Source organism: Chryseobacterium formosum (assembly GCF_026460885.1).
In the GTDB taxonomy this organism is placed as follows: Bacteria; Bacteroidota; Bacteroidia; order Flavobacteriales; family Weeksellaceae; genus Chryseobacterium; species Chryseobacterium formosus.
Genome location: NZ_JAOVZW010000033.1, coordinates 1 through 57,671 on the forward strand (window position 1 = coordinate 1; position 57,671 = coordinate 57,671).

The following is a 57,671-nucleotide window of genomic DNA, read 5'->3' on the forward strand; positions in this document are numbered from 1 at the left end:
AATGAACAAAACATTCAACCTGCTATTCTTTATAAAAAAGAATAAAATCCGAACAAATGGAACCGCTCCTATCTATTTGCGAATCACGGTAGACGGCAAGGCTGCAGAGATTGCGGCTAAGAGGTATATTGACCCAAAGAAATGGGATAATAAATCTCAGAAAGCTGTAGGTTATAGTCAAGAAGCCAAAACACTGAACTCTTACCTTAAAACTTTGGAACAACAAGTTTATGATTTCCATTACCTGATGCTGAAAGAGGAAGACTTTGTAACTGCAGAAAGTTTAAAATCTAAACTGCTTGGAACTGATGTTACCACAAGAATGCTCATTCCTATTTTTCAGGATCACAATGATAAAGTAGAAGCATTAATAGGTCAGGATTTTGCCCCCGGCACATTGGAACGATACAAAACATCATTAAAACACACGCAGGAATTTCTAAATTGGAAATATAAAATTTCTGATATTGATATTACAAAGATCGATCACGCTTTCATTATGGATTATGATTTCTGGCTTCGTAGTGTCCGAAAATGCGCAAACAATACTGCTGTAAAATACATCAAGAATTTCAAAAAGATTATGCGACTATGCATGGCGAACGGTTGGCTATTAAAAGATCCTTTTCTAGGCTACAAAGCAAAAATTAAAGAAGTGGAACGCCCCTATCTTATAAAGGAGGAAATTCAGGCGATTTATGAAAAGGAATTTGCATCAGACAGATTGAATCAAGTACGGGATATTTTCCTTTTCAGTTGTTATACTGGCTTAGCTTATATAGATGTAAAGAAATTATCGAAATCTCACATCAATCTTGGAATAGATGGCGACAAATGGATATTTACAAATCGTCAGAAAACCAGTACTTCAACCAGAGTTCCGTTACTGCCTTTAGCCCAAGAGCTTATTCTAAAATATGAAGACCATCCGGAATGCGTAAATTTAAATGTATTGTTTCCTGTCCTCAGTAATCAGAAAATGAATTCCTATCTCAAGGAAATTGCTAATGTTTGTGGGATTAACAAAGAATTGACATTTCATATCGCAAGACACACATTTGCCACTACTGTTACATTATCCAATGGTGTTCCGATTGAAAGTGTAAGTAAGATGCTTGGTCACAAGAATCTAAAGACGACTCAACATTATGCAAAGATTCTTGATAAGAAAGTAAGTGATGATATGTTGGCTTTAAGAAACATACTTCAGGATAGGATGGATAATTAATAATGTATTTTTAATATAGGATGTTAAATATAGTCCTGTTTTGTGAACTTGACAGGACTCTATTCAAACCAATTACTGACTGATATTGATATAGTTCTAAATTTTTTTAGTCATGAATAATTTATAAAAAATAAGCAGTAAAGCACATTGTAATAACAAACATTAATGTCAGCAGCAAATGTATAATTAAGGTTTCAGTACAACATTTTTCTTAAAAATTATGACGAGTTTCAATAGATCTCAAGTAGTATAAACGATTACTTAGTAATACGGCAAAATAAGCATCTTATTTTGTTCTATAAAATTTGGAAAAAAATAATTTTTTATCGTTATCTAAAGGGTAAATCATAAATATTTCACATAAAACATATTTTAAACTATTTTACATCCTTAATAATTCAAGGGTTGAATTTACTGAGGTAGTTAATCGGAATTTTTAGTTATAGAAAAATTTTGGTCTCTATTTCACTAATCATTAAATGATGATGTTTTGAGGTGATTCAGTGCAACTAATTTTTGCATGAAAAGTTCTCTTTACATTTATATTAGTTTCCTCTGTATGTGGAGTACCCATAGGCAGAGAGAGTTATCGGAACATGATAATGATTGTTATCCTTGATCTGGAAAACGACCTCAATGAAAGGATAAAAACTCTCCAGGTTATTTTTCTTAAAATAAGGGCTTGTTAGATAGGTTAGTTTGTAAATTCCTACGTTGGATTTATTTGAAGCTAGAAAATCTGAAATTCTTCCGTTTGAATCTGTGATTTTTTCCTCAACAAAGCTGCACAGTTTCGATTTTTCGTCATATTTTTCCAATTTAATCGAGACTCCTGAGGCGGGAGCACCTTTAGAAATATCCAGAATGTGACTTGAAAGTTGATATTTGCTATTTTGAGCAAAAATTCCTGTTGATAGTAGTAAGAATAGTAGCGTATAGAAAATCGCTTTCATTTTAATCGGATTTTAGTTTAATATTGATACTGATTTTTGTGATAAATTAAAGCATTAGCAGTGAAGCTATTTTTTTCTCTTTAAAATTTTTCATCATTTCGCAGTCAAAAATGAAGCCAAATTTTGCATTTGGAAAGTTTAATTGGGGCGAAAAATTTCAATAATATCAAAATTACGACCATTGAAATTATCACCTTTCAATCAACTGAAAGACGCGGTTTTTTCAAGCGATTGGAACTTTATGTAATCAGAGTAGAGAATTCCTTCTTAAATTCAAACAGTGCTGTCGCTCCCACATTGATTATGAAAGAAGATTTTAGCAAATATCATTAAAGTCGGTGTACAACAGTTTCAGTTTCTCTAGCTCCCGATGCTTCGTTTTTGATGGAAGTGAGTAATTGCTTTGCGGCGAAGATACCCATTTCATTTCCGTCATTGACTTGATAGTCATACGTTTCATCAAGATACTTTGGTAAAGTACCCTCACTGATTGAAACTACTTTTCTGTTGGTATTGTTCAGGCTTCTTTTGATTAATGAGCTATGTAGACCCATCAGTGTTTCATCACTCATTGCAAAGAAACCATCGATGGAATCGTCGTCAAGTAAAAGGTCTAATTTTTCTTTCACTTGATCAGCGGATTTACAATAGATAATGTTCAGATTAATTGCAGGAAAGTGTTTCATCCGATTTTCAAATGACACTAATCTGCTCTGTGTGATTTCTAAATTTTCATCACCAAAGATGGCAAGTATATTTTTGCATCCGTGATCAATTAATTTGTCGGCGCATAGTTCAGCATTTCTAATATTATCAAAAATAACAGATTGGAAAATATTTTGAGAAACAGTTTTGTCAAAAATAATAGCAGGAATTTCCATCTCCTTCAGTTTTAATAAATGGTCAATATCTTTAGTTTCGTTCGTCAGGGAAATTAAAACACCATCGACTCTAGAATTAATGCATGTTTCCAGATGTTCCTTTTCAGTCTCAAAAGAATCATTTGATGATAATATGAAAAAATGGTAACCTTCTTTGTTAAGCACAGAAGAAATACCGTTAATAATTGATGGTATGAAGAACATCGTTATTTCAGGAACAATGAGACCGATAACCTTTGAGGATTTCTTTCTGAAATTAACCGCAAAATCATTCGGAACATAATTAAATGTCTCTGCGGCTTCTCTTACCTTCAGTTTTACTGAACTACTTATATCAGGATGATCTTTCAATGCTCTTGAAACTGTTGAAGTACTAATATTAAGCATTTCCGCAAGGTCTTTTATGGTCGTTCGTTTCATTTTGAGTTATTACATCAATTATTGGGAGAAATTAAGGATAATTAGGCAATAATATTTTGTTAATATGTGTTAAATAAAACAATTTTTTTTGTTAATAAAAAGTTAATTTATTTAAAAGTTATCCACCGCAAACGGTTGCGCAATCGTTTGATATTTTCCGAAAGTTAACAATCCGTTTAAATCTCTTTTTTGATGTAGTAAAAAAAATACTTTTGAGACATAACAAAAAACTCAACAGAATTATGGAATCACAGGTAATAAAAAAAATACTGATTTTCGGGACGATGAATATGGCCGCATTTATGTTCGCACAGTCTACCGAAACTTACACAATATCTCCAAGAAGTAAGACTATTGATGAGGTAGTTATTACAGGAAATTCGAATCCGAAAGCTTCAATCAAACCAGTACGTCAATCTCCACTTTGAAATCAGCGGATATTATCAATTCGGCTCCAAGAACGACGGCTGAGATCTTCAGAACGATTCCCGGAATACGTGCAGAATCTTCAGGAGGAGAGGGTAATTCAAATATTACGGTAAGAGGGGTTCCTGTTTCTGCGGGTGGTTCAAGATATCTATTGATTCAGGAAGACGGTCTTCCGGTAATGCAATTTGGTGATATTGCTTTTGGAACTCAGGATCAGTTTACAAGATTTGATTCTTTCGTATCTCGTGTTGAAGCATTGAGAGGAGGTTCTGCATCGGTTTTTGCATCCAATTCACCTGCAGGAATCATCAATTTTATTACAAAAACAGGCGAAAAAGAAGGCGGAAGTATCACGCAACAAGTAGGTCTGAATTATAAAAATTTCAGAACAGATATCGACTACGGAACACCGCTGGGTAAAGATTTTTACATTGGAGTAGGTGGTTTCTACAGAGGTGGAGACGGGCCAAGAAAAACTGGGTATACTTCTAATAACGGTGGTCAGTTTCGTTTATCTTTATTAAAGAAATTCGAAAAGGGAAGCATTAGAGTGTATGGAAAATACTTAGATGACCGCACTGCAGCTTATATGCCGATGCCAATTGCCGTTTCAGGATCAGATTCAAATCCGGATTACAGTTCTCTCAATAATTATAATATATTAACGGGCGCTTTACAGTCTTCCAATTTTAAAAATGATCTTACGTTTGGTGCAAACGGACAAATTTTGAAAAGTAATATTCGTGACGGGATGCATTCAGTCTCAAAAACAGTTGGGTTTGAATTTAATTATGATTTAGGCTCAGGTTGGAAAGTCGACGCTAAAGCAAGATACGCAGCAAACGACGGCCAGTTTTTAGCACCATTTCCTGCATCAGTTGGAAGCAAATCTGAAATTTTGGAATCTGTTACAGGCTACGGAAGTGCAGTTTATGCAGGAACCAATACTGCAGTCGACAGCAATGCCAAATATATGAAAACGGTTTTATTCAACACCAAAATGAATAATCTGAACAACTTCTTCAGCGATGTCAACATCAGTAAAAAATGGAATAAAATAAAGTTGAATACCGGCGTTTACAACAGCTCACAAAACATCAATCTTTCCTGGAACTGGAATACTTATTTGATGGAAGTTTCTGATAACAATGCCAGATTGGTGGATATTGTGAGCCCTACAGGAACTAAAATTACAGATAACGGACTTCTTAATTACGGCGTTCCGGCTTTTGGCGGCGTTAATAGAATCTACGATACCAAATATTCAGTGATTGCTCCGCACGCTCAGGTGGAAATCAATCCGACTGAAAAATTAACCTTGGATTTTGGAGCAAGATATGATTTTGGAAATGTTACCGGAAGTTTCTTTGGAACGCAGAATACGAAACGTGCAATAGACATTAATCAAAACGGAACTTTGGAAACACCAGAACTGGCAGTGGAAGTTGTAAACGGAACCGTTCCGGTAGATTATCAATATGGTATTTTCGCATATTCTTTTGGAGCTAACTATGCTCTAAATTCTCACAATGCAGTTTTTGCAAGAGTAAGTCAGGGTGGAAGTGCTTCTGCAGACAGAATTCTTTTCGCAGGATACAATTATACCAATAACGATGATCCGGCTTTAGACGCAGTAAAAGTGAATAAACTGAATCAAATTGAAGTGGGTTACAAATTAAGAGGTTCCAACTATTTTCTGAATACAACTTTGTTTCAGGCGAGAACCATTGAAGCCAATTATGAAGCTACTACGCAGTTAAGAACAGAGAATAAATACGAATCATTTGGAGTAGAATTCGACGGATTCTATAAAATCAATAAAAACTTTGACATCAAAGCTGGTTTGACTTATACTCACGCTGAAATTAAAAATGCGATTGATCAAACCATCATTGGCAATATGCCAAGAAGAACTCCGAAATTGATGTATTCTTTCAATCCGAATGTGAATATTGAAAAATTAAGCTTTGGTTTCTTTGCAGTAGGTTCTACGAAAGCATTTACTCAGGACAGCAATAAACTGATTATGCCGGGTTATGTGATTGTGAATCCTTATATTTCTTATAGATTACTTAAAAATTTAACTTTGAATGTTAATACCAACAATGTATTTAATTCTTTGGCGATTACAGAAGCAGAAGAAGGAAGTTTGCAGGGAACCAACGGAATCATCAGAGCGAGAACACTGCCTGGAAGAACTTTCGGAGCGAGTTTGAAATTTGACTTTTAATAAAAAGTGTTGATTTTCAGATAATTAATTATCAAAATAAATTTATACTATGAACTAACAGCAGAATTTGCTGTTAGTTTATTTAATCATATTGATAAAAATATATGTTTACAAAAGCAGCATTAAACATCATTGAACAAGCAATCTCAGACCAGGGAATCCTTGCATCGTCTGAAAAGAAAGACAATTACGCAAGAGTCTGGTCAAGAGATTCTATGATGACAGGAATTACGGGAATTTTGATTAAAAATCAAATGATTATAGATGGTTTGGAAAAATCAATCAAAACACTTGCAAATTATCAGGCAGAAAACGGACAGGTCCCTTCCAATGTCTATGGAGATAAAGCGAGTTACGGAACACTTGTCGGCAGAACTGATGCGACAATCTGGTGGATTATCGGAGCTTGTGAATATATGATTTACACGAAAGATGAATCGTTAAAAGAAACTTTAAAAGATAAAATATACAAAGCTTTTTCTTGTCTAAAAACCTGGGAATTTAATCAGAGAGGTCTTCTGTACAGTCCGTTGGGAGGAAATTGGGCAGATGAATATGTGACTTCAGGTTACGTTTTATACGATAATGTTCTTCGATATTGGGCTTTGAAAAATGCAGCAGAAGTTTATCAGGATGAAAACCTGAAATCTCTTGCTGAAACGACAAAAAAACTGATTGAGAATAATTTCAGAAAGAACAATTCTGATGAACCTAAATATCATCCAACAGCGTATCAAAAAGCCAATGGAAAATATTATTTATGGGCATCTTTGAATGCAAATGGTTACGATGAACGTTTCGACCTTGCAGGAAATGCTTTAGCAATTCTTTTAGGATTTGATTTAGATTTAGATGGTTTTACTCAATTTTTGGAACAGTTGAATACAGAGTTTCAACATTGGATGCTTCCTGTTTTTTACCCGATTATCTTTCCAAAAGATGCTGACTGGAACTTGCTGGAAAACAATTACAGTTATAATTTTAAAAACGAACCCTATCAATTTCATAACGGAGGTTCGTGGCCAATTTATCTTGGGTGGCTTTGTTTGGGATTAAGGAAAAGAGGTTACAATGAGATTCCTGAAAAAATTGTGAGTCAATATGAAAAGCTTCTGAGCGAAAAGGGCTCAAGTTTCAAAGAATATTATTCGACGGATAAACTTATTCCTTCAGGAACAGACCAATTATGTTTTTCAGCTTCAGGATATCTTTTGATGAAGATTTAAGCTGAACGAATAACCAATTGTAGACAACAAAAATTTATTTTTAAAACAGATTAAAAGATGATTGGAGATGTAATTAATTTGGAGCAGAAACATTTGAATACTGCGGAGAATATTTATAAAATTTTAAAAGAAAAATATAATCACGATAAAAAATGGACAGTAGGAATTTGTGGAGAAAGTGGCAGTGGTAAATCGGTTACAGCATTTGCTTTAAAAAAAGTTTTAGAAGAAAACGGAATAAAAAGTTTAGTCATTCAAATGGATGATTACTTCAAACTTCCACCGAAAACCAACCACGAAAACCGGGAGAAAAGTTTTGATAATGTTGGAATGCACGAAGTTTACTTAGATTTAATTCAAAACAACATTAAGGAATTTAAAGATGGAAAATCTACTCTTAAAAAACCTCTTGTTCATTATCAAAATAACTTTATTTCTGAAGAAATTCTGGATTTACAGGATGTACAGGTTATCATTATAGAAGGTACTTATATTCTGAGCATCGATGATTTTGATTTCAGTATTTTCATCAATCGGAATTATCAGGATACTTTTGAAAAACGAATTGAAAGAAACCGTGATGAACAGAGTGATTTTATTGAAAAAGTTTTGAATATTGAACATAATATAATCCGTCAGTTGAAAGAAAAAGCGGACATCGTCCTCGGAAAAAATTACGAAATTGTAAAGCCATAAATTATGAATAAAAAAATAATTCCTAAGCTCAGCTTTTGGCAGATTTGGAATATGAATGTCGGTTTTTTCGGGATTCAGTATAGTTTCGGGCTTCAGCAGACTGCAGTAAATCCGTTATATTCATTTTTGGGTGCTCACGCAGACCAACTTCCAATTCTTAATTTGGCAGGTCCGGTTACGGGATTGTTGATTCAGCCGTTGATAGGAGCGATAAGTGATAAGACCTGGAGTGTAAAATGGGGGAGACGGAAACCGTTCTTTTTGCTTGGTGCTATATTTTGTAGTTTGGCATTGTTCGTTTTTCCTTTCAGTTCTTCCATCTGGATGGCTGTCGGATTATTGTGGATTTTAGATGCTGCAAATAATACGGCAATGGAACCTTACAGAGCTTTTATTGGCGATAAACTTCCGGAGGAACAGCAAACCTATGGTTTTCAGATGCAGAGTCTGTTTGTAGGTGGTGGAATTACCTTGGCTAATTTATCTTTATTTGTTTTTCAGAAATATTTCGGAGGAAGTTCTGAATCCGGAGGAATTCCTGCGTGGGTTTACTATTCATTTTTCTTAGGCTCTTTCTGTTCGATTGCATCGGTGGTTTGGTCGGTTTACAAAACCCCTGAAATTCCGCCAACTGAAGAAGAATTGGTACAATTAAAATTGGAAAAAGAAAATGACACAGTTTTCACGCCATTTATTGATATTTTTACAGCCATCGTAAAAATGCCGAAAATACTTTGGCAATTGGCACTTGTTTACTTATTTCAATGGTATGCGCTTTTCTGTTACTGGCAGTTCGTTACGCCAATGATCAAACAAACATTGTATCACGTCACTGAAAACGATGAGGTAAAAGCCAAACATATTCTTGAACTTTCAAAGACAGGTTTAGGAAATTCAATTGACATAGAATGGGCGACAAATATTTTGCGTTTGGTAGAAACAGCCGTTGGCCAAACAGGATTAATGAATGGGTTTTATAATTTTATCACAATGATTTCAGCACTTTTGCTGATTCCTTTTGCGCTGAAATATTCTTCCAAAAATGTGTATGTATTTTGTCTGCTCGCAACGGGAATATCATTATTGGTTTTACAGTTCATCCACAATGAATATTTAATATTATTACCAATGGTTCTCTTTGGAATCGGTTGGGCAGCGATGATGGGTTTACCATATTCAATGGTTTCTCCGTCGATACCATCTAACAAAAGAGGGGTATATATGGGCGTAATCAATATGATGATTGTTATTCCAATGTTAATTCAGACAGTTTCTTTTGGCTTTATTTATAAATACTTCTTAGGAAACAACCCTTCAAATGCTATCGTAATGGCAGGAGTTTTATTTTTGATGGCATCTGTTTCGGTAACATTGATTAAAGTGAAAAAAACGGCTCATTAATTTACCCAAAAACCTTCACAATCATATCAATATCCGCACTTTTATAATCAGCATAAATATGAGAATGAAATTCATTCAACTTTTTCAAAATCTTAAGAAATTCAGCTTTTTCAGTATCATCCAATTTTCCAGATAAGATTTTTGAAGTTATGTTGACATTAGAAACCGAGGCGTGGAATATTTCTTCGCCTTTTGCGGTCAGATTTAATCTTTTACTTCTCTTATCATCTTCATCATTTTTTTCCTCTAAAAATCCAGCTTCCAAAAGTCTTTTGATAATTTGAGTTCCGGTTTGCTTCTCGTGTCCGTTTTTCTCAATCAACTGAATTTTCGTTAAAAAAGGTTCGTCTTTCAATCGGTACAAATAAGTAAATTCCTCATTAGCCAACTCGGGAAATTCTCCCAAACCTTTTCTAATCAATAATTTTGAGTATCGTCCTAATAAGAGAACTTGCTTGCAAATTTCGTTTTCGGTAAAAGAAACCTTATGATTTTCATTTTTAAAAAGTTTGGTAGGGCTTTCGTCAGCATACTTTTTATCATTCATCCAAACCCGAAAGTCTTCAACACTCGAGTTGGGTTTGCACGCGTCAGAATCTTCAAATTCTTTCACATGATGGAGCAAGTCTATGAAAAAGTCGGTTTGCATAATTATTTTGGTAAAGATATTAGTTTTTGTTTTTTAAAAACAAATTATAGTTTCACACTGCCCATTCCACCGTCAATTCCGATGATTTGTCCTGTAATCCAAGATGAATTTTCAGATAATAAAAACTCAACCATTTTTGCTATTTCGTCAGCATTTCCAATTCTTTGCAACGGATGTCTTTTTCCAGAAGCTTCACGTTTTTCAGGCGTTGATAGGAGTTGCGAAGCCAGATTGGTATCCGTTAATGATGGCGCAATTGTATTAAATCTGATTTTCTGAGCAGACAATTCTGCCGCCAGACTTTTTGTTAAACCTTCAACGGCGCTTTTACTCGCAGAAATAGAGGCATGAAAGGCCATTCCCAATTTTGCAGCCACCGAACTGAAGAGTACAACCGAAGCAGTTTCAGATTTTTTCAAATGGGGCAATAATTTCTGAATTGTTTTTACTGCACCTAAAACATTGATTTCAAAATCATTTTTAAAATCGTCAACGGACAGTCGGTTAAATGGTTTTAAATTAATACTTCCCGGCGCATAAACCAATCCGTCAATCACATCCGGAAAATTAATTTCATCCAGATTTCCCGAAAGAATATCCAGTTGATGAAACTCAATATCTAAATTTTCAACTTCAGGACTTTTAGTCTTTGAAATTCCAATAACATTATAATTTTCTGACAATATTTTTGCAGCAGCAAATCCAATTCCCTGTCCACAACCGATGATAACTATATTTTTCATATTTTAATTTTTGTTGAATATTCTGTTGCCACAAATGCACGAATTAAATTATTTATATTATTTTAAAAAAAAAATCGTGCATTCGTGGCATTTTTTACCGCTTAGAAATTTTATTATGACTGATTGTCCGTTGTCTCGTACATTTAAACCGCTCAATTTCGGGATTTCTCTTCATTAAATGTTTTTGGCTCACTCCCGAATTCACTCGCTTTCTCCAAAGTCTGAAACTTGAAGGTTTCAATTCTCTTCTCATCACGTCAATCACTTCAGATTCGGTAATTCCAAACTGAAATTCTATTGCCTCAAACGGTGTTCGGTCTTCCCAAGCCATCTCTATGATGCGGTCTGTCTCTATTAAATTTAACTCTTTCGGCATTATTTTAAATTTTTAATCGTACGTTTTGCAATTTTAAAATGTTCAGATTTCTTTTCGTCCGTCATTTTATCTAAAGTCCGCAACATCATTCCCAATCTTGTATTTGTTTTAAAAAATTTGCGGTTGTCGTTCACAAAATTCCAAAAAAGGGCATCCCATTTTTCCGTCCAGTCTCCATCGGCATAATCGCTCATTTTTTTAATATAATTGCTTCCGCTGATATACGGTTTTGTACTCATTTTTCCGCCGTCAGAAAAGCTGCTCATCCCATAAACATTGGGAACCATCACCCAATCATAAGAATCGATGAACATCTCCATAAACCATTGGTACACGTCATCTGGATTGAGTTTCAACAGATTCATAAAGTTGGCAAAAATCATTAACCGCTCGATGTGATGCGCATAACCTGTCTCTAAAACTTTCAAAATCGTGCTGTCAATCGGCTTAATTTCAGTCTTTCCCGTATAAAAAGATTCGGGAAGCGGATTGTGATGTTTCCAGTAATTTTTATTCCGTTGATACGTTCCCTGATAGAGATAAATTCCTCTCACAAATTCTCGCCAACCCAAAATCTGACGCACAAAACCTTCCAAAGAATTGACCGGAATTTTATATTCTTTCGCATAATCAATCGCCTCTTTCAAAACGTTTTCCGCAGTCAAAAGTCCGATATTCAGCAATGGCGAAAGAACACTATGATGCAAAAAATGTTCACGCTCCACGATGCTGTCTTCGTAGATTCCAAAATCGGCAAATCGCAATTCCAGAAACTGATTCAGCCAATTTTCTGCTTCCTCAAAAGTGACCGGATAGAGTTGATAGGAAGCTAAATTACCATAATTTTCACTGAAATTTTCTTCAGTATAAATCTTAGCTTCCTCATAATATTTGCTGTTTTCAGGAAAGTGAACGGACGGTGCTTTCTTATTTTTAGGATATTTTTTTCGGTTTTCTGTATCGAAAGTCCATTTTCCACCGATTGGTTTACCGGCTTTCATCAGAATATTTCGGGAAATTCTCTGTTGCTTATAAAAATCGGTTTGATGATAAGATTTTTTATATTCAAAATAGTCTTTCAAATCTTCCCGGGTTTTCATGAATAAAGGACTTTCGAGAATTTCTAATTCCAATTGCGTGTTCTTTATTCTCTTTTCAAGCCAATTGTCGCAAACATCCGTAATGAAGATTTTTTCAAATTTTTCTTTTTCTAAATGTTTGATTAAATTTCGAATATCAGAAAGTGGGGAAGTACTTTCAATATATTCAACCTTAAATTTTTCTTTGGTCAAATATTCTTCATAAAATTTCATACTCGCCCTATGCAATGCAATTTTCTGTTTGTGAAATTTGTATTGTTTGAAAAACAGAAACTCTTCCACCAAGAAAATAGGTTGATTTTTATCCAGATAATCCGTGTCTTTGAAGAGCTGATGCGGAAATATCAGTTGTGCAGTTAAAGATTCTATTTTAGCCATAAATTTCTGAATTTGTAGTCCGAATCATATTGTTCTGCCTGCTTTTCAGCATTGAAAGTTCTGCTTCTCGGGTCATTTCCAACGCCAGCGAGATACATCCAGTTTCCATAATTGCTGTGAACATCATAATCTATCAACAATTCTTCAAAGTAAGCAGCACCAATTCTCCAATCCTGCCTCAGGATTTTACAAAAGTAGGAAGCCACATTTTGCCGTCCGCGATTGCTCATCCAGCCAGTATTTTTAATTTCCAGCATATTGGCATTGATAAAATCAGACTCTGTTTCGCCATTTATCCACTGGTTGACTAAATTTTCATCAGATTTAAATTCATAATCCCGATCTAAAATTCCATTCTGATAAAAGATCTTATTGCGATATTGCATTGAAATGTATTTAAAAAAGTCACGCCAAAGCAACTCAAAAACCAGCCAATACGTTGATTCGTTTCCTCCGAATTCCGCTTCATATTTCTTGATTTCGTGGAAAATAGATACAGCAGACAGACTTCCGTTGGCGAGCCACGCAGAAAATTTGCTGCTGTAATCTTCATCAATTAAACCATTTCTTGTTTCTTTATAACGACTGAGATTTTTAGTCTTAAAAAAATAATGATTCATTCGTTGCAATCCATTTTTTTCGCCACCAGAATAGGGAAAAGCCGTGGATTGATGCATTTCAAATTCATCAAAACCCAAAGTCTGTAATGTAATTTCGTCGCTGTTTATTCTTAAATCTAAAATGGATTTATCATAAACCAAATGTTCAGAATCAAACTCATTTCTGATTTTAAAATCTTTCTCTATTTTTTGTCTGAAAGTTTTGAACAGCAAAGGAATTTTATCTAATTTTTCCTTGACGAAATGAGTTTCAAGCAAAAGTTGTGAATAAGATTTTACCCATTTCACATCAGGAAAAATGGGTTTGATTTGATTCTCTAGTTCAATTTCTTCCTTTGTCCATTCTCTCTGACAGAATATTTTTTCAACTTCAAAATGTTCAGAAATCTGTTTGAAAATATCTTGAGTTTGTCCAAACTTTTTAAGAAACGGAATGTTCTTGTGTTTTAAATTATTTTCTAAATCTAAAACCGTTTTCAACAAAAATTTAGCACGAAATTTTCCAATTTTACTGAATCCAAATTGCGTCGAACTTAAAAAACTTTCGTCAAAAATGTACACGGCAAGAAAAGGCAAATCTTCCTGCATCACTTTAAAAAGCGATTCGTTGTCTCTGATTCTTAAATCGTTGCCGAACCAGAGGATGTTGATTTTTTGTTTTTCCGGCATTTTTCGCTGCAATATTTTACTTCATTCCAATTTTTCTTCCACTTTTTCCGCCACTTGAACGGCAATCCACAGACTTCACAAATCTTTGAAGGTAAGTTGGCAGGCATTTACTGGATAAAATTTTTATATTGATTGATGACGATATTTTTTGCTTTCAAATCGTGCATCATATTGTACAAACCAAAAAATGTTCTGTTGAGATAAATAAAATGTTTCGAACCTCTGTTTGTGTTCATCCCTTTCATATCACTAAGTTTCGCATATCTCTAACCCAAATCTGCAATTTCCTGAAAGAACGATTCATCAGAAAAATCAAAAATTTCTGCGTTAAAAGGTCTCGTGAATAATTCCAGCAATTCGTAGAATAATTTTGTAAAAAAAGTCTGTTCCTGAGGCGAATCATCCGAACGTAAAATCTCAAGTTCGAACAGCTTTTCTCTGAAAATCACAGGATTATTTAGATTCTCTTTTTTAGCCAATTCAAAATAAGGTTTATAAAAATCATCCGGAATTTCCTTGATGCAACCAAAGTCAATCACAAGCAATTTTTTATCCTCCGAAATCAGAAAATTTCCGGGATGCGGGTCAGCGTGAACCTGCTTCAAAACGTGCATTTGGTACATATAAAAATCCCAAAGCGTCTGTCCGATTTTGTTCAAATCTTCCTGAGAATTATCTAATTTTGTGAATTCTGAGAAATGTTTTCCGTTCATCCAATCCATCGTGATAATTCTTTCACAAGAAAATTCAGGATAATATGTTGGAAAATCGAGATTGGGAAGATGAGCACATTTTTCAGAAATTTCCTGACTTCTTTTCAGTTCCAAATCGTAATCTGTCTCTTCAAACAATTTATTTTCCACTTCCTGAAAGTAAGATTCAGAACCCTCTTTTTTGATGTTAAACATTTTCATAGCAATGGGTTTTACCATTTTCAAATCGCTAGAAATGCTTTCTCTCACTCCAGGATATTGAATTTTAACGGCAAAATTTTGACCATCTTTTTTCGCTTTGTGAACTTGTCCGATGCTCGCCGCGTTAACAGATTCATTTGTAAATTCATCAAATAAATCTTCTGGATTTTCACCAAAATATTTTCTGAAAGTCTTCTTCACCAAAGCTCCGGAAAGTGGCGGAACCGAAAATTGCGACAAAGAAAATTTCTCAACGTAAGCCTGAGGAAGAATATTTTTCTCCATACTCAACATCTGTGCAACTTTCAACGCAGAACCTTTCAGTTCTTTCAGAGAATCGTAAATGTCGGTCGCATTATCTTCATTTAGAGTTTTTCGTGCTTCGTCCTCATCTTTATCTTTCGTGATTTTGTTTCCGTAATATTTGATGTAATTAACGCCTACTTTTGCGCCCGCTTTCAGCAAACTGCTGGTTCGTTCTAATTTTCCGGTTGGTATTTTATTGAGTGTTTTCATCTAATTCTTTTTAAATTTTTCTTTAAATAAAAACTTCCCGAGGTCAACAACTTTTCTCAAAGGTTCGTTATCCATCAGTTCAAATCCAGTATCGATGGTTTTTTCGATGAAAATATCTGTCTTTTCGAAGGCTGGAGAGGTGTCTTTTTTCCAAAACTCGATAGCGGAAACCAAATGAATCCATAACGCCTCTTCACGGGCTTTTTCTTGGAAACTTTTCACATCATCTTTCGTTTTTTGAATCATTTCCCAATCATCAAAATCAAGAGTTTTGATGAATTGCCTATGCGTTTCTTTTAGCTGATTCGAAATCTTTGCTGAATGTAATTTGTCATTTCCCAAAATCATCAGAACCAACGAACGGTTCATCGTCATATTTTCAAAAAAGATGAAATAAACGTTCAGAAGTTTTTCTTTCGAAATGATTTCGTCAGAACTGTTAACTTCCGAAGCTAGTTCTACAGACTTATCAAAAAGATTAACCAGCATTGATTTTTCAATCTGTTCAAAGCTTGAAAAGTAATTGTAAAAGTCTTTTTCCTCAAACTCATTGTCTTTTGCGAAACGGTAAATGTTTTTTGGTCTCTCTCCGTGATTCAAAATGTAATCGCCATACAGTTCAAATATTTTGTCTTCTGTAATTATATTTTTTTGTTCCATTACTGATTTGATTTATCAACAAATTTAGTAATTAATTTTACTAATTAAATACATAAAGTATAAATTTGTACTATAACAATAATTCAAAATATAACTAATGCTCAGAATACAGGCTCAATCAAATATACTAACCGATTTTGGAATGTTTACCGTTTATGCATTTTCTGAAAATGAAAATGACTGGAGTCCACATTTGGTTTTGGTGTCTTAAAAAACAGATATTAATGAAGTTATCAATGTACGTTTCCATTCGGAGTACATTACAGGAGAAGTTTTTCACTCGAGGAAATGTGAATGCGGACAACAATTGGATGCTGCAATGAATTTTATGTCGGAAAATGGAGGAATGATCATCTATCTCAGACAGGAAGGCAGAAATATCGGAATCATTAATAAACTAAGGGCTTATGCTCTTCAGAAACAAGTTTTTGATACGGTAGAAGCTAATTTGAGATTAGGCTTGCTGTCAGATGGTAGAAATTTTGATGTCGCAATTGATTATAAGACCGAGCAAATAATAATTGGTCTGATTATACCTGAATTCTTCGCCGGCCTTGAAATCATTTGGCATGGCAATGACCTTTTTCAAAACTATATCAAAATTATCAGCGATCATAACGGCTTCCTCTTCATCCACAAGGTCAGGAATTCCCGACGTATGGGATAATAATTGCTGGACTTTAACAGATTTCCAGGTTTCCGGAATATCAGTGAGGTATTCTGAAATTGGCGTATTTAGTTTTAATTTACCTTCTTCGACCAATTGCAGGACAGCAACACCTACAAATGCTTTGGTAATGGAATTAATTGTAAAAATAGATTTACGTGGACTAATATTCCATCAAGTAATGCCAACACAATTACTACTTTTGTTTCGCTTCCATCCCCTTCGTCAATTTTTCCAAATTATAATACAAGATTATATAAAGTGGCCGTTACAGGACCTTTGGGTACTGCTACCGTAACAAGAACGGCTGTATACAATTGTTATGAGAAAGCTGTTAGCAACCAACCTCGTACTACTCAGGAAATGAAGCCTGAAATTAAAGCTATAGAATCAGTAAGTCCGATTCCTGCAACGAATGTATTTACTGTTAACCTAAATTTGCCTGACGAGGATTATGTAGAAATATAGCTTTTTGATATTAATGGGAGACATATTGATTCTTTATATAAAGGTAAGGTATCGGCTGGTTTACAACAGTTGAAATTTAAAAATACCTACGTTACCGGTAATTATGTCCTGGCGGTATTAAGAAGTAAACTTCAAGATCAGCAATAATTTAAATAAATGTTGAATATTCTCTTATTTCAGATGCCTAACCAGATATTTATGGAAGGAATCAAAGCATTGTATAATACCGAGCATATATAAAGTGAAAATTGAAAATTTTAACTGTCGGTCATGTGAACATGACAGGACTATATTCAAACCATTTACTAGCAGATATAGATAATATTTTGAAGGTTTTAAGTGATGTATGACTGAAATGGTCAATATCACTTGAATTACATATGTGGTATAAAATCCTTATTAGTGATAGTTTTTATTCTTTTTCGTCCGGATTCAACCACACAACTTTCTGCTTCGAATGATGATCTTGTCCTATAATATCCCGGTACAGATCTGGTCGTCTGGCTTTTATATAACGACTTCCACCTGCGTTAGCAAGTTTTTCGGAGGTAATGGTTACTGTAACAAAGCTGTCGTCAAATGAACGGCATTCTGCAAGAATATCGCCAAATGGATCTATTATCATTGAACATCCATTTTTCAATTGATCATCGTCCATTCCAATTGGGTTTGAGAATACTGCATATATCCCATTGTCATACGCTCTTGCCGGCAACCATTTCATAAGCCAGGCTCTGCCTTTCATACCATCAAATTCCAGACGTAATGAAGTTGGGTCAGCTTCGCGGTTTTGCCACAACTTGGGATCGACAAATCCGGCGCCAGGTCGGGTAGAGGGTGTACACATCGTTACGTGTGGCATAAAAATGATATTTGCACCCAATAGCGTTGTCGCTCTTACATTTTCAACGATGTTATTGTCGTAGCAGATCAAAATGCCACATTTCCAGCCTTTGATATCAAAAATAGTGTAGCCTTTCCCTGGAGTTAAATATGGATTGATGAAGGGATGTATTTTATGATGGTTCGCAATTAATCCATTTTTATCTACACAGATGTATGATTTGTGTAAATTGTCATTCTCGTCCTTTTCAAAAAGTCCGGCTAATATGACGATGTCATATCTTGTGGCGATCTCTATCAACTTTTGTGTGCTCTCACCATTGGGGACGAGCTCGGCCAGATCGAGCATTTGTTCTTTGTTGAGATGCCTTGCAAAGGTGTAACCAGTGATAGAACATTCATGAAAGGCAATGACATCAGAACCTTCTTCGGATGCTTTCTTGGCAAGTTTTTCAATGACTGATAAATTATAGGCTCTGTCAGCATTCCTGGCTTCAAATTGGGCTGTTGATATTTTAATATTGTCCATTTTTTTGTTTTAATAATTAGGACAAAAGTAGCCTGTGATATGTTCTATAAATTGTACAAATCCGACATCGGTGTATCCTGAGATCTTATTTCCATAAAATTTATGGCTAACCTGTTGGTATTGTTTAAATATTGCGTTGGGGTTATACCTGTATATTTTTTAAATTCTTTGATCAGATGTGACTGGTCTGCGTACCCGGCCTCATAACACAGATTGGTAATATTGTTTTGTCTTGACTTGTACTTGAGTAAGTTCAGAAAGAAATGCAACTTCACAATGTTTCCAAACTTTTTTGGATTTACTCCAATGCATTCTTTAAAAATTCTTTCAATGTGCCTTTCTGAATAACCCGTATGTTTTACAAGATGATTTACTGTAATTGCCCCTTTGTTTTTAAGTATATAATTTAATGTTGGATGGAGAATACTTTCGTTTGAAAGAGTTTTTTTAGTAGCTTGTTCAATAAAGAAATTGTTCAGGATCTGTATTTTTGTCTTCAAGTCAGATTGTTCAGATAATTTCTCATAGAGCAATGAATCCTTACTTCCAAATATTTTTTCTGTCGCAATAATGTCTTCTCGTATTTCATTTGCAGATATTCCCAATAGATAATTGAAACCATAGGGTTGAAAAACTACAATAATTATTGATGTTTTTTCTGCCAGATACAAATCTTTAAACGTGCTTACCTGTCCATACAAAAATGAATTTGGATAAGTTGAAGTTCTGATGCCATCAGCGTTTGAAATAAGATTGCCATTGAAAGTAAGAACCATACCAGTGTTTCCATCAGAAAACAAGCGAAGTTTTTTTGATAAAGTTCCTTCACTCTCCAAAAAAAGATAATGCTTGATGTAAGGTGACAATTCTTTTGCTGGTGTTATCTGCATTTTAGGTTAGTTGCCTTTGCGACACTTGGGTGTTTTTTTACAAATTTATAATATTATTGCTTAAAAAGTTATTCTAAAATATTCTTTAATGATCATTTTTAGCCCCGAAAATCTTGTAATAATTCTAAAATCTGAGCAAATCGGCGTTACAATGCCTCCGTCTTCAATGGCAAGATAGGCCAGTAAGCTTTGAAATAAGGTCTTTTTTATAATGTTAAAAAATACGTTTGAAAATCTGACTACAACAATTACCAATTGGGCTACTTTTTATAGAACGGTAATCATGAATTTTGTACCTGAGATTTACGTCAGTTTTAGAAACAATTAAAAAAATAATTATGCAAAAGAGAAAATTAGGAAATAGCGGTTTGGAAGTTTCCGCATTGGGCTTTGGCTGTATGGGTTTAAACTTTTTGGACGGAAAAGGTCTTGATAAAAAAGAAGCCATAACTCTTCTGCATAACGCAGTTGAAAGAGGTGTTACATTTTTTGACACTGCAGAAGCCTACGGACCTTACACCAACGAAGAATTGGTTGGTGAGGGATTACAGCCCTTTAGAAAAGATGTCGTCATCGCTACGAAGTTTGGCTGTAAAGATGCCAGTCCGGCAATCGGTCTGGACAGCAGACCCGAAACAATAAGAGCGGTAACTGAAGCATCTCTAAAAAGATTAAAAACAGATTACATTGATCTGCTTTATCAGCACAGAGTTGACCCCAACGTTCCTATAGAGGATGTTGCAGGAACCGTAAAAGACCTGATACAGGAAGGAAAGGTAAAATATTTCGGTCTATCGGAAGCAAGTGCTGCAACGATTCGAAAAGCACATTCAATTCAGCCGGTATCAGCATTACAGAGCGAATATTCTTTATTTTGGCGTGAGCCGGAAAATGAAATCATACCAACTTTGGAAGAGTTAGGAATTGGTTTCGTTCCGTTCAGTCCTTTGGGAAAAGGTTTCCTAACCGGTATCATTAACAAAAAATTAGAGGATATCGACCGCAGAAATGTGATTCCCCGTTTCAGCGAAGAAAATATAAAGGCCAATCTGGTTTTAGTGGAAGCGCTTTCTGAGATCGCTCAACAAAAAAATATTTCAACCGGACAATTGGCATTGGCCTGGCTCTTAGCGCAGAAGCCTTGGATCGCTCCGATCCCTGGAACTACAAAATTACATCGTTTAGAGGAAAACATTGGAAGTACAACTATTGTATTAACAGCCGATGAACTTGCCAAAATTGACTCAACGGTAAATGGAATTACGCTTGTAGGCGACCGTTATCCCGAATTTTTAGAAAAACAAATAGACAGATAAGAACAAACAACAATGCAGAATATCAAAGGAAAAGTTGTCGCCATTACAGGCGCAAGCAGCGGAATGGGGAAAGCCATCGCCATAGAATTATCCAAAAACGGCGCAAAGGTTGTTTTGGGTGCTAGACGAACAGAAAAACTACAAGTAATTGTTGAAGAAATTAAAAGCAAAGGTGGTGAAGCCACCTTTGTTCAAATCGATGTAAAGAATAAAGCGGATCTAGTGCAGTTAGTCAATACAGCAGTTGAGCAATACGGAAAGTTAGATGTCATGGTAAACAATGCAGGTGTCAGCCAGTTAAGCCGAATTGACGAGTTGGATATTGACGGTTGGGAAGAAATGATCGACATTAACCTCAAAGGTGTTTTGTATGGGATGGCAGCTGCAATTCCCGTTTTCAAACAACAACAATTTGGACACATTATAAATATTATTTCAACTTCAGGAATTAAGATTGTCCCAATGCAGGGCGTTTATGCGGGAACTAAAAATGCCGTTCGCACGATTGCAGAGACATTTCGTCAGGAGAGTAACGGAACCATTCGCATCACAGGGATTTCGCCCGGATTTGTGAAAACTGATTTTGCGGACAACATCAAAAACGAAGAAATGAAAACAGCGATTCAGAAAGGAATGGAACAAATAGCCATCAATCCCATAGCCATTGCTAATGCTGTAATTTACGCAGTAAGCCAACCTGACGATGTTGAAATTGGCGAAATTGTGATTCGTCCGTCTAAACAAAATTGATTAAATTCGTAAACACAATGCAGCAGCAATCTAACATCCATCACATTCAAAGTATATCGCAACTGGTACGTGTGCTGGGATTTCCTGCGCCATTGCACCCGTTGATCGCTTTGGTTGACTACAATAATGTTTCGATAGATATGTTTCCAAAAGGGCAAAAAGTAAGTCTTGATTTCTACAAGATTTCCTTCAAGCCCACGTTCACGGGACACATAAAATACGGACAGGGCTATTATGATTTTGAAGAAGGAGGATTAGCATTTTTAAAACCTAAGCAAATCGTTTTTCCACCGGAAGAAATAGAAAGTTATGAAGGGATCGCTTTGTATTTTCATCCGGACTTTATAAGAAATTATCCATTGGGAAAAACAATCAATCAATATGGCTTTTTCTCATACGATGTTTCAGAAGCATTATTTTTATCTGCGAAGGAAAAAGAAATTATAGCCAGTTTATTTGCTTCCATAGCAAACGAGTTAGACAATAATATTGACGGTTTTAGCCAGGATGTTCTGGTGTCTCAGATAGAATTGCTGTTGAACTACAGCAACCGTTTTTACAACAGGCAGTTTTTGACTAGGAAAGCAGTCAATCACGATATTATTACTTCTTTGGACAAACTCCTAAACAACTATTTTGAAGACGGAAATAGTCTGAGAGATGGATTGCCGTCCGTGAAATACATCAGCATGGAATTAAAACTGTCTCAACGTTATCTGAGTGATATGTTGAGTTCACTAACAGGATTCAATACACAACAATACATTCAGAATGTGATCATAGAAAAAGCTAAAGAAAAATTAACAACGACGAATCTATCTGTTTCGGAAATTGCCTATGAATTGGGTTTTGAACATTCACAGTCTTTCAGCAAACTCTTCAAGACAAAGACAAATGTTTCGCCTTTGGAGTTCAGACAGTCGTTTAATTAGAATAGCAAAAATTAGTTACAATTCTTTATTTTCAAATTTTATCAGATTTTTGAGTAAAGAAACTGGTACCTGAATCATTCTGTCAGCCTATTGAGGTGCAGATTTAAATGATAAATCGGTCAATGTCCCTAACATAGGCAAAAGTTTGCCCCATCATATTATGTAATTTAATAAAAAATATCATTTCCTGCGCTATTATTTTGGTTATAATTTAAATTTAATGTCATTTTCACTCAACTTATTGTAAAGCTTTTCAACACATAAATAATTATAAAAAAAAATTAAACTGTTATACTAATTGTAAATCAATATTACCAGTTATTTATACTTTGAGATTTATTAATAATTTCTTTTATAAGCGAATTGAAGTGATTGTTCAAACCATTATAAGCATCTTCAAATCTTATTTTTCCATCATCTTCGAATAGATATAATTTAGATTTTCCAATTTTCACAAGTTTTAAGGTGACCCATTCATCACCAGTCCAACCACTTGCCCCTCTGTAGGTACCTTCAACATATCTTTTAGCTTCAAAATCAGGACTGTTGATCCGAATTTTGCCATCTTTAAAAAGAAACGTTAGTTTATACGATAGATCATATTTACGAATTGTTTTTCCGAACCCATTAGAAAGTTTTACAGGCAGAACTTCTTCTTCATATGCTGTTATACTGATGCTTTCACCTTCAACGACACTAAGTCCTTTTTGTGGATTTTTGAAAATTGAATTGATAGCATTAAGCGTATTTCTATACAGATCTTTTTGTTTCACGTTTGGAACATCCACAACCGTAAAATCGTTTTTTTCATTAGACAAAAATCCCGCGGGAGTCAGTTTGAAATATTGTGCAAAGCTTAGTTGCGTTACAAGCAAAAGTATGGCGATACTAATGTTTTTTGTTTTCATAATATTTTAAAATTTTTAGGTTATGATAAATTCAGGATTTTTACAGTTAATGGTTTGGAATCTCAACCAGTGAATCACCCATCAAATTCGCTAGTGTGATATCATAGTTTGCAGTCCTGCTTCGACACGTTCTATAAATATCCTGTTTCTTAATAGATTTCCTGATGTACCTGTAAAATAATTCATCATATACTAAGATCAAGTAAATAGAATTTCGATCAATCACGATAGTAGTTCAGAAGTGCAACAGCATCTCCGGATGTATTGACAATAAAATTAGTCGTCTTTAGGATATTGGCATCCTTATCTAAAATTGAAATTGTATAACTTGCCCCCGGTGTCCCTTCGGTAATGCTTGCAGAAAAACCAACACCACCAACATTTTTATGAAGTCTGACAGTTTTTTGCCAAGGTGGTGTTACCTGCTCTTCATATTCAAGGTCGTCTGGGATCTCCGTTATATTGGGATCAGTCATCGTTGGGGTATATTGAACCATCAATTTGTTGTTGCTGGGTCCAGTCAATTGATAAGTGTATTCGTACTCCTGCTCTGTATTGTCTTCTCTGGAACAGCTGATTAACGCAATTGCAGAAATAAGGAAAAATAAGGTGATGATTTTTTATTTCATAATTCTTTTTGCTAAGGTTTTATTATATTGATCTGTGCCTTGCAAAGCTAGATCATAACGATTCGACAGTCAATCCATTGAAAACGGTATTTATATCTACCTGCTTTTAGGTATTTTTTACTTCTCTATTTTTTTTTATATTGTAAAAATTCTTACAATTATAAAGTACTGAACGTAATGATGAGACTCACCCTATTGCTAAGTATTCTATTTTCTTTGAGATTATTCTCACAACAGATCTCTCCACTCAATGAAAAGCGATATGAAGACAGCTTAAAGATCGTTGTAAAATCACATTTAGACAATAGTAAAAAGGCAGATGCATATTATTTACTCTCTAACTACAGCAGAAATACAGATTCTTCCTGGAGTAAAAAATGCTTGGAATCAGGAAAGGTATTATCGAAAAACAATGCATTTCTGACGGCTGAGTTTTATTACTACAATGGGCTGTATTTTTTAGAAAAAGACAAGGAAAAAGCTTGCAAATATTTTCAGATGGCCATTAAAGAATTAGGCAGATTTAAAACTGAAAAATCTGATATGATTCAAGCTGTTGCGTGGTTTAACTACGGATTAATTAAAAAAAATAAGGAAGGCTATCCTTTTTTTATAAAAATTATGTTGGAAAAAAGTATTCCCCTCGTCGAAAAATATAAGACCAGTAGAACTTTAGGGTTCTTATACACTCAGCTTGCACTCACATTTACCTATAATGCTGAATTTCAAAAAGCGGAATATTATAATAATAAAGCTATTGAAATTCTTCAAAAAAATTCTTCGAATTCTGCAGAATTATTTTATGCCTACTTAAGCTCGTCGAGTAATTTCTGTTATCAAGCGAAGGGTGACAAAGCCAAGAATTTTTTAGACAGGGCAGAAAAAATGATTCAGCCTTATCCCGAATCTTCTGCGAACGCTTCCTATTTATATGGTAAAACTTTATATCTTATCACTAAACAAAAAAACGAAGAGGCGCTTCCTGTGATAGAACAAGGATTGGTATACGCTAAAAAATTTAATCAAAATCTTTTGGCACAAATGTTTTATCTGAACAAATGTGACATTTTCAGAAAACTAAAAAGATATACAGAAGCCAAGAATGTTTTAGAAAATATTCTTAAAGAAAAAATGCTCGTAATAGATGCCAATAACAGAAAAACAATATACAGACAGCTATCCAACCTGAATGAGGAAATGGGAAACTCTTCTGATGCGTTGTCTTGGGAAAGAAAATATTCAAAGCTGAACGACAGTTTAAATTCTGAAAATATAAAACTGGAAATCAATACACTTGAAAAAAAGTTCAACACCGCAGAAAAAGAAAGGAAGATCGCAACCTTAAATGCAGAAAAAAAACAAAAAGAACTCGAAGTCAACAAAAAGAACTCCTACCTTTGGGGGCTGGGTCTCAGCTTGCTACTGAGCATCAGTCTTTTTGTTTTATTCTTGATTATTTACAGGAAAAATAATAAGATCTCAGAGCAGAAAGAGATCAATCTTCAACAGAAAATAAAAGACATCAGACAAAAAGAAGAGCTTACCCTTACAAAAGCTATACTTGAAAGTGAGGAAAGAGAAAGGGAACGCATTGCCCGTGATCTTCATGATGGCTTAGGCGGAATGCTGGCTGGTGTAAAAATAAATCTTTCATCATGGTCATCAAATTATTTTAAAGAAGAAAATACGGAGTTCAGCAAAATTCTTCAGCAACTTGATCGGTCAGTGGGTGAGTTGAGGTATGTCGCAAGAAACCTGATGCCGGAGTCACTCCTCAATTTTGGTTTGGAAACGGCTCTTAACGATCTATGCGAATTTTATACAAGGACAGATCTGGAAATCGATTTTCAGCCCTTGAATATTGAAAGTACACTCTCACTTCCGGTACAGGTCAATATATATAGAATTGTACAAGAATTATTAGCCAATGCAGTGAAGCATTCCGGAGGAAGTCATATTTTGGTTCAGTGCTCACAGTCTGAAGATAATTTTATGATCACGGTTGAAGATGACGGTGAAGGATTTGCAGAGGATATTTATAAAACAAAAAATAGTATGGGTCTTCGAAATCTCAGAAATAGGGTAGGTTATCTCAAGGGCAAAATTGAGATCAATTCTGATCACGAAGGAACCACCATTAACATAGAACTGGATACTCATGCTATCTGATAAAATAAATATTATCATTGTAGACGATCACCCCATTGTACTGGAGGGATTAAAGACCATGCTGAAAAATGAGCCTTTTTTTCATATCTCAGAGAGCTTTACATCAGGAGAAAGAATTCTTGATTTTGTGAAATTGAATGATGTAGATATTGTTCTCCTTGATATCACACTTCCAGATAACAGCGGAATAGAACTTTGTAAAGAAATTAAAAAAGTCTCACAAAATACCTCAGTGATCATGTTCAGTAACCGGTCTGAACGAAGTGTCATCATGCAATCCATACAAAACGGAGCAAGCGGATATCTTCTGAAAAATACCTCAGTCATAGAACTTATAGACTGTATAAAAGGAGCGCTCTCGGGAAATATTGTTTTCTGTAACGAAACAAAACAGATGATCAGTAAACCTTCTAAAAATGAATTATTGAGCATTCCTAGGCTTACAAAGAGAGAGAAACAGATATTAAAACTACTGGCAGATGGGAAAACAAGCGTAATCATTGCAGAAGAATTGTGCTTAAGCTCTTTAACGGTCGATACCCACCGGAAAAATCTTCTGCAAAAGTTTCAGGCTAAAAATTCCACAGAACTGATCACGATTGCAATACAACAAAATTTAATTTGGTAGTGATTGAGAAATGACATTGGTCTGAGGGCTTGATGTTATTATTGCTCTTCCAAAAACGTCCAGTTCAAGTCAACAATGAAATAGTCACGATATCTGATTTGATTAGACTGATTGCAAAAGCCAGATTCGATGATAGTGAGTATGTTAGAAAGTCCATCGGCAATTGATTGCGGGATATCAGTAAGAAACATAAAGTTTTGGTGGATAATACTTTGATAAATAGAAAATATCCTCGGTTGTAAATCGTCGGTAAACTTCTCAAGACAAAGACGAATCTTTCGCCTTTGGAGTTCAGAAAGGCGCTTAATTGAAATATAAAAAAATTATTTGCTATTTTTCATTTCAAATTTTCTCAGATTTTTGTATCAACAAAATAAGGGAAGAAGAGAAGGTTTTTACCGAAAGAATTCAGCAGATATTCTAATGAATTTTTTGGAGCTTCTTGTAAAGCATAGGTTCCAATTTCTTGTTTACCGTTTGCTGAAAATGTTCCTTTATAAATCGTAAATCCGAACGTTTTACATCTATCACCAAATTCTTTCTTAAGATAATCACCCATATTTTGTAACAGTTATTAGGTGTTGTTTTTTCTTTGCAGTTCATGCAAATTTATCTAAAACCAGATAAATAAATAAAAAAAACCACTATATTTATTCGTATCAACATTCATGTATGGAAATAAAGGTTATCGTAAAGCAATTAGGAAAAAAGCACCCTGTTTTAGCAGAGCAAAAGCTCGATATTGATTATAATGAGGTCAATATTTCATTAGAAAATTTATTAAAACTTGTCGTTCAGCAACAGGTAGAGGTTTTCAATGCGAAGTCATTTGAGCTGGAAGATGAAGACTACGCAAAAATACCCACAGAAAATTATTTAAATATTCTTACTGACACAGGCAAAATTGGTTTTGGAAGTATTTACAATCAAAAAAAAGCAGATTTACAAAAAGCTCAAGAAAATGCGCTTCAGGCTTTTGAAGATGGTATGTTTGCTATATTTTATAATGATGAGCAGTTAGAAGATCTTTCTCAAAATATAAATTTAAACTTACATCATACGTTTACATTCATTAGGCTTACTTTCTTGGCGGGAAGTTATTGGTAATCACAAAAATAAATTTACAAATTCAATGGAAATCACAGAAAAATTAAAATCGAAAAAAATTGTAGATTATTACAAAAACTTAAGAAAAGACTTAAAAGAACAAACAGAAAAAGGAATTATATCTCAAATTTTTTCTAAGCCAAAACTAAAAAAAGAAGTTGCAGAGCTAGGTTTACTTCTCCTTGGAAAAGAAGATTATCGAGAAGAATATTCTTTGGGCTCTACCAAAGCAGAAAAAATAAAAGAACTCATAAAACCAAACATTTGGGACGACGCAGATTATTACAAACTATTGGTTTATTTCTTTGATGACAAAGCTGAGCTTGTAAAACATGCTTGGAACAAAATGCCCTTCAAGATGTATCAAACAGGTTATTATCGCCGCTCGTTCAGAGCGCCAAATAATGAGAAATTTATTTTTCTTAATCAAATTAATCTGATAAGAGGTCTGCTACAACTTCCTAGTATTTATTCTTACAGCGATGGGTTTAATTTTTACGATCTTACATTAGAAGAGCAAATAATCCATGATAACGAGCTGTCTAATAATTCTAGTCAATTTTACATTTGGTCAGCAGCGATAGATACCGGAAATGCTGAAATATATCAACTTATTGAGGATATTATTTTTAATAAACATGCTGAAGGTAAGGTATCGCAAAATATTATAAAAGCATTGCTTAATAGTGAACAAAAACACTGTTGGGAGTTGGTGGAAAAACTTTTGCTTGCAGCTCAAAGACAGGAAGGTTTGAGGCAAACAGTCTTGGAAGCTTTAGACGAAACAAGTGTTGGCGCGCTTCAATATATGACTCATGTAATTTTGGAGCATAAGTTAACAAGGTTCTCATCAGTTGTACGTGCAATTGATACTTGGACGGGGCTAAACTGGGAAGCTGAAAAAGAATCTGTCGTGAAGAATATTGTATTGTTAGCAGATAATTATTTTAAAAACCCAGAACAAATTCCTGAAGCCATAAAAAATAAAAACAATAATGAAGTGTACATGGCACTTTGGGTACAAGGTATTTGGGACATAGAAAAAACGATCCCTTACCTACATGAATTATTTGATAAGGGTAGTGTAGAGAAAAAATGTTTGGTAATAAAGTTCGCTTCAGAGACCGCAGACCCGTATATTCAGATGCCGTTATATTATAAAGCTGTGCTGGAGGGTGATCTGCAAGTGATGGCATTTACAGGTAATCAGATGTCGTCTTTGTTGAGTGCCAATGCAGATTCTAAGTTTTATATAAACAATACAGATTACCCCGATTTCTTTGAAAAACTACACGATCTAACCAAAAAAATAGAAGTAAAAGAAAAGAAATTTGAAGGTAAAATATTCTCTTGGCTCAATGCGACTTTCAAAAAAAGCGATCTATATGCGTCGATGTTTTATCTTGTTGGGGAGGATAGTGCAAAATTAGACTTGGTGCTTTCTTATTTCAATGATTTCGACCTTGCGCTTCGTGAGCAGCTAACGAGAAACATTTTGGGAGACTTCTACTGTTATTCTTACTCCTATAATTTCGAAAAAAAGCAAAGAAAAGTAACTCCTTTCCAGAAAGAGTTTGCTTTTAAAATCGTGAAAGACAGGGGGGAATCTCTGGTTGCTTCGGGTATCAATGTGTTGCAGCAAAATCCTTTAGACAAAGAAGAAATAATGACGTTTTTTGATTTCTTTAAAAGGAAAGGCGGCACGCTTCGCAAGAAATTAATCGAGTTGGTCATAAAGCAAGAAGACGCAGTGCTTACACCTTTAGTGGAAGATCTGCTAACGAAAGGCGATATAGAACAACGCACGGCTTCGCTGGACATAATGCTTCAGTTACAAAAAGAAAAAAGAATGTCTAGCCAAGTTGCTGAATGGATTCAAAAATATTCCGAAAGACCGAAAATTTCAGAAAGAGAACAAAGTTTGCTGAATCAGCTCGATCCATCTGCCGATAAAGAAATGCTTTCTGCCCAGAATGGGTTCGGTTTTTATGATATTTCTGTAAAATCTAAGTTTGAATTGCCTAAAGTAGATGCCAATTCGGTGTATGCAAAAGCGATTACAAAAGATAAATATGGCTTTACAAAACCGATGAGCCATGTAAAAGCTGAATTAAAAAAGCTCAACGATCTATTTTTAAAAAATAAAGACCACGAATACGATGCAGAAGACTGGAATGGCTCTGTGACAAAATTATTAATGGGCAACAGTTTCAGACCAATAAAAAATAAAACAGAAGGTTTTACGCCAGAGCAAATTTTTGCAAATTACCCTTTGCATGAGGTTTGGGAACAATGGTACAAAGATTCTGGGTTACAACCGAGAGATTTATTTTTACTTACGTTTGCAGAAAGCTGTGACCGCAAAAAGTTCAGAGATTTTCTGGAAAACTATGTTTTTTACCACAAAGATGTGATACCGAATCCATTGAAAAACGAGTATTATTGGGATAATCCGGTAAAAAGAATTTTAGAATCTTTAAATCATAAATTTGCCTTCGAAGAAAAAAATGATTTTTTAATTGATGCGTGCAGCACTTTTTTTGCTGATCTTCCCAAAGATATTATTACTTATAAAGCGAAAAAGAGTGAATATTATTATGGCAACGATGGAGACGGATGGCAGCAATCTGGTTTTTTCAAATTGTTTTTAGAGTCAATATCAATAAAAAATACGACAGACGAACAATTTAAAAAAATCTGGAATTTACACCGATGGATGCAGTACAACGGTTTGGAAGAAAACATACAACATACTGTTCCTGGTTTTTATTTGTTCTGTAAAGCGTTTGAATTACAAATCATTACCAAGGATGAATTATATGAAGGTATTTTTACCTCAGAATCTGCCATTCGTGAGCTTACCACAACAAAATTTTACCATAACAACGAAAAGTTTCTTGAGACATTCCCTTTCTTGAAGCCGATAATAGAGGAGATTCAAAACAAATTTCTTGATGTAGAACTTATTCGTGGCGATGCAAGTACTGCGGTTTCTCATTTTGTACAATCGTTCCAAACGATATATGGCGCCAATCGTTTTGTAGAAATATTGAAAGGTCTTGGTAAATCTACACTGTATGCCAACTACATTTACAGTTATGGAAACGAAAGTATGACGAAGCAAAAGCTGTTTTCTTACCTTTTGTCCAATTGCCATCCTTTGGAAAGCGATACCCAAGAATCATTTAATGAAATGATGAAAAAAGAGAAAATTGCGGAACTTCGTTTGATACAAGCTGCAGTTTATGCACCACAATGGCAAAAATTCATTAGTAGTTATTTGGGTTGGAAAGGTTTGGATTCTGCAATTTGGTGGATGCATGCGCATACCAAAACGGGTTCTTACCAAGCCCAAAATTCCGGGCTGGAAAGTGAGGTGGCAAAGTATTCTTCGGTAGATGTACAGGAGTTTCAAGATGGTGCTGTAGATAAAGATTGGTTTACAAAAGCCTTCAAAGAATTGGGCAAAGCTCGTTGGGAAATGCTGTACGAATCTGCCAAATATATTTCTGACGGAAATGGGCATCGCAGAGCAAGATTGTACTCAGATACACTTACGGGAGATTTAAAAATAAAAGAAGTCACTGCAAAAGTAAAAGATAAACGCGACCAAGATTACCTCCGTGTGTACGGATTAGTGCCTTTAAGCAAAACCAACTCAGAGAAAGATGTTCTGAGTCGATACGAATACATACAGCAATTTAAAAAAGAAAGTAAGGAATTTGGCTCTATGAAGCAGACGAGCGAAGCGTTGGCTATTCGTGTGGCATTAGAAAACTTAGCCCGAAATGCAGGTTACCCGGACCCAATAAGGTTGACGTGGGCGATGGAAACCAAACAAATTCAAAATCTGTTAACAAAAGAAACACAGGTAACTGTTGACGGAGTTACAGTTGGATTAATTGTAGAAGATGATGGAAAAGCAGAATTGGTGGTATTCAGAGATGATAAACAGCTAAAATCAATTCCGCCAAAGATTAAAAAAGATAAAGCAATTGTAGAGTTAGCAAGTTACCGTAAAATAATGCGCGAACAATGGAGCCGCTCTCGAAAAGGTTTAGAGGAAGCAATGATAAGAGGTGACGAATTTCTTTTTGCCGAAATTAAAAATCTTTTTGTACACCCTGTGATTTCTAAACATTTAGAAAAGTTGGTTTTTATCTCGGACAATCAAAAAATAGGATTTTACCTTGATGGAAATTTAATATCAGCCCAAGGCGAAATTCAAAAGCTAGAAGAAAATCAAACGTTAAGAATTGCTCATTGTGTAGATCTCCATCAGCATTCGGTTTGGAGCGACTTTCAGCATTACTGCTTCACAGAAAAGTTAATTCAGCCATTTAAACAGATATTCAGAGAATTATATGTTCCTACTCCGGATGAGTTACAAGAGAAGTCGATTTCCCGTAGATATGCAGGTCATCAGATTCAGCCACAGAAAACCTTGGCTTTACTAAAAACAAGAGGCTGGAAAGTAGATTATGAAGAAGGTCTGCAAAAGGTTTATCATAAAGAAGGTTTTCAGGTAAAATTATATGCTTTGGCAGATTGGTTTTCACCTGCGGATGTAGAAAGTCCTACGCTTGAAACCATTGAGTTCCATTCATTAAAAGACTATAAAAACATTCCATTCGAAGATATTAATCCACGTTTGTTTTCTGAAGTTATGCGTGATATAGATTTGGTGGTTTCTGTGGCTCATGTAGGAGATGTAGACCCGGAGGCCAGTCATTCTTCTATCGAAATGCGTGCGGTATTGATGAAAGAAACGGCAAGATTATTTAAGCTAGACAATGTGAAAATAGAAGGTTCTCATGTTTTAGTGAAAGGTCAAATGGCAGAATACAGTGTACATTTGGGAAGTGCGGTGGTGCATCAGGTACCGGGGAAATATTTGTCGATACTTCCTATTCATTCTCAGCACAGAGGCAGATTGTTTTTACCATTTGCCGATGACGACCCGAAGTCTGCCGAAGTAATGTCTAAAGTTTTACTGCTGGCTAAAGACAACGAAATACAGGATCCGACTATCCTTTCTCAGATAAAAAGAGAATATGTATAGAATTAAAATAGGTGACAAACCGGAAGTACAATTGAAAAGATTTCGAACTTATTATATTAAAACCTGTTTAATAGATTAAAAGGCTTTGAATTTGTTACTATTAAAAAAACTTCTATGAAAACAGGATTGATTTGGTTTAAGAATGATCTAAGGCTTCATGATAATGAAGCACTAACAAAAGCAATTGAGGAATGTGATGAACTTATTTTTTGCTATGCCATAGAAAAAAGCAATTTCAAAAAACTGGATTTAGGATTTAAGAAATGCGATGTAAACCGGTTTAAATTTATCGAACAGTCTGTTGCGGATTTGCAGAATCATCTGGAAAAATTGGGTGCTCATTTGTTGATAGGCTCAGATTCGGCTGTCCAACTTTTGCCCAAATTGGTAGAGAAATATGATATTTCAGATATTTATGCGGAAGAAGAATATGCAAGCGAAGAACTCAATCTGATTAAAACAATTCAAAATATTTTGCCTGAGGTAAAGTTTCATTCTTATTGGGGAAAAACACTGTATCATAAAGACGACATTCCTTTTTCGACCTCAAAGATTCCTTTATCAAGTAAAGCCTACAGAATTCCTACAGGAAAAGAGTCAGAGCCGAGAAAAACGTTCAAAGCACCGACAGAATTGAAGAGCGTGAAAAAGGTGAAGAGCACCAAATTTCCGTCCTATAAAGAATTTGATTTTACAAAAAAAGAATATGATGCCGCACGACCATTTGTGGAGGGTGGAGAAACCAAAGCATTAAAAAGACTTCAGTATTATACGTTTAAATCTGAACTCTTAACAGGATATCGCTGGACGAGAAACCAGTCACAAGGATTGGATTATAGTTCAAAATTCTCGCCATACCTAACTATAGGCTGCATCTCTCCGAGGGAAATTTTTGAAAATGTAAAAGAATATGAAAAAAAGATAAAGAAAAATCAAAGCACATGGTGGCTGGTTTTTGAATTGGTGTGGCGGGACTTTTTTACCTTAAAAGGAATGAAATTCGGTGATAAGATCTTCAAGACAAGAGGCTATAAAAACAAAGAAATTCCCTTTGACAATAATCAGGAAAATTTCGAAAAGTGGTGTGAGGGAAGAACCGGAATTCCATTTGTAGATGCACATATGAGACAGTTAAACGAAACAGGATACATGAGCAATCGCGGTCGTGTTAATTGCGAGAGTTACTTCGTACACGATCTGAATATTGACTGGACATGGGGAGCCGCCTATTTTGAAAGCAAACTGATTGATTACGACGTCAGTTCGAACTGGATGAACTGGCATATGCAGGCTTTTGAGATCTACTACACCAATCCTGTTCATCAGTCAAATAAATATAAAGCGCAGGACTTCATCAGGGAATGGATTCCGGAGTTGAAAGACTGCAATGATATTGAAGTACTGATTCCTTGGGAATTTGATATTCCGGATTATCCCAAACCGATCGAAATCTTTTCAAAATGGGAAAGGGCGATTAATCTGATTAAAAAACTTAAAATTAAAATCTAAATCTATATTTTTAAGTGATCCATTTTTTGAGAAAACTACAATACTACATATTTTGAATTACTAAAATATTAAAATAAAGTTAAATTTGTGTACAAGCTAGAGATGGCAAAATAATGTTTGTATTTTTATAAAAATGATGTAGTAATCGATTTTTATGACTTCTGTACAAACCCCCAAAATTAAAGCCGTCTTTTTTGATGTGGATGGAACAATATTCAGTTTAAAAACAAAATCAATTCCGGAATCAACGAGGAAAGCAATAAAGAATCTCAGAGAAAAAGGAATAAAAGTGATCGTTGCCACCGGTCGGTCTATTAATGATCTCAGTCATATTAAACATATCGAGTTTGATGGCTTTATGACGTTTAATGGGGGGTATTGTATGACGGTCGATGGTCAGGTGATGTATAGAAAAGTAATCAATACTGATGATATAAAAAATTTGATAGATTATTCAGAACGATCTGATGTCAGTTTTTCATTGATGTATGAAGATACAGTGAGGATCAGTCACGAAAGTCCAAAAGTCCTTGAACTGTATCGTCACGTTGATATTCCGGTGCCAGCTTTAGTTGATAAAGAAAAGCTTGATATTGAAAACGTTTTGCAGGTCAATGTTTTTATCGATCCTGAAATGGAAGAATCTTTTATGCGGGAAATCATGCCAAATTCATTGTCTTCAAGATGGACACCATTATTTGCAGATGTCAATCCTGGGGGAGTAAGCAAACAGGGAGGTGTGGAATATTTTTGTGAATATTTTAATATTGATCTATCTGAAACAATGGCTTTCGGGGATGGAGGAAATGATATTTCTATGCTCAAGTCAGTGGAAATAGGTGTTGCCATGGGGAATGCCGGAGATAATGTCAAAGATATTGCCGATTTTATAACTGAAGATGTTGATAATCACGGAATAGAAAAAGCTTTGATGCATTTCGGGCTTTTAGTTTAAACTTCGGCAGGTGTTGCAGGATAATTTTTTATAAGGGATTTAGTTAGTTCGAACTGGATGAATTGGTATATTTTGGCATTTGATATTCATTACGAATTATCCAAAAACAATTAAAATCTTTTTAAAGTGGGACAGAGCTATTAATTTAATTAAAAACTCAAATTTAACAGCTATAATTTAATGCTTTCGGGAAGATTACACGAACTTACACTTTCCAATCTCAAGGGATTAAGTAATGATCTAAAAAGTGATCCTATCAATTACGTTAAAGTATCGTTCTATATTTGGAGCAGGAGGGAGTGTTTACTGGCAGATTAAAAATACTTTCAATGTAAAACAGAATTTCGAAAACCTCCGACATGCATTAGGCAATAGTGAACATTGACTGGGAGCAATCGCTGTGCTATTATAATTTCTTGATAATTAAACTTTATCAGTGGGATGATTTCTTCGATTGATATCGTTTTGCGGGTTTTAACAACCTCAAAAAGTTCAGGGGTAATCCCTTATCCAATTTATATCTTAAAAAAAGTATACTAACTATTAGAAGTTTTTGAACACAAGAAGCGGGGATTTGAACACGGGATAGGAATTAATTTGACTGAAATTTGCATCATTATTAAATGTCAATAAAGATGAAAATAGTTGTTACAGGTTCATTAGGAAATATCAGCAGGCCTCTGGTGGTACAATTGATTAAGCAGGGACATCAGGTTACCGTAATCAGCAGTTCAGCTGCAAGGAAAGTAGAAATAGAGCAGTTGGGAGCACAAGCTGCAATCGGCGAAATAGAGGATAGCATTTTTCTGAACAAAACTTTTGAGGATCAGGATGCTGCTTACTGTATGATCCCACCCTTTAACTTTTTTGGAAAACAGAATCTTGATTATCAAAAACAAGCATTAGAAATCAGTACCAATTATGTTCAGGCAATTCAAAAAGCCGGAATAAAAAAAGTGATCCATCTGAGCAGTGTGGGTGCAGAAAAGTCAAATGGGGCAGGGGTCTTGGTTTTTCACTATATCGCAGAAAGTGTTTTTAAAAAACTGCCTTCCGATGTAACCGTTATCCATATACGTCCTGCATCTTTCGATTATAATCTGTATGCCTTTATGGATATGGTAAAAGGTAAAGGTTTTTTACAAGGTGTGATTGGTAAGCTGCTCTATCTTCAACATTATGGTCTCAAAGGTCTGCTGAAAGGATATTCCGGAATTATATTATCAAATTACGGAGGAGCCGACAAAATAGCTTGGGTATCGCCCATTGATATTGCATCCGCCATTGCAGAGGAGATCAACACTCAACAAAGAGGCAAAAAAGGAAGGTATGTTGCCAGCGAAGAACTGACGTGTCAGGAAATTGCTACTACTTTAGGAAATGCGATCGGAAAGCCATACTTGAAATGGGTGCTTATCAGCGATAAGCAGATGACCGGCGCCTTTATAAAAATAGGGGCAACTGACACTATAGCCAAAGAATTTACAGAGATGAATATGGCGATGCACGATGGAAGCCTGTTTGAGGATTACTTTAAAAACAGACCAGCCATTTTGGGCAGGGTGAAGATCAAAGATTTTGCGAAAGAATTCGCCATAAAATACAATCAACAATGAGAAATTTCTTTCTAACAATTGTCATTTTAAATTTTTCAATGATGCTATTTTCACAATCGACAGCCGATGATATTATTGGTACTTGGTACAGTCCGGTGAAACAAGGAAATGTGCAGATCTATAAAAGCGGGAAAATCTATAACGGCAAACTCATCTATTTAAAACATTCTTTGGATGGCCAGGGAAAACCAATTTTGGACATGAATAATCCTGACAGAGAAAAACGTAAAAGACCTTTGGTAGGTATTCTTTTGTTAAAAGATATTACATACGATGATAAGAAGAACAGCTGGAAAGGAAAGCTCTATGATTACGATGGGAGTAAGGGAAATACCTACGATTCGTATCTTAACATCACCAAAAATGGCAAACTGAATATCAAAGGCTTTTGGGGCCTTTCTTTCTTCGGATTAAATCCAGGACTTACTTTAGAAACAGTTGATCCGGAATAATCATATATTTAGATCTTGGAAACTCAATAAGATGAATGTGCAACAGCCCTACAGAATAAAAAGCATCAAAGAATATCATAAAATATTAGGTATTGGTGCACCGGAACATCCGATGATCAGTGTCATAGACCTTACCGACATTACGCCTTACAAAAGTGAGGACAGTGTCAAGGTGATCTTTGATTTTTACATCATCTCACTCAAAAAGGTAGATTCCGGGGATGTACAGTACGGTTATGGTCAGCAGAAATATGATTTCGATAATGGCATTCTATTCTTCATAGCACCCAATCAGGTTTTTTCATTTAAAGCAGACGAAGATTTTAAAAGTTCAGGAAGTATGTTGCTCATCCATCCTGATTTTTTGTGGGGAAGCGCACTAGCAAAAACGATCAAGAAATATGAGTTTTTCAATTATGCGGTGAACGAAGCTCTTTTTGTTTCTGAAAAAGAAGAACTTGTCTTGAACAGTTTCATTAAAAATATCGAGGGGGAATATCATTCACACATCGATAGATTCAGTGAGGCAATTATTATCTCTCAAATAGAATCTTTCCTTAATTATTCAGACAGATTTTATATGCGTCAGTTTCTTACCCGTAAAATATCGGGAAACCAGATCCTGAACAAATTGGAAAAAATCCTTGATGACTATTTTGCTGATGACAATATCATCAACAAAGGCTTGCCAACCGTACAGTATGTTGCCGGACTTCTAAATTGTTCGCCCAACTATCTGAGTGGAGTTTTGAAAACCCTTACCGGTCAGAATACCCAACAGCACATTCACGAAAAGATCATTGAAAAGGCAAAAGAAAAACTTTCGACGACCACACTTACCATTGGCGAAATTGCTTTTGAGCTGGGATTCGAGTACCCGCAGTCTTTCAGCAAATTGTTTAAAAGCAAGACCAATCTTTCTCCGGTCGAGTTCAGGACGTCTTTCAATTAATTCAAATTTCTAATCATCTTATGATCGACTTTTTAGCATCACTCAAAACAAGAAATGAGTGCTTATTTTATTTTGGACTGCTATGTCTGTCAATTGCAGCGTTGATATTGATAAGATCAAAATTCAGCGATGTACAGATCAACGGCGTGAATGTCTTGTACAAACCATTTAAATTTGCTCTGTCAATGGGTATATTTAGCTTAACGATGGGTTGGTACATGGGTTATCTTACTTCTTATAAATATATCAATTTATATAACTGGTCATTGATCATCTTTCTTGGATTCGAAGTCTTTTACGTCACACTTCAGGCCTCGCGAAGTCAGTTGTCCCATTATAACGTCAGTTCAGCATTATATACTTCATTGACTGTCGCAATGGCAATTGCAGCAATAGCAGCAACTGTATTACTGGCTATATCGGCATCCTGTTTTGTACTAAGAATTTTCCCGAATTTCCCGATCATTATCTTTGAGCCATTCGCTTAGGCATCTTTTTATTTGTGATATTTGCTTTGGAAGGTGCCGTTATTGGTGCCAATGGTTCGCCTAGAGTTGGTGGTCAAGATGGCGGAGCAATACCTTTTCTTAATTGGAGTCTTAAATATGGCGATCTGCGCATTGCACATTTCGTAGGGATGCATGCCTTGCAGATATTGCCATTACTTGCATTTTATATATTCAAGGATGTTAGGGTGGTTATTTTGGTTGGCTTAATGTACGGTTTGTTAGCGTTATTTTGTCTGGTGCAAGCTCTGAACGCTAAACCGCTATTATAATAAATCTTTTATCGATACTACTTCAGGTAAAATATCCTGTCGTCAGTAGAGAATTCTAAAAATTAAAAACTGCTTTTTAATTATGGATAAACTGTCGTAACTTGTATTTATAATAGTTAAGTATGTCATTTAAGCCAAAATTCATTCCATTAAATACTTTTCCCGATGTTGAAAGCAAAGGCATTATTATTGAAAAATCGTATGTTAAAGATCTCCAATTAGAAAGAATAAGAAAAGCTCACAGGGATAACTACCATTTATTCTTTATTTTGGAACAGGGAAGCGGAATATTTGAAGTAGATTTCAAACAGTATACAATTATATCACCTTCTCTCATCTACATTCAGCCATATCAGGTACATCGGGGCATTTCTTTTAAGGACGGGTATTTTACTGTAGTTCTTATAAGCGACGAAAACCTTAACGCTGAATACCTTGATCTGTTAAAGAAAATGGCTCCTGCAGATCCTCTGATGTTGGAAACTAAGCTCTTTGATGTTTTATCAGATGCAATAGCAGTTTGTATAAAAATGAAGGATCTTGAGAGAAAATTATACCATTCTATATTGAAAAATAGTTGCAACGCTCTGATAGGATTGATTATCTCTGAGTTTTTAAAAAATTCTGTTCAGACAGATCCACAGACCCGTTCTGAAGTTATTATGAGCAACTTTAAATTTTTATTGGACGAGAAATTCGCTGCAGAAAAAAATCCCAGGTACTACGCTGAAAGGTTGAATATTTCTACAGCCTATTTAAATGAATGCACTAAAAAGGCTACCGGTAATACAGTTTCCTATCATATACAAGAAAGAATAATGTTGGAAGCAAAACGTCTTTTGTTTCATTCTTCAAAGTCTGTCAAAGAAATTGCACATTATCTGGGATATGAAGATCATTCGTATTTCTCGCGCCTATTTAATAACTTAACGGGAATGACTGCTTTAACGTTCAGAAGAAAAAGCTTCGAATAGTCCTATACTTACACATTCCAATCCATTTTAGCGCTTTGTATTTCTTGGTTTCTTTGTATCACTAAATTAAAGATATGCCAACAGCACCCAAATGGCTCAACGATGCCCTTGAAAAAATAGCACCATCATTTTTAAGAACAGTAAAAGTGGAAAATTCTGTTTATCTCAACCCTTATTTAAAGAAGGTTCGTTTAAGAGGGGATTTCACAACTTTGAATTTTGATCCGGGATTCACAATTTCACTTAGGGTCACTCCAAATGATCTACGCCACTATACTGTTTCCTATGCAGACCAGTCAAAGAAAGCCATTGAATTTGTAGCTTACCTGCACGGTAATTCAGTCGGAGCCGATTACATACGCGATCTTCAGTTTGATGATCAAAAAATAAAGTTAGCGGTCTTGGGAAGTGATAAACAGTACGACCCAACTGTAAAAAAGCAGCTGATCTTTGGGGATGAAACCTCGTTAAGTTTGATGCTCAGTTTTTTACCCTTTCTTAAAAGGAATGATCATCAATTCATCTTTTATATAGAATTGGAAGAAGAAAACAAGATAATTCCTGAAATAATTGGCTTATGCAATTATAAAATTTTTTCAAAAAAAGAGGTGTTTAGTAATGTAGAAAGTATACAGCAATTGCCCCTGTTAAGTAATCAAGAGTGGTCGGATGCCAATATAATACTGACAGGAAATGTCAATTCTATCCGGAACTTCAGAAAAGCTTTGAAAGTAAATGATCATAAGGGTAAAATCTATCTTAAAGGATACTGGCTTGAAGGTAAAAAAGGATTATAATTAGAGATACTATGAAATTCCTGTTAATAAAAGATCAGAATAAGCATCAACAGAATATTATTGATTCAATATCGGAATTCTTATGGGATTCAGGTCACGAAGTAGCTAAGATACATTCTGATTGTAATATTGAAAAAAGAGAAGACTCTGATGATCACGATTATATTATAAAAATAGCTGATATTCCCGTACTCATCAACCTGATCATAAATCGTGTGATATAAAAGAATATAAATTTTCAGTAATGGTCAAAGTAAACAAAATGTAAGCTCCTTCATTCCAACGATATTTGAACACAAGCTTTTATTTTTTAATTGAATGATCTCCGAAACTCCATTGGCGAAACGTTGGTTTTCAGCTTGAAAAGTTTGCTGAAAGACTGAGGATGTTCAAATCCGAGCTCGTATGCGATCTCACTCACTGAAAGATCAGTGGTAGATAATTTCTCTTTCGCTTTTTCGATCATTTTTTGGTGTATATGTTCCTGAACATTTTTACCGGTCAGCTGTTTCAGCATACTGCTCAAATAATCGGATGAGACATTCATAGCATCAGCAACGTTCTTTACCGTAAGAAGACCACCTTCCTGCTGTTCCTCAAATGAGAAATGTGAATTTAAAAAATTCTCAACTTTCGTCAGCATTTGATGGCTGCTGATCTTTCTGGTGATAAACTGGCGGTTGTAATACCTATCGCAGTATTTCAGCAGGAGTTCTATCTGAGCGATAATAAGATCCTGAGTGAATTTATCAATATTGGTATAGTATTCCTGTCTGATGCTCTCAAGAATGCCGACAATGATAGTTTCTTCTTTATCAGAAAGGAACAGCGCCTCATTAATAGAATAATCAAAAAATGTATAACTTTTAATGTTTTTTGCCAATGGTGAATTCCATAAAAAATCCGGGTGGATCTGTAAAAGATAACCGGAGCCGTTATGCAATGTATCAGGTTCTTTCTCAAGTCGTAAAACCTGTCCGGGTGCAATAAAAGACATCAGCCCTTCATCAAAATCATACATCTGCTGCCCATAGTGAAGCTTTGCTCCGATGTCACGTTTTAAGGCAATAGAATAAAAATCCATCACAATATTTACCGCTTTTTCATCCTCTGGAAATTGTACCAAAGCATAATCAACCAGGCTAATTAAAGGATGTTCGGGCTTGGGAAGGCCTCTGAACCGATGATACTCTGTGATAGATCTTATCCTAACTATTTCCATAAATACAAATTTAAATTTTTGATCGCGAATTTCAGGCTCATTCTTCTAAAATATCATTAGAATAAATTCCTTTGAAATTCTAGTGGTCCTTTGCAGATGCTCTGCTCTTCATTAGCAGTCCAAACCAATCTTCTAAATGCCACGTATGCGTAAGCTTGCCATCTTTTAAATAATGAAATTCGTGCAGGGCTATTGATACTTTTTTGTGCGTTGGCGGGATTCCCATTATTTCGTTAAAATGGGTAAATTCCATAGAAGCTCTCACCGCCGCACGCTCATGCGTCCCGAAAATATCGTGGATGACAATCTCAATATCTGGACATACTATGAAAAGATACTTCATAATCTCCTGCAGACCTTTTGGACTATCCTCCTGTCCAGGCGCCAGAGGAATATCTCTCCAGTCAGGCATACAGATCTCATCCAGTATTTCCGGCTGTTTCATTTTAAATGCGCCGTAAAATTTTGTTATGGTTTCTATTTCTCTTTGAGTTAAGGCTTTCACCATTGACCCATTGGCTTCATTTTCCATTTTGCAATTGTTTAAATATTTTCATCTGAAGTATCAAAAATCTAATTCTATTACTTACTTCAGATCTAAAGATTAGAGCCTCCAGAGATCTCTATACGCTGCGCATTGATCCAGCCTGCCGCATCGCTGCATAAAAAGGCTACTACACCTCCGATATCTTCAGGAAGTCCGACTCTTCCGAGAGCCGTCTGTGATGCCAGATATTGATTCATCTCTGCATTATCACGAACTGCGCCTCCCATTATATCTGTTTCAATTGCGCCGGGAGCTACAACATTGACCCTGATATTTCTTTTTCCCAATTCTTTTGCCTGATATTTTGTCAACACCTCCATTGCGCCCTTTAATGCTGCATAAGCCGCAAAACCCGGTGTGGCGAAACGTGTAAGACCGGAAGAAACATTGACGATACCTCCGAAAGGATTGATCTGAGGCAACAGCTTTTGGGTGAGGAAAAATGGCCCTTTCAGGTGTACATTTTCCATTTCCGTGAACTGATCTTCAGTAAGATTTTCAAATTCTGCATAATGGATAAATCCGGCGTTGTTGACTAGAAAATCAAATCTGTCCGTATTTAATTGAGACTGCAATTCTGATGTTAAAGTTTTTGTAAATTCATCGAAACTGGAAGAATCTGAAACATCAAGCTTTAATGAAATTCCTTTTTGTCCGAGTTCTTCAATTTGTTTTACAACTTCTTCGGCAGCTTCTTTTTGACTGTTGTACGTAAAAACGATATCCAGGCCATTTTTAGCAAGACTTATTGCCATATTTTTTCCTAGCCCACGGCTTCCTCCTGTAACGACTGCAATTTTGTTTTGAGATGACATACTTCTGTTTTTTAATATTAATGTGAAGCAAAGGTATGTCGACAATGGAACGAGGATTTAGCCATATCCTATCTGTTTGTAGCCATAAACAGAAATTGATGTGATTACATTCAAAACAGCAATTTTGTTCTTAAATTATCAGATTGATGTTAAAGCTGATCTGTTACTCTTGATATTCATTGACAATCACTATCTCTTTGAAGCTGTAATGATCAATTGTAAATTTTATATAACTATTGTTTTTGAAGCTATCTGAATTTTCTACAGTAGTGTATTCCGTGGTCACTGCATAAAAAAAACTTTTATGGTATCTGGGGTCAGAGATTCCAGACCCTCCCTCCGCAAATAGAGTTCAGCGTATTGAGGATGACTTTGTGAAACAATTTGATTCTTATATTTAATAATCTTACTTCACTAAAGAATCATTTTAGCAAGGACTATTTTGAAAATTCATTTTTCATCTTTAATGTTTTTAGCCAGCTCTGGTAGATTGGAAACCAAACCCGATCACCATTAGATCCGTTACATAAAACAATGATACCGCTCTTTGTTGGCAGATCCAAAAATAGTGCAGCACTCCATCCTACATTTTCGCCCGTGTGTCCTAAGGTTCTGAAACCTTCGTAGTTCATGAACCGATATCCAAGACCACTTTCGCCTTCATTGGAATTTGGAAGGACAGGCGCTTCCATTAACTTGATGGTTTCAGGTTTCAAAACTTTATTCAATTGTTTTGGATCACGGGTAATTGACAACTCTGCGAAATGAGCAAGATCCTTGATAGTGGTCTGAAGTCCTGCCGCTGCTTTTTCAGTGAAGATCCGGTTTTTTACAGGATTACCATTCTCGTCGTATGCCGTTGCTGAATTAGCCATCATTTCTGCTGTCCACTCATAGCTGCTATGTTTCATTCCAAGCGGTAGGAAGATATTATTTTTCATATATGTGGTAAAACTTTGGTTGGTTTTCTCTTCGAGAAGCAGTTGTGCTACTGTGAAGCCTCCTCCGGAATAGTCCCATTTAGTTCCCGGCTCACTGATAAGATGTACAGTTTCGCCATTCCGTTTGGTTTTCCCGTTCAGTGATTCTTCCAAGCTTAGCAGTAGAGTTCCTTGGTCTGATCCGCCATAGCCATGAACAGAAAGTCCTGCAGTATGACTTAAGATTCGTCTTAATGTTACTTTTGATCTGTCAAAGTCAGATTCCGGCAGATGCCATCGGGATAGCATTGGATCAACGGGATCGTCTAATTTGACTAGATCTTTTTCAGTGAGTTGCATAAAGCCCCACGCAGAGATCAGCTTGGATATGGAACCGATATTAAAGATCGTTTCAGAAGTTACAGGTTTTTTGCTTGCAAGATCCGCATAACCGATCGATTGTATCCAGGCGATCTTTCCATCCCGGATCAAAGCTACTGCGGCTCCGGGAACATTATTTTTTACAGTAAGCTCTTGTCCTGATTTTTCAATTTCCACATATAACGGATCTGTTGTAAGACGAATAATATCCTGTGATCTGCTTGCAGAGCAGGAAAAGACCAAAGCCAGATAAGCAACAGACAAAGTCACTGCAAAGAATTTTTTTGATCGAATAGTATATTTCATAGATTTTAATTGACCAACACTCAAATGTCCGAAAAAATAAGACAATGATATACTTGAATATTTCATTTTCTCCCATTGCATACTCAAACATTTTTCAAACTAATAAAGAGAACATGTTCGGTAAGAGTAAACTGAACTGGACTAGAGATACATTCAGCAAATTATATGAGAAGCTTGATAAAGCAAACTGCATTGGAATCTGCAATAGAAAACCAGTGGAGATCGAATACGGTTTTAGTAGAATGGCACTATTAAGTTTTATGGTATTTGACAAAAATTTAACCGTTGAGCAACAAAAAGAATATTCCGATGACTGTATGAGTATGTTTTATAAAGAAAATATTGTCTTGAATTATGTTAGTGGAGCTACAGGCAATTTATGTACACCAGAATTTAAAAGGAAAAATAATGCGGGCAGGTAACATGAGTTTGGTGAGATTGCGAATTTTGTGGTGAAATTACGTGTGCGTTTCGCAAGAAATTGATCTTTATTTAAAATAATAAGTTCTTAAGTTCACAACATATCCAAGCGCCGGAAGTTATTTATACATAAAACAAAATCTGAATAAACGATGAAAAACACTAAAATCACAGCAAAAATTTCTTGTCATAATGAATTTGGTTTTGTTACTACCGATTTCAAAATACATCCTAAAGAAAGTAAAGAAGATACTTTAAAAGATATTTTGAATAAGCTAAGCTGCCAAAGAAAACATTAAAGACGTGGGAATCTATCTCATTTGATGATATAGAAGTTCGTAAAGATTGGTTAATTGAACCAGATTTTGATTTTTGTAAAAGTCATCAAATTTTAGAAAACAACTAATCTCGCAAAACAATAATATGCGTTAATAGATTGCGTAGTAAGATTATAATTTTGAAAAATAATATAAAGGCTACAAAATGAAATTTTCAAGTGATTTAGTTATTTATGATTTAGAAGGAAGTTGCAAAACTTTTGGACAAAATGAAATAAATGAAACTAATATAATAGAAATAGGCGCTGTAAAATTAGACAAGAAGACATTTGAAATTAAAAGTGAATTCTCAATTTTAATAAAACCAAAGCATTTTCCAATCCTACCGGAAATTACAGAAATCACAAATATTTCCAATGAAATGGTTGAAAATGAAAAGTATTTTGATGAAGCAATCCTGCTTTTTTTAGATTGGTACGGAGAAAAAAATAAATCAACATTAGCGGGTTGGGGATTATACTACGACTTACCGCTTCTGCGGAAAGAATTTAATGAATTTGGACTTGACTATAATAAATATTTTGTTGGTGGAGGTTTTGACATCAGAGCACTAGGTGTTTTTTGGTTAGCAAAAAAAAATATCTCAACATCTGGAATTTCGCTGGAAAGGGTTTTAGAAAAGATGAATGTAAAACAGGATTTTAAATTTCATAGAGCATTAGACGATGCAAAAGCAACTGCATTGATATTACAGCAAATTCTTAGTGAAAAATAATGACTTGCCAATGACGAAGTTTAGGCTTCGAAATGTGCACCGTCGCAAAGCGTCGAAAGTGATCGATTGATAAAATAAAAAAACGATCTTTAACTATTAACCATTGACCTGATTTTAAATAAAAATAATCATTATGGAAAACCCAATTGATCTTTATGATAACTTATTTTTTTCGAAAGAATTAGAATATGCAATTTTTCAGTTAAAAAGCGGGGAAGTATTTAGCGCAAAAAACAATTCTCTAGAAAAACTTGAAATTACCAAAATCGTTGATTCAAAAAATAATAATGTTCGCTATTTCAACTATAAAGATGGTAAAAAAAAGTGGGGAATTATTCATATATCGGGACATGAAATAATTCCTCCAATTTACGATTATATCTCGCCATTAATTGCTGATGAATTTTACAAAATTTTCATGGGTGACTATTCATGGGAGTATGACGATCACTCATCTGACTATTTTTCAGAACATATAGATACCCATTCTTGGAATGGAGATTATTTTATGGGCAAATTATCAACCGGACAATGGGGGCTGGTTGCGATTCATGGTTCAAGTTATACTGTTTTGATTGCTCCGGAATTTAGTTGGTTGATAATGATAGACAAAAAAATTGTTTGTTGTAATGTTGGAGGAAGTCTTATAAAATGGTATGATGGAGATGATAAAAAAGAATACATTCAAGTTTACGATGGGCTGTGGAAAGTTATCGAAGCTTCAAAATGGCATAATAGAGTAGAGACTGAACTTGGTGACTTTGAGGAAGTTGTAGAAAAATTCAAGTCAGAATATTCCAAACAGTTTATCGAAGAATTTACATACACGTATCAATTTATTTTTGATCCGCAAAAAATCTATTAGTAAGCTGAAATCATTTTTGCCTGATCGCCAAGCTGCAAAAGTTTATGATTAATCAAATAAAATCTCACAAAACGATCACATTAAGTTAATTCTTATCTTTTTTAAAAAATAGTAAATTCCATGTTGAGCAGAAATTCTTGACACCATTATATCCCTAATTATTGTACTTTGCAGTATAATAATCAAAAATATGCTACATCAATATTCAAGTTGGTTAAAACATTCTTTCGAGTTTTTAAATTTAAAAAAAGGTATTCTGTCCTTTACAGTTTTTTTATCAGTAACACTACATTCCCAAATTTATCCATATCAGGATAACAATTTATCATTTGAAAAACGAGCTGATGATTTACTGTCCAGATTAACTATTGAAGAAAAAATAAGCCTGATGATGGACTCGTCACAACCTGTAAAAAGGTTGGGGATTAAAAAGTACAATTGGTGGAATGAGGCATTGCATGGTGTTGCGAGAGCGGGTCAGGCAACAGTTTTTCCTCAACCTATAGGGATGTCTGCAACTTTTGATAAAGAATTAATCTATAAAGTCTTTTCGGCAGTTTCAGATGAGGCAAGAGCTAAGCACACTATTTTTTCAAGACAGGGAAGTTATGAACGATATCAAGGCTTAACAATGTGGACTCCTACAATTAATATTTTCCGAGATCCAAGATGGGGTAGAGGAATTGAAACCTATGGTGAGGATCCTTTTCTTACCAGTCTTTTAGGAGTAGCTGCTGTAAGAGGTCTTCAGGGTTCAGGAGATCTGAAAAAGTCAAAATATGATAAAGTGCACGCTTGTGCGAAACATTTTGCCGTTCATTCCGGTCCTGAGTGGAACCGACATTCTTTTAATGCGAAGAATATTAAAACACGTGATCTTTACGAAACATATCTTCCGGCTTTCGAGGCTTTAGTTAAAGAAGGCAACGTCCAAGAAGTGATGTGCGCTTATAATCGATTTGAAGGAGAACCCTGTTGTGGGAATGATCAGCTTTTAATGCAGATTCTCCGAAAAAAATGGGGCTTTCAAGGGATTGTCGTCTCAGACTGTGGCGCAATTGCCGACTTCTATAAAGAGAGTGCACACAACACCCATACAGATGCAGCTAAAGCTTCAGCCGCAGCAGTATTAAGCGGTACAGATTTAGAATGTGGCTCGAGCTACAAAAGCCTTATGAAAGCGATGAAAGATGGCGATATCTCTGAAAGTGCAATCGATATCTCTGTAAAAAGATTACTCTTGGCAAGATTCAAACTTGGAGAAATGGATAGAGCGTCCGATGTAGAATGGACGAGAATAAATCCTGATGTTATTGCTTCTCAAAAGCATGCTGCCATTGCGTTGGAAGCTGCCCAAAAATCCATAGTGCTTTTACAAAACAGAAATAATATTCTTCCTTTAAAAAAGGATGGAATCAAAATCGCAGTGATGGGGCCAAATGCTAATGATTCAATCATGCAATGGGGAAACTATAATGGCACGCCTAAAAACACGGTCACGATTTTACAAGGTATTAAAAATTCTGTTGGGAAGAACTCCAATATCATTTACGAACAAGGTTGCGGACTCGTTGAGGATTATGTTTTTGACAGTGCATTTGCTTACTGTAAAAGCGAGGGCAAAAAGGGAATGTCTGCAAAATACTGGAACAACATTTCAAAAAACGGAGATACTGTCCTTCAACAGCTTGATCATCCATTTTCACTCTGTACTTCAGGTGACACTGTTTTTGCTCAGGGAGTTCAACTGAAAGATTTTTCTGCAGAATATAACACGTTTTTCGAGCCAGCAGAATCTGGGGAGGCTTCTATTCAAATGTATGTCAATGGAAAAGTTGATTTAAAGATTGACGGAAAAATTGTTGTCAGTACGAAAACCGGTCACGGTCCTAAGAAAGTTAATTATCAGTTCCTTGTTGAAAAAGGAAAAAAGTATCAGATTGAAATTGATTTTGCTTATCACAGTGGTGATGCTCAATTGAATTTTGACATCGGTTTCCAAAGAAAGTCAGATTTCCAAAAATCACTTCAAAAAGTCAGTGATGCGGATGTTATTGTTTTTGTGGGCGGAATATCACCTTCTTTGGAAGGTGAAGAAATGGGGGTTGATTTTCCTGGTTTTAAAAGAGGCGACAGAACAGATATCGAACTCCCTCAGACGCAGAAGAGCCTACTGAATGCCTTAGAAAAAACAGGTAAGCAGATCATTTATATCAATTGTTCAGGATCAGCGATCGCTTTAGATTATATTGCTAATATGAGTGCTGCAGTAATACAGGCCTGGTATCCCGGCCAGGAAGGAGGAACTGCAGTAGCTGATATATTATTTGGAGATTACAATCCCTCAGGCCATTTACCAATAACTTTTTACAAGAACAGTTCGCAGCTTCCAGATTTTGAAAACTATGATATGGAAGGGAGAACGTACCGATACTTGAGAACTGATCCCTTGTTTGTTTTCGGACATGGTCTCAGCTATAGCTCATTTAAGTATGGAAAGATCAAAGCGGATAAAAACAGGATTAAGAGAGGTCAATCACTGCAACTTTCAGTGCTTGTAAAAAATAAAAGTAAGGTCGATGGAACAGAAACTGTTCAGCTGTATCTTAAGAAAAAAGATGATCACAATGGGCCAAACAGAGAACTTCGAGCCGTAAAAAAAATATTTATATCGGCAGGAAAGTCTGAAAAAGTAGATTTTCTCCTGGAAGCAAAAGATCTTAAATCTTGGAATGCGGAATTAAATGAAATGGATATACAAGTTGGAATTTATACATTAGAAATAGGAGGTAGCTCAAAAGCCGAAAGCTTAAAAAGTTTAGAATTTAGTATTAGATAAAGTCGTCATCTTAAAAAAAAATAACGATCTAGTATAAATTTTAGCTTATTGATTGTATGTTAAATTTATTGCCATGACACTACAAGATGCGCAAATAATAACATCTTGCTAATTTTCATGTTCTTACTAAAAGTTAATCCTACTTGAATTAGTCGGTAATATTTGAGAGATATATTTCCGTAGCGAAACCTATTAGACGTACAAAAATGGAAGTAGTTTTATAGAAAACTTTACAGGTAAACAGATTTTTTTAGAGTTTAGGCTGTGAGTCCTCGAACTGTCATTTCGTTCTATTACATAGCCCTGATACCCATAACTATGTGTAATAAAAAGATTCATTATAAATACATCAGTCTAAAAGGAGTTTACTTAAAATAAATATTATGAGTAGTAATTTCAATAATAAAATAATAGTCATTACAGGCGGTGCCGGAGTCTTAGGCTCTGGTTTCAGCAAAGCTTTTGCAAAACAAGGCGCCAAAGTTGTCATCCTGGGAAGAGATGAAGCTAAAGACCAGAATTTGGCGGATCAAATTATTGCTGATGGTGGCATTGCAATGGGCTTAGGGGCCGACGTTACCAACTTGGATTCTCTCAAAGAAGCACATGGTTTAATTAATGAAAAATTCGGGAAGACAGATATTTTAATTAATGGCGCAGGCGGAAATCATCCCGACAGTGTTACTGCACACGAAGTTTTTGATATCGAAAAATCGGTGGACAAAGATTTTTTTTCATTGACTGGAGAATCTATTCGATTTGTGATGGATCTGAATTATATGGGAACACTTTTACCCATTCAGGTTTTTGCCAAGGACATGGTCGGCAGAAAAGATTGTTCAATTGTCAATATTTCTTCCGTGGCAGCGCTTCATCCGTTGACCAAAATTCCTGCATACATCGCAGCTAAAGCAGCCATAGCAAATTTTATCACAGGTATAACAGTTCCGGTTGACGGAGAATTTACTGCTTATGGAGTCGTTTAATCACAAAAATTTAGGGATGACGCAAACCTGGAGATGGTTTGGCCCGCAGGATCCGGTTTCTCTTTCGTACATCAAAATGGCGGGAGCAACGGGCATCGTGACAGCATTACATCATATTCCGAACGGAGAGGTCTGGAGTGTTGATGAGATTCAGAAAAGAAAAAAAATCATTGAGGAAAGCGGATTGACTTGGGAAGTCGTAGAAAATGTTCCCGTGCACGAAGATATCAAAAAAAGGAAAGGCAATTACGAACTTTATATAGAAAATTATCAGCAGTCCATTCGAAATTTGGCGCAGTGTGGCATCAATACGATTTGCTATAATTTTATGCCGATTTTGGATTGGACACGCACCGATTTGAAATTTGAACTTCCCGACGGCAGCAAAGCACTTCGTTTTGACCAACTGGAATTTGCAGTTTTTGAATTGTTTATTTTAAAACGGAAAAATGCAGAAAGCTATTACAACTCAGTACAGATAGAGAAAGCTCAGGCGTTATTTGAACAAATGTCTGAAACTTACAAAACGCAACTTTCCAACAACATCATTGCCGGACTTCCCGGTGCTGAAGAAGGTTATCAATTGGATAAATTCAATGACCTGATCAATGAATATTCGGAAATTGGAGAACAGGGATTGCGTGACAATTTGAAATCATTTTTAAAAGAAATTATTCCTGTCGCAGCAGAAAATCAAGTGTTAATGGCAATCCATCCCGATGATCCACCGTTTCCGATTTTAGGTTTGCCAAGGATTGTCAGCACAGAATCTGACGCTATGGAAATTATTCAGACAGTCGATTCTATTTACAACGGACTCTGTTTCTGTACAGGCTCTTTCGTTGTTCGGCCAGATAATGATTTGGTGGGAATGATTGAAAGATTAGGTGATAGAATCAATTTCATTCATCTCCGTTCGACAAAAAGAGACGAGGACGGAAATTTCTTTGAAGCCGACCATCTTGCAGGCGATGTTGATATGTATGGCGTTGTAAAAGCCTTGCTGAATGAGCAGAAAAAAAGACTGATTTCCGGAAGAACCGATTATCAATTATCAATGCGACCGGATCACGGACATCAAATGCTTGACGACTTAGCGAAAAAATCGAATCCCGGTTACAGTGCAATCGGCAGACTTCGCGGTTTGGCAGAGCTACGTGGTTTGGAGCTGGGAATCCGCAATAGTTTTTAATTAAATAAATCTTCGATATGAAATACTTTTCAATCAAATTCTCAATCTTATTTTTAATGATTTTGAGTGTATCATCACAGCTTTGTGCACAAATAAAATTTGACCCCGAAATTCAAAAATATAATTTCAACAGTCAATGGTTGCTGAATGTGGGCGATGTGAATGACGGAAAAGCAATTTCGTTCAAAGATGAAAACTGGAAAAAAGTAACGCTTCCGCACGCGTTCAATGAAGATGAAGCCTTTAAAGTGGCGATTGACAGCTTATCAACGTCTATTGTTTGGTACAGAAAGCATTTTAAACTTCCAAAACAGGCAAAAGGAAAAAAGATTTTCTTAGAGTTTGAAGGCATTCGTTTCGGTGGTGAATTCTTTATCAACGGACAATCGGTTGGGATTCACGAAAATGGCGTAATGGCATTCGGTCTGGATATTTCTGAATTTGCGAAATTTGGAAATGAAGACAATGTTTTTTCTGCCCGGATAGATAATTCCTGGAAGTATAAGGAAAAGGCAACCGGACAAGGCTATCAGTGGAATGACAAAAATTTCAACGCCAATTATGGTGGAATTCCTAAAAATGTCAATTTATACATTAAAGAAAAAGTCTATCAGACGCTTCCGCTTTATTCCAATCTCGGAACTACCGGAACTTATATCTATGCGAAAGATTTTGATATTAAAAATAAATCTGCAGTTATTCACGCAGAATCTGAAGTGTTTAATGAGTTTTCTGAACCTAAAGATGTCAGATTTGAAACAGTCGTCAAAGATCAAAAGGGGAAAGTCGTAAAGACCATAAAAGGTACTGAAACCAAAATTTTACCCGGACAAAAAACGATTTTAAAAGCAGAAGCTCAGGTCAATGATTTGGAATTTTGGAGTTGGGGTTTTGGTTACTTATATACCGTTTACACAGATTTATATGTCAATAATAAATTAGTTGACCGAGTCCAGACCAAAACAGGATTTAGAAAAACGAAATTTGAAAAAGGAATGGTTTACCTCAATGACCGCGTGATTCAGTTGAAAGGGTATGCTCAGCGAACCAGCAATGAATGGCCGGCAGTTGGCATGTCTGTTCCGGCTTGGCTGAGTGATTTCTCCAATAAACTGATGGTGGAAAGTAATGCCAATCTCGTTCGCTGGATGCACGTGACGCCTTGGAAACAAGATGTAGAAAGCTGCGATAGAGTAGGATTGATGCAGGCTATGCCCGCAGGTGATGCCGAAAAAGATGTCTCAGACAGACGTTGGCAACAGAGAACTTTGTTAATGCGTGATGCGATTATTTACAACAGAAATAATCCGAGCATTGTTTTCTACGAATCCGGAAACGAATCTATTTCGGAAGAACATATGGCTGAAATGAAAGCCATTCGAAATCAATACGATCCATTTGGCGGAAGAGCCATTGGTTCACGTGAAATGCTTGACAGCGAAATTGCAGAATATGGCGGAGAAATGCTTTACATCAACAAATCGGCTGATATTCCTATGTGGGCAACGGAATATTGCAGAGACGAAGCGCTCAGAAAATATTGGAATGACTATTCTTATCCTTACCACAAAGATGGTGACGGAACTTCCTATTATAGATCCACTGTAACCAATAAAGTGGAAAAAAGAGAAGACGCTCAAGTCTATAACCGAAACCAGGATACTTTTACCAAAGAAACCGTAACCCGATGGTATGACTATTACAGAGTTCGCCCTGGAACCGGAGACAGAGTAAGTTCGGGTGGTGTCAATATTATTTTTTCCGATACCAACACGCATTACCGCGGCGTTGAAAATTACAGAAGAAGCGGCGAAGTAGATGCGATGCGGATTCCCAAAGATGGTTTTTTTGCCCATCAGGTGATGTGGGACGGTTGGGTAGATGTTGAAAATTACCGAACGCACATCGTAGGACACTGGAATTATCCTGCGAATACTCAAAAAGATGTTTTCGTGGTTTCAAGTGGCGAAAATGTAGAACTTTTCATTAATGGAAAATCGTATGGCTTTGGCGAAAAATCAGATGGATTTTGGTTTACTTTTAAGAATATTAAATTCCAACCCGGAAAGATTGAAGCCGTTAGCTATAATAATCAAAATAAGGAATTGAGCCGTGATAAAATTCAGACCGCAGGGAAACCACACTCGATTAAATTAAAAAAATGGAATGCTGCAGATGGTTTCAAAGCAGACGCGGCAGATTTGGTGCTGGTAGAAGTGGAAGTTGTTGATGAGCAAGGCAATCGCTGTCCGCTAGCCAATAATTTAATTTCATTTGAGTTAAATGGTCCTGCAGAATGGCGCGGCGGAATTGCAAAAGGAAAAGATAATTATATTCTTTCAAAAAATCTTCCGGTAGAAAGCGGGATTAATCGCGTTCTGGTTCGTTCAACGCTTGAGAAAGGAGAGATTTCTCTCAAGGCAAAAGCAGAAGGATTGATTTCGGATGAGATTAAATTTAATTCCATTCAAATCGATGAGAAAGATGGTTTGTCGGCTTACAAAAGTGGGGATTTCCAAGCAGCGAATCTTTCGAGAGGCAAAACACCTTCAACACCATCTTATAAAATTTCAAGAAAGTCGGTAGAAATTGAAAAAGCTGAAGCGGGAAGCAATCAGGAGAAAGCAAAATTTAGTTTTGACGATAATGAATTGAATCAATGGGAAAGCCAAGGCGATATCTCTAAAGCTTTTATTACCTACACTTTGAAGAAAGAGGCATTAATCAGTGAAGTTGAAATGAAACTGGTTTCCTGGCGAAACAAAAGTTATCCTATTAAAATTTCTGTGGATGGTAAAGTCGTGTATCAAGGGATGACGCCGAAGACTTTGGGATATTTCTCGATCCCATTTGCAGTTCCTACCAAAGGCAAAGCTGTAAAGGTAGAATTGATGGGCGATGTGGCGGAAAAAGATGCATTTGGCGGCGTTGTGGAAATTACCGGAAAGAAAGAATTGCAGGAAGGTAAAAAAGCAAACCGTTCGCTAGGTATTGTAGAGATTGAGGTGTACGAAAAAGCAGATTGACATTTAATAGAGTAACAAATTTTAGAAGTAGTCTTAGAAGACGATCGGAAAAAACATTGTTATTCCAACAGTTGATTTTATGTCTTGAATATTTATAACAATAGAATAGAAACAAAACATTCTTCATATAATATTAACCATTATCTTCCTCTTTGGCACCAAAAACTTTTTCACGATGGTTAATTCCCCAGTCTTTCATAGCATAAATTATCGGCGTCAATGTATCTGCATAAAGTTCTCTTGTATAAGTTATTTTTACCGGATAATCATTCGTAATTGTTCTCTTTATCAGCTCATGCTGTTCTAATTCTTTTAATTCTTTCGCTAAAACTTTGGGTGTGATTCCCGGAATGCTGTCCTGAATATCAGTAAACCTGTCATTCCCTACCCCTATAGATACGAGTATAGGAAACTTCCACTTTCCGCTCATTACATCTAAAAAATCACGTACCGGTTTTATCGTGTCAATGCAATTGTTGTAACCTCGTTTTACTGCCATAATATCAGTTTAATAAAAAATTCACTTTCCTTGAGGAAAGAACTATACAAAGTAAAGCAATTTTGTCGGAACTTTGTATAAGGATTAAAAAAAAACATCTTGGATTATGGATAGAAATATGACAGAAGACATTCAGCATAGCAATTTGACATTTAAAGAAGTATTAAGATCAAGAAAATCTTGCCGCGGATTTTTAGATACACCCGTAGCAGAAAATATCATTACTTCTTTACTGGATGATGCAAAATATTCACCCTCAAACTGCAACACTCAGCCCTGGGAAACACATATCATTTCAGGAAATAAATTAAGAGAATTGTCCGAGTCTTTGGTAAGAGAAAATAAAGCAGGAAGATTTTCTCCGGATTTTAGTTTCGACGTTCATGATTATCATGGCCAATACAAAGAGCGGTATTTTAACCTTGGCCAGACCATGTATGAGGCGTTTGATGTACAACGTGAAGATAAAGAAGGTCGAAAAGAAATTGCAGACAGGAACTATACTTTCTTCAATGCGCCACATGTTGCAATACCATTTATGCCCTCATTTGGTGATAATGTACGTGTGGGAGGTGATATAGGAATGTATGGACAGACCTTTTTGTTATCCCTTACCGCTCATGGTCTTGCAGGCATCCCGCAGACAGCACTCGGCTTTTTCGCAGGAACTATAAGGGAAATCTTAAATGTGCCTGAAGAATTCAAAATGCTGTTTGGAATTTCATTTGGCTACGCCGATCCCAATTCACCAGGTAATTCATTTAAGTTAGGAAGAGATCCGATTTCCAGCAATGTCATTTTTCATCAATAATAAATAGTTTGAGAATGGAAAATAGAAAGAATAGAAAGATGATCATCGGCCTGACTTCCGGCAATGGTTACGGCTTTCAACCGGGCGCATGGCGTACACCAGGTATTGATCCAACAGACTACACCAGTTATGATGCCCGCGTGAGACACGCACAGGTCGCTGAAAGAGGTAAGTTTCAGTTCATATTCCTGCCGGATGGTCCTTTTACTGATGATTCTTCTCTTCTTGAAACCGAAGCGCCCAACTTCAATCTCGATGTAATGATGACCTTGGCGGCCGTTGCAAGGGAAACCAAACGGATCGGCCTGGTCGCTACAGGTTCGACCACTTTCAATGCCCCATATACATTGGCGAAACAGTTTAAGGCACTCGATATTATGAGCCACGGAAGAGCGGGCTGGAATGCCATTACTTCCACCAGTAATGATGTGGCAGCGATCTACGGACAAACCATTCCATCCAGCAGAGACCGTTATGGTAGAGCTCATGAAGTGGTTCAATTGGTTCAGGCATTTTGGGGAAGTTGGGGAAAAGATGCATGGGTACATAATCAGCAAAGCGGTCAATTTGCAAAGTACGATGAGATTGCTACAGTCAGTTTAAAAGGCAATTATATTAATGCCAGGGGAACACTATACATTCCACCCTCGGAACAGGGACAGCCAATTGTCTTTCATGCCGGCGGAAGTCCCAATGCCCACGAGTTCGCAGGAAGGTTTGCAAACGTAGTGATAGGCGCTGCGTTCACAATTGAAGACAGCATACAACA

54 protein-coding genes and 2 pseudogenes (1 of these 56 running past the window's edge) are annotated in these 57,671 nt (G+C 35.7%); 33 read left to right on the top strand and 23 right to left on the bottom strand.

What is annotated here, in order from left to right; translation table 11 throughout:
* Positions 1–1,228, top strand: a 1,228-nt coding sequence (locus OF897_RS20580) for a site-specific integrase (protein ID WP_267267548.1), incomplete at its 5' end; no start/stop codon positions are given.
* Between the two features lie 545 nt (positions 1,229–1,773).
* On the opposite strand, the gene uraH is transcribed toward OF897_RS20580, so the two are convergent.
* A complete protein-coding gene (uraH, locus tag OF897_RS20585) occupies positions 1,774–2,181 on the bottom strand; it encodes a hydroxyisourate hydrolase (RefSeq protein WP_267267549.1) in 408 nt (135 codons plus the stop codon).
* Between the two features lie 329 nt (positions 2,182–2,510).
* On the bottom strand, positions 2,511–3,482 hold the full coding sequence (locus OF897_RS20590; protein WP_267267550.1) for a LacI family DNA-binding transcriptional regulator: 972 nt from the start codon (positions 3,480–3,482) through the stop codon (positions 2,511–2,513).
* Positions 3,483–3,724: 242 nt separating this feature from the next.
* Between OF897_RS20590 and OF897_RS20595 the strand changes: the two genes are divergently transcribed.
* The 5 genes from OF897_RS20595 to OF897_RS20615 all read left to right on the top strand — a co-directional run bounded on the left by OF897_RS20595 (position 3,725) and on the right by OF897_RS20615 (position 9,464).
* Positions 3,725–3,910 carry a hypothetical protein gene (locus OF897_RS20595; protein WP_267267551.1) on the top strand — a complete coding sequence of 62 codons (186 nt, stop codon included), beginning with the start codon at positions 3,725–3,727 and terminating at the stop codon, positions 3,908–3,910.
* Positions 3,907–6,141 carry a TonB-dependent receptor domain-containing protein gene (locus OF897_RS20600; protein ID WP_267267552.1) on the top strand — a complete coding sequence of 745 codons (2,235 nt, stop codon included), beginning with the start codon at positions 3,907–3,909 and terminating at the stop codon, positions 6,139–6,141. Before OF897_RS20595 ends, OF897_RS20600 begins: the two co-directional genes overlap by 4 nt.
* Positions 6,142–6,245: 104 nt before the next feature.
* Positions 6,246–7,367 carry a glycoside hydrolase 100 family protein gene (locus OF897_RS20605; protein ID WP_267267553.1) on the top strand — a complete coding sequence of 374 codons (1,122 nt, stop codon included), beginning with the start codon at positions 6,246–6,248 and terminating at the stop codon, positions 7,365–7,367.
* Positions 7,368–7,424: 57 nt separating this feature from the next.
* The gene (locus OF897_RS20610) at positions 7,425–8,063 is read left to right on the top strand and encodes a uridine kinase family protein (RefSeq protein WP_267267554.1); all 639 of its coding nucleotides are present in this window, start codon (positions 7,425–7,427) and stop codon (positions 8,061–8,063) included.
* Between the two features lie 3 nt (positions 8,064–8,066).
* Positions 8,067–9,464: an MFS transporter gene (locus OF897_RS20615; RefSeq protein WP_267267555.1), complete on the top strand. Its 1,398-nt coding sequence runs from the start codon at positions 8,067–8,069 to the stop codon at positions 9,462–9,464.
* Position 9,465: 1 nt separating this feature from the next.
* On the opposite strand, the gene OF897_RS20620 is transcribed toward OF897_RS20615, so the two are convergent.
* The 8 genes and pseudogenes from OF897_RS20620 to OF897_RS20655 form a co-directional block, all read right to left on the bottom strand.
* Entirely contained in the window at positions 9,466–10,113 is a 648-nt protein-coding gene (locus OF897_RS20620) for a MarR family winged helix-turn-helix transcriptional regulator (RefSeq protein WP_267267556.1), read from the bottom strand.
* Positions 10,114–10,157: 44 nt separating this feature from the next.
* Positions 10,158–10,856 (bottom strand): SDR family NAD(P)-dependent oxidoreductase, encoded by a 699-nt coding sequence (locus OF897_RS20625; RefSeq protein ID WP_267267557.1) that lies wholly within the window; start codon positions 10,854–10,856, stop codon positions 10,158–10,160.
* A gap of 94 nt (positions 10,857–10,950) precedes the next feature.
* The gene (locus tag OF897_RS20630) at positions 10,951–11,232 is read right to left on the bottom strand and encodes a TIGR03643 family protein (protein ID WP_267267558.1); all 282 of its coding nucleotides are present in this window, start codon (positions 11,230–11,232) and stop codon (positions 10,951–10,953) included.
* A complete protein-coding gene (locus OF897_RS20635; protein ID WP_267267559.1) occupies positions 11,232–12,710 on the bottom strand; it encodes a cryptochrome/photolyase family protein in 1,479 nt (492 codons plus the stop codon). The genes OF897_RS20630 and OF897_RS20635 overlap by 1 nt, the downstream gene beginning before the upstream one ends.
* A complete protein-coding gene (locus tag OF897_RS20640; RefSeq protein ID WP_267267560.1) occupies positions 12,698–13,999 on the bottom strand; it encodes a DASH family cryptochrome in 1,302 nt (433 codons plus the stop codon). The genes OF897_RS20635 and OF897_RS20640 overlap by 13 nt, the downstream gene beginning before the upstream one ends.
* Positions 13,951–14,106, bottom strand: coding sequence for a DUF2256 domain-containing protein (locus tag OF897_RS20645; RefSeq protein WP_267267561.1), 156 nt, complete (start codon positions 14,104–14,106; stop codon positions 13,951–13,953). The genes OF897_RS20640 and OF897_RS20645 overlap by 49 nt, the downstream gene beginning before the upstream one ends.
* A pseudogene (locus OF897_RS20650) lies at positions 14,107–15,429 on the bottom strand (ABC1 kinase family protein).
* Positions 15,430–16,089 carry a TetR/AcrR family transcriptional regulator gene (locus OF897_RS20655; RefSeq protein WP_267267562.1) on the bottom strand — a complete coding sequence of 220 codons (660 nt, stop codon included), beginning with the start codon at positions 16,087–16,089 and terminating at the stop codon, positions 15,430–15,432.
* A 97-nt stretch (positions 16,090–16,186) separates the two neighbouring features.
* Between OF897_RS20655 and ribA the strand changes: the two are divergent.
* A pseudogene (gene ribA, locus OF897_RS20660) lies at positions 16,187–16,588 on the top strand (GTP cyclohydrolase II RibA); the annotation flags it as partial.
* On the opposite strand, the gene OF897_RS20665 reads toward ribA, so the two are convergent.
* Positions 16,556–16,852, bottom strand: coding sequence for a serine hydrolase domain-containing protein (locus OF897_RS20665; RefSeq protein ID WP_267267563.1), 297 nt, complete (start codon positions 16,850–16,852; stop codon positions 16,556–16,558). The pseudogene ribA and the gene OF897_RS20665 sit on opposite strands and share 33 nt — an antisense overlap.
* On the opposite strand from OF897_RS20665, the gene OF897_RS20670 reads away from it, so the two are divergent.
* The gene (locus OF897_RS20670; protein WP_267267564.1) at positions 16,853–17,224 is read left to right on the top strand and encodes a hypothetical protein; all 372 of its coding nucleotides are present in this window, start codon (positions 16,853–16,855) and stop codon (positions 17,222–17,224) included.
* Positions 17,225–17,636: 412 nt separating this feature from the next.
* Here OF897_RS20670 and OF897_RS20675 read toward each other — a convergent pair whose 3' ends face one another.
* Both OF897_RS20675 and OF897_RS20680 read right to left on the bottom strand, forming a co-directional pair.
* Positions 17,637–18,596 (bottom strand): nitrilase family protein, encoded by a 960-nt coding sequence (locus OF897_RS20675; RefSeq protein ID WP_267267565.1) that lies wholly within the window; start codon positions 18,594–18,596, stop codon positions 17,637–17,639.
* A 44-nt stretch (positions 18,597–18,640) separates the two neighbouring features.
* Positions 18,641–19,486, bottom strand: coding sequence for a helix-turn-helix domain-containing protein (locus OF897_RS20680; RefSeq protein ID WP_267267566.1), 846 nt, complete (start codon positions 19,484–19,486; stop codon positions 18,641–18,643).
* A 338-nt stretch (positions 19,487–19,824) separates the two neighbouring features.
* Between OF897_RS20680 and OF897_RS20685 the strand changes: the two genes are divergently transcribed.
* The 3 genes from OF897_RS20685 to OF897_RS20695 are packed head-to-tail and all read left to right on the top strand — an operon-like array spanning position 19,825 to position 22,484.
* On the top strand, positions 19,825–20,802 hold the full coding sequence (locus OF897_RS20685; RefSeq protein WP_267267567.1) for an aldo/keto reductase: 978 nt from the start codon (positions 19,825–19,827) through the stop codon (positions 20,800–20,802).
* A 12-nt stretch (positions 20,803–20,814) separates the two neighbouring features.
* Positions 20,815–21,552: an SDR family oxidoreductase gene (locus tag OF897_RS20690; RefSeq protein ID WP_267267568.1), complete on the top strand. Its 738-nt coding sequence runs from the start codon at positions 20,815–20,817 to the stop codon at positions 21,550–21,552.
* A 17-nt stretch (positions 21,553–21,569) separates the two neighbouring features.
* Positions 21,570–22,484 (top strand): helix-turn-helix domain-containing protein, encoded by a 915-nt coding sequence (locus OF897_RS20695; RefSeq protein ID WP_267267569.1) that lies wholly within the window; start codon positions 21,570–21,572, stop codon positions 22,482–22,484.
* A 311-nt stretch (positions 22,485–22,795) separates the two neighbouring features.
* Here OF897_RS20695 and OF897_RS20700 read toward each other — a convergent pair whose 3' ends face one another.
* Positions 22,796–23,392: a DUF4468 domain-containing protein gene (locus OF897_RS20700; RefSeq protein ID WP_267267570.1), complete on the bottom strand. Its 597-nt coding sequence runs from the start codon at positions 23,390–23,392 to the stop codon at positions 22,796–22,798.
* Positions 23,393–23,610: 218 nt separating this feature from the next.
* Positions 23,611–23,889 carry a hypothetical protein gene (locus OF897_RS20705; protein WP_267267571.1) on the bottom strand — a complete coding sequence of 93 codons (279 nt, stop codon included), beginning with the start codon at positions 23,887–23,889 and terminating at the stop codon, positions 23,611–23,613.
* 309 nt (positions 23,890–24,198) lie between these two features.
* Here OF897_RS20705 and OF897_RS20710 point away from each other — a divergent pair, with 309 nt between their 5' ends.
* The gene (locus OF897_RS20710; protein ID WP_267267572.1) at positions 24,199–26,190 is read left to right on the top strand and encodes a tetratricopeptide repeat-containing sensor histidine kinase; all 1,992 of its coding nucleotides are present in this window, start codon (positions 24,199–24,201) and stop codon (positions 26,188–26,190) included.
* A complete protein-coding gene (locus OF897_RS20715) occupies positions 26,180–26,818 on the top strand; it encodes a response regulator transcription factor (RefSeq protein ID WP_267267573.1) in 639 nt (212 codons plus the stop codon). The genes OF897_RS20710 and OF897_RS20715 overlap by 11 nt, the downstream gene beginning before the upstream one ends.
* A 352-nt stretch (positions 26,819–27,170) precedes the next feature.
* Here OF897_RS20715 and OF897_RS20720 read toward each other — a convergent pair whose 3' ends face one another.
* Positions 27,171–27,377, bottom strand: a complete 207-nt coding sequence (locus OF897_RS20720; protein WP_267267574.1) for an erythromycin esterase family protein — start codon at positions 27,375–27,377, stop codon at positions 27,171–27,173.
* Between the two features lie 113 nt (positions 27,378–27,490).
* Between OF897_RS20720 and OF897_RS20725 the strand changes: the two genes are divergently transcribed.
* From OF897_RS20725 to OF897_RS20755, 7 genes are all read left to right on the top strand, one after another.
* Positions 27,491–27,925: a hypothetical protein gene (locus tag OF897_RS20725; RefSeq protein WP_267267575.1), complete on the top strand. Its 435-nt coding sequence runs from the start codon at positions 27,491–27,493 to the stop codon at positions 27,923–27,925.
* Between the two features lie 25 nt (positions 27,926–27,950).
* Entirely contained in the window at positions 27,951–32,987 is a 5,037-nt protein-coding gene (locus OF897_RS20730) for a DUF4132 domain-containing protein (protein WP_267267576.1), read from the top strand.
* A gap of 114 nt (positions 32,988–33,101) precedes the next feature.
* Positions 33,102–34,496 carry a DASH family cryptochrome gene (locus OF897_RS20735; protein WP_267267577.1) on the top strand — a complete coding sequence of 465 codons (1,395 nt, stop codon included), beginning with the start codon at positions 33,102–33,104 and terminating at the stop codon, positions 34,494–34,496.
* Positions 34,497–34,650: 154 nt separating this feature from the next.
* Positions 34,651–35,451 carry a Cof-type HAD-IIB family hydrolase gene (locus OF897_RS20740; RefSeq protein WP_267267578.1) on the top strand — a complete coding sequence of 267 codons (801 nt, stop codon included), beginning with the start codon at positions 34,651–34,653 and terminating at the stop codon, positions 35,449–35,451.
* Between the two features lie 623 nt (positions 35,452–36,074).
* Positions 36,075–37,067 carry an NmrA family NAD(P)-binding protein gene (locus OF897_RS20745; protein ID WP_267267579.1) on the top strand — a complete coding sequence of 331 codons (993 nt, stop codon included), beginning with the start codon at positions 36,075–36,077 and terminating at the stop codon, positions 37,065–37,067.
* Between the two features lie 38 nt (positions 37,068–37,105).
* Complete coding sequence (locus OF897_RS20750; protein ID WP_267267580.1) at positions 37,106–37,519, top strand: DUF2147 domain-containing protein; 414 nt, start codon at positions 37,106–37,108, stop codon at positions 37,517–37,519.
* Positions 37,520–37,550: 31 nt separating this feature from the next.
* Entirely contained in the window at positions 37,551–38,471 is a 921-nt protein-coding gene (locus OF897_RS20755; protein WP_267267581.1) for a helix-turn-helix domain-containing protein, read from the top strand.
* Between the two features lie 67 nt (positions 38,472–38,538).
* Here OF897_RS20755 and OF897_RS20760 read toward each other — a convergent pair whose 3' ends face one another.
* Both OF897_RS20760 and OF897_RS20765 read right to left on the bottom strand, forming a co-directional pair.
* Positions 38,539–38,691, bottom strand: coding sequence for a hypothetical protein (locus OF897_RS20760; RefSeq protein ID WP_267267582.1), 153 nt, complete (start codon positions 38,689–38,691; stop codon positions 38,539–38,541).
* A 114-nt stretch (positions 38,692–38,805) separates the two neighbouring features.
* Positions 38,806–38,937, bottom strand: a complete 132-nt coding sequence (locus OF897_RS20765; RefSeq protein WP_267267583.1) for a hypothetical protein — start codon at positions 38,935–38,937, stop codon at positions 38,806–38,808.
* A 48-nt stretch (positions 38,938–38,985) separates the two neighbouring features.
* On the opposite strand from OF897_RS20765, the gene OF897_RS20770 reads away from it, so the two are divergent.
* The 3 genes from OF897_RS20770 to OF897_RS20780 all read left to right on the top strand — a co-directional run bounded on the left by OF897_RS20770 (position 38,986) and on the right by OF897_RS20780 (position 41,020).
* A complete protein-coding gene (locus OF897_RS20770; RefSeq protein WP_267267584.1) occupies positions 38,986–39,249 on the top strand; it encodes a hypothetical protein in 264 nt (87 codons plus the stop codon).
* A 122-nt stretch (positions 39,250–39,371) separates the two neighbouring features.
* Entirely contained in the window at positions 39,372–40,223 is an 852-nt protein-coding gene (locus tag OF897_RS20775; protein ID WP_267267585.1) for an AraC family transcriptional regulator, read from the top strand.
* A gap of 74 nt (positions 40,224–40,297) precedes the next feature.
* On the top strand, positions 40,298–41,020 hold the full coding sequence (locus OF897_RS20780; RefSeq protein WP_267267586.1) for a ferredoxin reductase domain-containing protein: 723 nt from the start codon (positions 40,298–40,300) through the stop codon (positions 41,018–41,020).
* 310 nt (positions 41,021–41,330) lie between these two features.
* Here the strand turns inward: OF897_RS20780 and OF897_RS20785 are convergent, their stop codons facing one another.
* The 4 genes from OF897_RS20785 to OF897_RS20800 form a co-directional block, all read right to left on the bottom strand.
* Positions 41,331–42,242, bottom strand: coding sequence for a helix-turn-helix domain-containing protein (locus tag OF897_RS20785; RefSeq protein WP_267267587.1), 912 nt, complete (start codon positions 42,240–42,242; stop codon positions 41,331–41,333).
* 79 nt (positions 42,243–42,321) lie between these two features.
* Positions 42,322–42,774 (bottom strand): ester cyclase, encoded by a 453-nt coding sequence (locus OF897_RS20790; RefSeq protein WP_267267588.1) that lies wholly within the window; start codon positions 42,772–42,774, stop codon positions 42,322–42,324.
* 65 nt (positions 42,775–42,839) lie between these two features.
* Entirely contained in the window at positions 42,840–43,604 is a 765-nt protein-coding gene (locus OF897_RS20795; RefSeq protein WP_267267589.1) for an SDR family NAD(P)-dependent oxidoreductase, read from the bottom strand.
* Positions 43,605–44,041: 437 nt separating this feature from the next.
* Positions 44,042–45,211 (bottom strand): serine hydrolase domain-containing protein, encoded by a 1,170-nt coding sequence (locus OF897_RS20800; protein WP_267267590.1) that lies wholly within the window; start codon positions 45,209–45,211, stop codon positions 44,042–44,044.
* 44 nt (positions 45,212–45,255) lie between these two features.
* On the opposite strand from OF897_RS20800, the gene OF897_RS20805 reads away from it, so the two are divergent.
* The 8 genes from OF897_RS20805 (at position 45,256) to OF897_RS20840 (ending at position 55,592) form a co-directional block, all read left to right on the top strand.
* Positions 45,256–45,633, top strand: coding sequence for a hypothetical protein (locus OF897_RS20805; RefSeq protein ID WP_267267591.1), 378 nt, complete (start codon positions 45,256–45,258; stop codon positions 45,631–45,633).
* A 150-nt stretch (positions 45,634–45,783) separates the two neighbouring features.
* On the top strand, positions 45,784–45,930 hold the full coding sequence (locus tag OF897_RS20810) for a hypothetical protein (RefSeq protein ID WP_267267592.1): 147 nt from the start codon (positions 45,784–45,786) through the stop codon (positions 45,928–45,930).
* A gap of 184 nt (positions 45,931–46,114) precedes the next feature.
* Positions 46,115–46,684, top strand: coding sequence for a 3'-5' exonuclease (locus tag OF897_RS20815; RefSeq protein ID WP_267267593.1), 570 nt, complete (start codon positions 46,115–46,117; stop codon positions 46,682–46,684).
* 133 nt (positions 46,685–46,817) lie between these two features.
* The gene (locus tag OF897_RS20820) at positions 46,818–47,549 is read left to right on the top strand and encodes a WG repeat-containing protein (protein WP_267267594.1); all 732 of its coding nucleotides are present in this window, start codon (positions 46,818–46,820) and stop codon (positions 47,547–47,549) included.
* Positions 47,550–47,739: 190 nt separating this feature from the next.
* Entirely contained in the window at positions 47,740–50,388 is a 2,649-nt protein-coding gene (gene xyl3A, locus OF897_RS20825) for a xylan 1,4-beta-xylosidase (RefSeq protein WP_267267595.1), read from the top strand.
* Between the two features lie 383 nt (positions 50,389–50,771).
* Entirely contained in the window at positions 50,772–51,374 is a 603-nt protein-coding gene (locus tag OF897_RS20830) for an SDR family NAD(P)-dependent oxidoreductase (protein ID WP_267267596.1), read from the top strand.
* Between the two features lie 16 nt (positions 51,375–51,390).
* A complete protein-coding gene (gene uxuA, locus OF897_RS20835) occupies positions 51,391–52,566 on the top strand; it encodes a mannonate dehydratase (RefSeq protein WP_267267597.1) in 1,176 nt (391 codons plus the stop codon).
* Positions 52,567–52,583: 17 nt separating this feature from the next.
* A complete protein-coding gene (locus tag OF897_RS20840; RefSeq protein WP_267267598.1) occupies positions 52,584–55,592 on the top strand; it encodes a DUF4982 domain-containing protein in 3,009 nt (1,002 codons plus the stop codon).
* A 133-nt stretch (positions 55,593–55,725) separates the two neighbouring features.
* On the opposite strand, the gene OF897_RS20845 is transcribed toward OF897_RS20840, so the two are convergent.
* Positions 55,726–56,091, bottom strand: a complete 366-nt coding sequence (locus tag OF897_RS20845) for a winged helix-turn-helix transcriptional regulator (protein WP_262152696.1) — start codon at positions 56,089–56,091, stop codon at positions 55,726–55,728.
* 106 nt (positions 56,092–56,197) lie between these two features.
* Here OF897_RS20845 and OF897_RS20850 point away from each other — a divergent pair, with 106 nt between their 5' ends.
* Together OF897_RS20850 and OF897_RS20855 are read left to right on the top strand one after the other, a co-directional pair.
* Positions 56,198–56,902 (top strand): nitroreductase, encoded by a 705-nt coding sequence (locus OF897_RS20850; RefSeq protein WP_267267599.1) that lies wholly within the window; start codon positions 56,198–56,200, stop codon positions 56,900–56,902.
* A 14-nt stretch (positions 56,903–56,916) separates the two neighbouring features.
* Positions 56,917–57,671 carry the 5' portion of an NtaA/DmoA family FMN-dependent monooxygenase gene (locus OF897_RS20855; RefSeq protein WP_267267600.1) on the top strand. It continues 580 nt past the right edge of the window, so the window shows 755 of its 1,335 coding nt (coding positions 1–755); its start codon is at positions 56,917–56,919; the stop codon falls past the right edge of the window.

Coding starts and splice junctions, on each gene's coding strand:
- uraH (WP_267267549.1), bottom strand. CDS start 2,181: ATGAAAGCGATTTTCTATACGCTACTATTCTTACTACTATCAACAGGA.
- OF897_RS20590 (WP_267267550.1), bottom strand. CDS start 3,482: ATGAAACGAACGACCATAAAAGACCTTGCGGAAATGCTTAATATTAGT.
- OF897_RS20595 (WP_267267551.1), top strand. CDS start 3,725: ATGGAATCACAGGTAATAAAAAAAATACTGATTTTCGGGACGATGAAT.
- OF897_RS20605 (WP_267267553.1), top strand. CDS start 6,246: ATGTTTACAAAAGCAGCATTAAACATCATTGAACAAGCAATCTCAGAC.
- OF897_RS20610 (WP_267267554.1), top strand. CDS start 7,425: ATGATTGGAGATGTAATTAATTTGGAGCAGAAACATTTGAATACTGCG.
- OF897_RS20615 (WP_267267555.1), top strand. CDS start 8,067: ATGAATAAAAAAATAATTCCTAAGCTCAGCTTTTGGCAGATTTGGAAT.
- OF897_RS20620 (WP_267267556.1), bottom strand. CDS start 10,113: ATGCAAACCGACTTTTTCATAGACTTGCTCCATCATGTGAAAGAATTT.
- OF897_RS20625 (WP_267267557.1), bottom strand. CDS start 10,856: ATGAAAAATATAGTTATCATCGGTTGTGGACAGGGAATTGGATTTGCT.
- OF897_RS20630 (WP_267267558.1), bottom strand. CDS start 11,232: ATGCCGAAAGAGTTAAATTTAATAGAGACAGACCGCATCATAGAGATG.
- OF897_RS20635 (WP_267267559.1), bottom strand. CDS start 12,710: ATGGCTAAAATAGAATCTTTAACTGCACAACTGATATTTCCGCATCAG.
- OF897_RS20640 (WP_267267560.1), bottom strand. CDS start 13,999: ATGCCGGAAAAACAAAAAATCAACATCCTCTGGTTCGGCAACGATTTA.
- OF897_RS20645 (WP_267267561.1), bottom strand. CDS start 14,106: ATGCCTGCCAACTTACCTTCAAAGATTTGTGAAGTCTGTGGATTGCCG.
- OF897_RS20655 (WP_267267562.1), bottom strand. CDS start 16,089: ATGGAACAAAAAAATATAATTACAGAAGACAAAATATTTGAACTGTAT.
- OF897_RS20675 (WP_267267565.1), bottom strand. CDS start 18,596: ATGGACAATATTAAAATATCAACAGCCCAATTTGAAGCCAGGAATGCT.
- OF897_RS20680 (WP_267267566.1), bottom strand. CDS start 19,486: ATGCAGATAACACCAGCAAAAGAATTGTCACCTTACATCAAGCATTAT.
- OF897_RS20685 (WP_267267567.1), top strand. CDS start 19,825: ATGCAAAAGAGAAAATTAGGAAATAGCGGTTTGGAAGTTTCCGCATTG.
- OF897_RS20690 (WP_267267568.1), top strand. CDS start 20,815: ATGCAGAATATCAAAGGAAAAGTTGTCGCCATTACAGGCGCAAGCAGC.
- OF897_RS20695 (WP_267267569.1), top strand. CDS start 21,570: ATGCAGCAGCAATCTAACATCCATCACATTCAAAGTATATCGCAACTG.
- OF897_RS20700 (WP_267267570.1), bottom strand. CDS start 23,392: ATGAAAACAAAAAACATTAGTATCGCCATACTTTTGCTTGTAACGCAA.
- OF897_RS20705 (WP_267267571.1), bottom strand. CDS start 23,889: ATGGTTCAATATACCCCAACGATGACTGATCCCAATATAACGGAGATC.
- OF897_RS20710 (WP_267267572.1), top strand. CDS start 24,199: ATGATGAGACTCACCCTATTGCTAAGTATTCTATTTTCTTTGAGATTA.
- OF897_RS20715 (WP_267267573.1), top strand. CDS start 26,180: ATGCTATCTGATAAAATAAATATTATCATTGTAGACGATCACCCCATT.
- OF897_RS20720 (WP_267267574.1), bottom strand. CDS start 27,377: ATGGGTGATTATCTTAAGAAAGAATTTGGTGATAGATGTAAAACGTTC.
- OF897_RS20725 (WP_267267575.1), top strand. CDS start 27,491: ATGGAAATAAAGGTTATCGTAAAGCAATTAGGAAAAAAGCACCCTGTT.
- OF897_RS20730 (WP_267267576.1), top strand. CDS start 27,951: ATGGAAATCACAGAAAAATTAAAATCGAAAAAAATTGTAGATTATTAC.
- OF897_RS20735 (WP_267267577.1), top strand. CDS start 33,102: ATGAAAACAGGATTGATTTGGTTTAAGAATGATCTAAGGCTTCATGAT.
- OF897_RS20740 (WP_267267578.1), top strand. CDS start 34,651: ATGACTTCTGTACAAACCCCCAAAATTAAAGCCGTCTTTTTTGATGTG.
- OF897_RS20745 (WP_267267579.1), top strand. CDS start 36,075: ATGTCAATAAAGATGAAAATAGTTGTTACAGGTTCATTAGGAAATATC.
- OF897_RS20750 (WP_267267580.1), top strand. CDS start 37,106: ATGATGCTATTTTCACAATCGACAGCCGATGATATTATTGGTACTTGG.
- OF897_RS20755 (WP_267267581.1), top strand. CDS start 37,551: ATGAATGTGCAACAGCCCTACAGAATAAAAAGCATCAAAGAATATCAT.
- OF897_RS20760 (WP_267267582.1), bottom strand. CDS start 38,691: ATGTACCAACCCATCGTTAAGCTAAATATACCCATTGACAGAGCAAAT.
- OF897_RS20765 (WP_267267583.1), bottom strand. CDS start 38,937: ATGATCGGGAAATTCGGGAAAATTCTTAGTACAAAACAGGATGCCGAT.
- OF897_RS20775 (WP_267267585.1), top strand. CDS start 39,372: ATGTCATTTAAGCCAAAATTCATTCCATTAAATACTTTTCCCGATGTT.
- OF897_RS20780 (WP_267267586.1), top strand. CDS start 40,298: ATGCCAACAGCACCCAAATGGCTCAACGATGCCCTTGAAAAAATAGCA.
- OF897_RS20785 (WP_267267587.1), bottom strand. CDS start 42,242: ATGGAAATAGTTAGGATAAGATCTATCACAGAGTATCATCGGTTCAGA.
- OF897_RS20790 (WP_267267588.1), bottom strand. CDS start 42,774: ATGGAAAATGAAGCCAATGGGTCAATGGTGAAAGCCTTAACTCAAAGA.
- OF897_RS20795 (WP_267267589.1), bottom strand. CDS start 43,604: ATGTCATCTCAAAACAAAATTGCAGTCGTTACAGGAGGAAGCCGTGGG.
- OF897_RS20800 (WP_267267590.1), bottom strand. CDS start 45,211: ATGAAATATACTATTCGATCAAAAAAATTCTTTGCAGTGACTTTGTCT.
- OF897_RS20805 (WP_267267591.1), top strand. CDS start 45,256: ATGATATACTTGAATATTTCATTTTCTCCCATTGCATACTCAAACATT.
- OF897_RS20810 (WP_267267592.1), top strand. CDS start 45,784: ATGAAAAACACTAAAATCACAGCAAAAATTTCTTGTCATAATGAATTT.
- OF897_RS20815 (WP_267267593.1), top strand. CDS start 46,115: ATGAAATTTTCAAGTGATTTAGTTATTTATGATTTAGAAGGAAGTTGC.
- OF897_RS20820 (WP_267267594.1), top strand. CDS start 46,818: ATGGAAAACCCAATTGATCTTTATGATAACTTATTTTTTTCGAAAGAA.
- xyl3A (WP_267267595.1), top strand. CDS start 47,740: ATGCTACATCAATATTCAAGTTGGTTAAAACATTCTTTCGAGTTTTTA.
- OF897_RS20830 (WP_267267596.1), top strand. CDS start 50,772: ATGAGTAGTAATTTCAATAATAAAATAATAGTCATTACAGGCGGTGCC.
- uxuA (WP_267267597.1), top strand. CDS start 51,391: ATGACGCAAACCTGGAGATGGTTTGGCCCGCAGGATCCGGTTTCTCTT.
- OF897_RS20840 (WP_267267598.1), top strand. CDS start 52,584: ATGAAATACTTTTCAATCAAATTCTCAATCTTATTTTTAATGATTTTG.
- OF897_RS20845 (WP_262152696.1), bottom strand. CDS start 56,091: ATGGCAGTAAAACGAGGTTACAACAATTGCATTGACACGATAAAACCG.
- OF897_RS20850 (WP_267267599.1), top strand. CDS start 56,198: ATGGATAGAAATATGACAGAAGACATTCAGCATAGCAATTTGACATTT.